Source organism: Pseudonocardia ammonioxydans (genome assembly GCF_900115005.1).
Classification (GTDB): domain Bacteria; phylum Actinomycetota; class Actinomycetes; order Mycobacteriales; family Pseudonocardiaceae; genus Pseudonocardia; species Pseudonocardia ammonioxydans.
In genome coordinates, this window is the sequence record NZ_FOUY01000006.1 from 1 (window position 1) to 57,671 (window position 57,671).

General features: G+C 73.8%; 48 protein-coding genes and 1 rRNA gene (1 of these 49 running past the window's edge). 21 read left to right on the top strand and 28 right to left on the bottom strand.

Annotation, left to right across the window (positions count from 1 at the left end):
• The 11 genes from BM093_RS07780 to argC form a co-directional block, all read right to left on the bottom strand.
• A 16S ribosomal RNA gene (locus BM093_RS07780) occupies positions 1–182 on the bottom strand; the annotation flags it as partial.
• A 529-nt stretch (positions 183–711) separates the two neighbouring features.
• A complete protein-coding gene (gene tyrS / locus BM093_RS07785; protein WP_143105294.1) occupies positions 712–1,992 on the bottom strand; it encodes a tyrosine--tRNA ligase in 1,281 nt (426 codons plus the stop codon).
• 99 nt (positions 1,993–2,091) lie between these two features.
• Positions 2,092–2,709 (bottom strand): DNA-3-methyladenine glycosylase, encoded by a 618-nt coding sequence (locus tag BM093_RS07790; RefSeq protein ID WP_093339472.1) that lies wholly within the window; start codon positions 2,707–2,709, stop codon positions 2,092–2,094.
• Positions 2,710–2,769: 60 nt separating this feature from the next.
• Entirely contained in the window at positions 2,770–3,993 is a 1,224-nt protein-coding gene (locus BM093_RS07795) for an aspartate aminotransferase type Ic (protein WP_093339477.1), read from the bottom strand.
• Positions 3,990–5,405 carry an argininosuccinate lyase gene (argH, locus tag BM093_RS07800; protein ID WP_093339482.1) on the bottom strand — a complete coding sequence of 472 codons (1,416 nt, stop codon included), beginning with the start codon at positions 5,403–5,405 and terminating at the stop codon, positions 3,990–3,992. The genes BM093_RS07795 and argH overlap by 4 nt, the downstream gene beginning before the upstream one ends.
• Positions 5,406–5,459: 54 nt before the next feature.
• A complete protein-coding gene (locus BM093_RS07805) occupies positions 5,460–6,002 on the bottom strand; it encodes an arginine repressor (RefSeq protein ID WP_093339487.1) in 543 nt (180 codons plus the stop codon).
• Entirely contained in the window at positions 5,999–6,919 is a 921-nt protein-coding gene (gene argF / locus BM093_RS07810) for an ornithine carbamoyltransferase (RefSeq protein WP_093339492.1), read from the bottom strand. Before argF ends, BM093_RS07805 begins: the two co-directional genes overlap by 4 nt.
• A complete protein-coding gene (locus BM093_RS07815; RefSeq protein WP_093339495.1) occupies positions 6,919–8,112 on the bottom strand; it encodes an acetylornithine transaminase in 1,194 nt (397 codons plus the stop codon). Before BM093_RS07815 ends, argF begins: the two co-directional genes overlap by 1 nt.
• The gene (gene argB, locus BM093_RS07820) at positions 8,109–8,999 is read right to left on the bottom strand and encodes an acetylglutamate kinase (protein ID WP_093339500.1); all 891 of its coding nucleotides are present in this window, start codon (positions 8,997–8,999) and stop codon (positions 8,109–8,111) included. Before argB ends, BM093_RS07815 begins: the two co-directional genes overlap by 4 nt.
• 61 nt (positions 9,000–9,060) lie before the next feature.
• On the bottom strand, positions 9,061–10,233 hold the full coding sequence (argJ, locus tag BM093_RS07825; protein WP_177238325.1) for a bifunctional glutamate N-acetyltransferase/amino-acid acetyltransferase ArgJ: 1,173 nt from the start codon (positions 10,231–10,233) through the stop codon (positions 9,061–9,063).
• On the bottom strand, positions 10,230–11,264 hold the full coding sequence (gene argC, locus BM093_RS07830) for an N-acetyl-gamma-glutamyl-phosphate reductase (protein WP_093339508.1): 1,035 nt from the start codon (positions 11,262–11,264) through the stop codon (positions 10,230–10,232). Before argC ends, argJ begins: the two co-directional genes overlap by 4 nt.
• A gap of 103 nt (positions 11,265–11,367) precedes the next feature.
• Here argC and BM093_RS07835 point away from each other — a divergent pair, with 103 nt between their 5' ends.
• Positions 11,368–12,282, top strand: a complete 915-nt coding sequence (locus BM093_RS07835; protein WP_093339513.1) for a hypothetical protein — start codon at positions 11,368–11,370, stop codon at positions 12,280–12,282.
• Positions 12,283–12,326: 44 nt separating this feature from the next.
• On the opposite strand, the gene pheT is transcribed toward BM093_RS07835, so the two are convergent.
• The 6 genes from pheT to infC all read right to left on the bottom strand — a co-directional run bounded on the left by pheT (position 12,327) and on the right by infC (position 18,228).
• Positions 12,327–14,849 (bottom strand): phenylalanine--tRNA ligase subunit beta, encoded by a 2,523-nt coding sequence (gene pheT / locus BM093_RS07840; protein ID WP_093339518.1) that lies wholly within the window; start codon positions 14,847–14,849, stop codon positions 12,327–12,329.
• Between the two features lie 38 nt (positions 14,850–14,887).
• Positions 14,888–15,943, bottom strand: coding sequence for a phenylalanine--tRNA ligase subunit alpha (gene pheS, locus BM093_RS07845; protein ID WP_093339523.1), 1,056 nt, complete (start codon positions 15,941–15,943; stop codon positions 14,888–14,890).
• Between the two features lie 47 nt (positions 15,944–15,990).
• A complete protein-coding gene (locus BM093_RS07850; RefSeq protein ID WP_425439120.1) occupies positions 15,991–16,929 on the bottom strand; it encodes a TrmH family RNA methyltransferase in 939 nt (312 codons plus the stop codon).
• Between the two features lies 1 nt (position 16,930).
• Positions 16,931–17,314 (bottom strand): 50S ribosomal protein L20, encoded by a 384-nt coding sequence (gene rplT, locus BM093_RS07855; RefSeq protein WP_093339528.1) that lies wholly within the window; start codon positions 17,312–17,314, stop codon positions 16,931–16,933.
• A 71-nt stretch (positions 17,315–17,385) separates the two neighbouring features.
• Positions 17,386–17,580 carry a 50S ribosomal protein L35 gene (rpmI, locus tag BM093_RS07860; protein ID WP_093339532.1) on the bottom strand — a complete coding sequence of 65 codons (195 nt, stop codon included), beginning with the start codon at positions 17,578–17,580 and terminating at the stop codon, positions 17,386–17,388.
• 114 nt (positions 17,581–17,694) lie between these two features.
• Entirely contained in the window at positions 17,695–18,228 is a 534-nt protein-coding gene (infC, locus tag BM093_RS07865) for a translation initiation factor IF-3 (RefSeq protein WP_425439121.1), read from the bottom strand.
• 407 nt (positions 18,229–18,635) lie between these two features.
• Between infC and BM093_RS07870 the strand changes: the two genes are divergently transcribed.
• Entirely contained in the window at positions 18,636–19,496 is an 861-nt protein-coding gene (locus BM093_RS07870; protein ID WP_177238326.1) for a glycosyltransferase, read from the top strand.
• A gap of 34 nt (positions 19,497–19,530) precedes the next feature.
• Here BM093_RS07870 and uvrA read toward each other — a convergent pair whose 3' ends face one another.
• Positions 19,531–22,518: an excinuclease ABC subunit UvrA gene (uvrA, locus tag BM093_RS07875; protein ID WP_177238344.1), complete on the bottom strand. Its 2,988-nt coding sequence runs from the start codon at positions 22,516–22,518 to the stop codon at positions 19,531–19,533.
• A 653-nt stretch (positions 22,519–23,171) separates the two neighbouring features.
• Between uvrA and BM093_RS07880 the strand changes: the two genes are divergently transcribed.
• Complete coding sequence (locus BM093_RS07880; RefSeq protein WP_093339546.1) at positions 23,172–23,846, top strand: MBL fold metallo-hydrolase; 675 nt, start codon at positions 23,172–23,174, stop codon at positions 23,844–23,846.
• Positions 23,847–24,314: 468 nt separating this feature from the next.
• Here BM093_RS07880 and BM093_RS07885 read toward each other — a convergent pair whose 3' ends face one another.
• Positions 24,315–24,602: a hypothetical protein gene (locus BM093_RS07885; protein WP_093339550.1), complete on the bottom strand. Its 288-nt coding sequence runs from the start codon at positions 24,600–24,602 to the stop codon at positions 24,315–24,317.
• 541 nt (positions 24,603–25,143) lie between these two features.
• On the opposite strand from BM093_RS07885, the gene BM093_RS07890 reads away from it, so the two are divergent.
• From BM093_RS07890 to BM093_RS07905, 4 genes are all read left to right on the top strand, one after another.
• On the top strand, positions 25,144–26,226 hold the full coding sequence (locus tag BM093_RS07890; RefSeq protein WP_143105295.1) for a hypothetical protein: 1,083 nt from the start codon (positions 25,144–25,146) through the stop codon (positions 26,224–26,226).
• Positions 26,227–26,280: 54 nt separating this feature from the next.
• Positions 26,281–26,781 carry a ribonuclease HI gene (gene rnhA, locus BM093_RS07895; protein ID WP_177238327.1) on the top strand — a complete coding sequence of 167 codons (501 nt, stop codon included), beginning with the start codon at positions 26,281–26,283 and terminating at the stop codon, positions 26,779–26,781.
• Between the two features lie 98 nt (positions 26,782–26,879).
• Positions 26,880–28,973 carry a prolyl oligopeptidase family serine peptidase gene (locus tag BM093_RS07900; protein WP_177238328.1) on the top strand — a complete coding sequence of 698 codons (2,094 nt, stop codon included), beginning with the start codon at positions 26,880–26,882 and terminating at the stop codon, positions 28,971–28,973.
• Positions 28,974–29,095: 122 nt separating this feature from the next.
• Positions 29,096–31,036, top strand: coding sequence for a serine/threonine-protein kinase (locus tag BM093_RS07905; protein WP_093339572.1), 1,941 nt, complete (start codon positions 29,096–29,098; stop codon positions 31,034–31,036).
• A 25-nt stretch (positions 31,037–31,061) separates the two neighbouring features.
• On the opposite strand, the gene BM093_RS07910 is transcribed toward BM093_RS07905, so the two are convergent.
• On the bottom strand, positions 31,062–33,095 hold the full coding sequence (locus BM093_RS07910) for a serine/threonine-protein kinase (protein WP_177238329.1): 2,034 nt from the start codon (positions 33,093–33,095) through the stop codon (positions 31,062–31,064).
• A 248-nt stretch (positions 33,096–33,343) separates the two neighbouring features.
• On the opposite strand from BM093_RS07910, the gene BM093_RS07915 reads away from it, so the two are divergent.
• From BM093_RS07915 to pqqE, 9 genes are all read left to right on the top strand, one after another.
• Entirely contained in the window at positions 33,344–33,565 is a 222-nt protein-coding gene (locus BM093_RS07915) for a rubredoxin (protein WP_093339582.1), read from the top strand.
• A 4-nt stretch (positions 33,566–33,569) separates the two neighbouring features.
• Positions 33,570–34,337 carry a ribonucleotide-diphosphate reductase subunit beta gene (locus tag BM093_RS07920; protein WP_093339587.1) on the top strand — a complete coding sequence of 256 codons (768 nt, stop codon included), beginning with the start codon at positions 33,570–33,572 and terminating at the stop codon, positions 34,335–34,337.
• Positions 34,338–35,937: 1,600 nt separating this feature from the next.
• Positions 35,938–36,402, top strand: coding sequence for an MSMEG_3727 family PQQ-associated protein (locus BM093_RS07925; protein WP_093339591.1), 465 nt, complete (start codon positions 35,938–35,940; stop codon positions 36,400–36,402).
• Positions 36,403–36,414: 12 nt separating this feature from the next.
• On the top strand, positions 36,415–38,103 hold the full coding sequence (locus BM093_RS07930; RefSeq protein WP_093339595.1) for a PQQ-dependent dehydrogenase, methanol/ethanol family: 1,689 nt from the start codon (positions 36,415–36,417) through the stop codon (positions 38,101–38,103).
• Positions 38,104–38,194: 91 nt separating this feature from the next.
• Positions 38,195–38,287, top strand: coding sequence for a pyrroloquinoline quinone precursor peptide PqqA (gene pqqA / locus BM093_RS07935; protein WP_093339598.1), 93 nt, complete (start codon positions 38,195–38,197; stop codon positions 38,285–38,287).
• 81 nt (positions 38,288–38,368) lie between these two features.
• Positions 38,369–39,292 carry a pyrroloquinoline quinone biosynthesis protein PqqB gene (gene pqqB, locus BM093_RS07940; RefSeq protein WP_093339603.1) on the top strand — a complete coding sequence of 308 codons (924 nt, stop codon included), beginning with the start codon at positions 38,369–38,371 and terminating at the stop codon, positions 39,290–39,292.
• Between the two features lie 4 nt (positions 39,293–39,296).
• The gene (gene pqqC / locus BM093_RS07945) at positions 39,297–40,013 is read left to right on the top strand and encodes a pyrroloquinoline-quinone synthase PqqC (RefSeq protein WP_177238330.1); all 717 of its coding nucleotides are present in this window, start codon (positions 39,297–39,299) and stop codon (positions 40,011–40,013) included.
• Entirely contained in the window at positions 40,000–40,344 is a 345-nt protein-coding gene (gene pqqD, locus BM093_RS07950) for a pyrroloquinoline quinone biosynthesis peptide chaperone PqqD (RefSeq protein WP_245773365.1), read from the top strand. The genes pqqC and pqqD overlap by 14 nt, the downstream gene beginning before the upstream one ends.
• Entirely contained in the window at positions 40,341–41,456 is a 1,116-nt protein-coding gene (gene pqqE, locus BM093_RS07955) for a pyrroloquinoline quinone biosynthesis protein PqqE (RefSeq protein WP_245773366.1), read from the top strand. The genes pqqD and pqqE overlap by 4 nt, the downstream gene beginning before the upstream one ends.
• Before the next feature lie 38 nt (positions 41,457–41,494).
• Here the strand turns inward: pqqE and BM093_RS07960 are convergent, their stop codons facing one another.
• A complete protein-coding gene (locus BM093_RS07960) occupies positions 41,495–42,526 on the bottom strand; it encodes a sodium:calcium antiporter (RefSeq protein ID WP_093339613.1) in 1,032 nt (343 codons plus the stop codon).
• Between the two features lie 255 nt (positions 42,527–42,781).
• Positions 42,782–43,399: an SMI1/KNR4 family protein gene (locus BM093_RS07965; protein ID WP_177238331.1), complete on the bottom strand. Its 618-nt coding sequence runs from the start codon at positions 43,397–43,399 to the stop codon at positions 42,782–42,784.
• A 200-nt stretch (positions 43,400–43,599) separates the two neighbouring features.
• Between BM093_RS07965 and BM093_RS07970 the strand changes: the two genes are divergently transcribed.
• Complete coding sequence (locus BM093_RS07970; protein ID WP_093339623.1) at positions 43,600–43,977, top strand: FKBP-type peptidyl-prolyl cis-trans isomerase; 378 nt, start codon at positions 43,600–43,602, stop codon at positions 43,975–43,977.
• A gap of 22 nt (positions 43,978–43,999) precedes the next feature.
• Positions 44,000–44,557, top strand: a complete 558-nt coding sequence (locus BM093_RS07975) for a metallophosphoesterase family protein (protein ID WP_093339628.1) — start codon at positions 44,000–44,002, stop codon at positions 44,555–44,557.
• A 16-nt stretch (positions 44,558–44,573) separates the two neighbouring features.
• On the opposite strand, the gene BM093_RS07980 is transcribed toward BM093_RS07975, so the two are convergent.
• Positions 44,574–45,668, bottom strand: coding sequence for a TerC/Alx family metal homeostasis membrane protein (locus BM093_RS07980; RefSeq protein WP_093340086.1), 1,095 nt, complete (start codon positions 45,666–45,668; stop codon positions 44,574–44,576).
• Between the two features lie 345 nt (positions 45,669–46,013).
• On the opposite strand from BM093_RS07980, the gene BM093_RS07990 reads away from it, so the two are divergent.
• Entirely contained in the window at positions 46,014–49,625 is a 3,612-nt protein-coding gene (locus tag BM093_RS07990; protein WP_245773367.1) for an ATP-binding cassette domain-containing protein, read from the top strand.
• Complete coding sequence (locus tag BM093_RS07995; RefSeq protein ID WP_245773368.1) at positions 49,622–50,530, top strand: ABC transporter permease; 909 nt, start codon at positions 49,622–49,624, stop codon at positions 50,528–50,530. Before BM093_RS07990 ends, BM093_RS07995 begins: the two co-directional genes overlap by 4 nt.
• A 36-nt stretch (positions 50,531–50,566) precedes the next feature.
• Here BM093_RS07995 and BM093_RS08000 read toward each other — a convergent pair whose 3' ends face one another.
• From BM093_RS08000 to uvrB, 3 genes are all read right to left on the bottom strand, one after another.
• Entirely contained in the window at positions 50,567–51,766 is a 1,200-nt protein-coding gene (locus BM093_RS08000; protein WP_093340088.1) for a GAF domain-containing protein, read from the bottom strand.
• 229 nt (positions 51,767–51,995) lie between these two features.
• Positions 51,996–53,276: a glycosyltransferase 87 family protein gene (locus BM093_RS08005; protein WP_093339636.1), complete on the bottom strand. Its 1,281-nt coding sequence runs from the start codon at positions 53,274–53,276 to the stop codon at positions 51,996–51,998.
• Between the two features lie 191 nt (positions 53,277–53,467).
• The gene (gene uvrB, locus BM093_RS08010) at positions 53,468–55,723 is read right to left on the bottom strand and encodes an excinuclease ABC subunit UvrB (RefSeq protein ID WP_245773370.1); all 2,256 of its coding nucleotides are present in this window, start codon (positions 55,721–55,723) and stop codon (positions 53,468–53,470) included.
• Between the two features lie 68 nt (positions 55,724–55,791).
• Between uvrB and BM093_RS08015 the strand changes: the two genes are divergently transcribed.
• A complete protein-coding gene (locus BM093_RS08015; protein ID WP_093339639.1) occupies positions 55,792–56,325 on the top strand; it encodes a ribonuclease FAU-1 family protein in 534 nt (177 codons plus the stop codon).
• A 9-nt stretch (positions 56,326–56,334) separates the two neighbouring features.
• Here the strand turns inward: BM093_RS08015 and BM093_RS08020 are convergent, their stop codons facing one another.
• On the bottom strand, positions 56,335–57,240 hold the full coding sequence (locus BM093_RS08020; RefSeq protein ID WP_093339644.1) for a hypothetical protein: 906 nt from the start codon (positions 57,238–57,240) through the stop codon (positions 56,335–56,337).
• Positions 57,237–57,671 carry the 3' portion of an RNA polymerase sigma factor gene (locus BM093_RS08025; protein ID WP_143105296.1) on the bottom strand. The gene runs 351 nt beyond the window's last position, so the window shows 435 of its 786 coding nt (coding positions 352–786); its start codon lies beyond the right edge, outside the window; its stop codon occupies positions 57,237–57,239. Before BM093_RS08025 ends, BM093_RS08020 begins: the two co-directional genes overlap by 4 nt.

The following is a 57,671-nucleotide window of genomic DNA, read 5'->3' on the forward strand; positions in this document are numbered from 1 at the left end:
AGTGGTCCTATCCGGTATTAGACCCAGTTTCCCGGGCTTATCCCAGAGTGGAGGGCAGGTCACCCACGTGTTACTCACCCGTTCGCCGCTCGTGTACCCCCGAAAGGGCCTTACCGCTCGACTTGCATGTGTTAAGCACGCCGCCAGCGTTCGTCCTGAGCCAGGATCAAACTCTCCAACAAAAACCCTGACAAAAAACCAGCCACAACACGACGGGGTCGCATCACAGCCGAACAAACAATCTGGCACAAAAACGCCAAACCAAAAATAGCTCGACACACTGTTGAGTTCTCAAAAGACACCCGCACTCGGGCTCCGGCCTGTCGGCCGTACCCCCGGGGCTCCAGAGTCGCTCCGTTAGGAGGCAACTCTTCTATGCTACTTGTTCCCTCGGCCAGGGTCAACCCTTGCCTCAGGCGGCCTGATTCCCACCGGAGTGGTTATCGGGGGCCGTCACCTCCGGGCCGGTCCTGCGTTCTTGGCCTTCCGGCCTGGCCCGCTCGTCCGTCCCGTCCTGGCGACAGAGAGAAAGTTACAGCACCCGCCGGAGGCGCTCTGCAAGGGGGGTCCGGTTTCGGTGTTGTCGCAGGTCAGCCGTGCTGGGGTGCCGTCCCGGCCCGCCCGTGCCGATGTTCGCTCCGCAGACTCCGCACGGCGTCATGCTCGCTCCGCAAGCTCCGCACGGCATCACGCTCGCTCCGCAAGCTCCGCTCAGGAGACCAGGCGGACCCCGGCCAGATTCCGCTTCCCGCGGCGGATGACGAGCCAGCCACCGGCGAGGGCGTCCCCGGCCCCGGGGCCCCACTCCTCGTCGGTGATCTTGACGTTGTTGACGTACGCCCCGCCCTCCTTCACCGCGCGCCGGGCGGCGCCCTTGCTCTCCGTGAGGCCGGTCGCGACGAGGAGATCGACGATCGTCTCCCCTCCCCCGCTGTCGGCGTTCGGGACCTCGGCCAGCGCGCTGCCCAACGTCCCGGCGTCGAGCTCTGCCAGGTCGGCCCGTCCGAACAGGGCCTGGCTCGCGGTCGTGACCTGCCGGGTCTGCTCGGCACCGTGTACGAGCGTCGTGAGCTCGGCGGCGAGGCGGCGCTGCGCACCACGCAGGTGCGGCTTCTCCTCGAGCTCGGTCGCCAGTGCGTCGATCTCCTCGCGGTCGAGGAAGGTGAGGAGCTTGAGGTAGCCGATGACGTCGGCATCGGCGACGTTCACGAAGTACTGGTACCAGGCGTACGGCGAGGTCCGCTCCGGGTCGAGCCAGATGTTCCCGCCGCCGGTCGACTTGCCGAACTTGCGCCCGTCGGAGTCGGTGACCAGGGGCAGCGTCATCGCGTGCACGTGCGCGCTCTCGATCCGGCGGATCAGCTCGACCCCACCGACGATGTTGCCCCACTGGTCGGATCCGCCGATCTGCAGCCGGCAACCGAGCTCGCGGTACAGGTGCAGGTAGTCCTGGGACTGCAGCAGCAGGTAGCTGAACTCGGTGTAGGACATGCCTTCCCCGGCGAGCCGGCGCTTCACCGTCTCGCGGGCGAGCATGGTGTTGACCGGGAAGTGCTTGCCGAGGTCCCGCAGGAACTCCAGCACCGTCTGACCGCCGGTCCAGTCGAGGTTGTTGACCGCCAGTGCCCCGGTGGGCGAGTCGTCGAACGACACGAAACGCTCGAGCTGACCGCGGATCAGGCCGGTCCACTGCGCGACCGTCGCCTCGTCGTTGAGCGTCCGCTCCCCGATGTCACGCGGGTCACCGATCATCCCGGTCGCCCCGCCGGCCAGGATGACCGGCCGGTGACCGGCTTCCTGGAACCGGCGCAGTGTCAGCATCGGGACGAGGTGCCCGGCGTGCAGGCTGGGGGCGGTCGGGTCGAACCCGGCATAGAGCGTGACCGGCTCGTCGCCGGCGAGCTCCTTCGCCAGGGCGTCACGGTCGGTGGTCTGCGCGATCAGTCCGCGCCACTCCAGCTCGTCCAGGATGTCCGTAGGCACGCGCACCATCTTCGTCCGCCCGCTCGGACGACTGCACGCGGGTGTCCCTCGCCTAGCCGCACGCGGTTGCTCCGCGGGCCGTCACGTCGGGGCCCGGCGACGCACTGGTCAGGTCCGGCGGCGACGGGCCCGCGTCCCGCCGGGGCGGTACACGCTCACCGCCGGTGACCCGTCCACCCAGTAGCGCCACGCCAGCTCCGCGGCGGCGGCCACCCCGACCCGCGGGCCGGTCCGGATCGAGGACGGGGGCAACGGCTCCCCGGCGTGCAACCGGACCCGGGACGCCGGGTCGGTCACGTCGAGTCCGTTGTCCGCACGTCCGAGTCCCAGCAACGAGGCGAGCCGGGCCGGGCCGCGGGCCAGGTCGTCGTCCTTGCGGGCGGTCGGCCGCCGTGCCCGGGCGACGCCCGGGTCGGTCAGCACCTCACCGGCGCGCAGCAGGACCGCTCCCGGCTCGCCGTCCTCCAGGCAGGACACGTTCGCACAGAAGTGCATGCCGTAGACGAAGTAGACGTAGAGGTGCCCGGCGGGGCCGAACATGACCGCGTTGCGTGCGGTGCGCCCGCGGTAGCAGTGCGACGCCGGGTCGTCCCGCCCGCGGTAGGCCTCGACCTCCACCAGGCGTACCGCGACGGTCCCCTCGGGGGTGTCGGCCTCCAGGACACAGCCGAGCAGTCGCGCGGCGGCCGGCAGCACGTCGACGGCGAGCTCGGAGCGGTCGAGCAAAGTGCCGGGACCCGGCCGCTGCGGACGGCCGGGCCCCGGGACGGAGAACTCGCTACCCACTCAGCGGCGGGCCAGGGCGAGCTGGACACAGGTCACGACGCCCGCCATCGCCTTCTCGACCTCGTCCTGCGGCGGCAGGGTCGGGGCGAGCCGGATCGTGGCGTCCTGCGGGTCCTTGCCCCCCGGGTGCGTCGCCCCGGCCGGGGTCAGCACGATGCCGGCCTCCTTGGCGAGCCGGACGACCTCGGACGCGAGCCCGTCCGGCACGGTGAGGCTGACGAAGTAGCCACCCTTCGGCGTCGTCCACGACACGCCCTCGACGTCGGCGAACGCCGTGGTCAGCAGCCGCTCGACCGCCGCGAACTTCGGGGCGATCAGCGCCCGGTGCGCGGCCATGTGGGCGCGCAGGCCGGCGGCGTCCTTCAGGAACCGCGCGTGCCGCAGGTGGTTGACCTTGTCCGGTCCGATCGTCTTCTTCGACGCCAGCTTCAGCCACCACTCGACGTTCGCCGACGAGGCACCGAAGAAGGCCACCCCCGCGCCGGCCAGCGTGATCTTGGAGGTCGAGCCGAAGACTAACGGCCGGTCCGGGTTGCCCGCCTCGGCGGCCAGGGCCAGGACGTCGGCGACCTCGCTCTCCTCCTCGGTCAGGTGGTGCACCGCGTATGCGTTGTCCCACATGATCCGGAAGTCCGGCGCGGCGGTCGGCATCGATGCGAGCCGGCGCACCGTGTCGTCGGAGTAGACGACACCGTCCGGGTTCGAGTACTTCGGCACGCACCAGATGCCCTTGATCGAGGGGTCGTCCGCGACGAGCCGCTCGACCTCGTCCATGTCCGGCCCGTCGGCGGTCATCGGCACGCTGACCAGGTCGATCCCGAGGCGCTCGCACACGCCGTAGTGGCGGTCGTAACCGGGGACCGGGGCGATGAACGCGACCCGGCCCGCGTCGACCCAGCGGCTCGGTGCGCCCGGGAGCGGGGACAGCAGCGCGTGCACGAGCGTGTCGTGCATCAGCTCGAGGCTGGAGTTGTTCGCCGCGATCAGCTGCCCGACCGGCACCTGCAGGAACGGCGCGAAGATCTCCCGGAGCTCGGGCAGGCCCTGGCCGCCCCCGTAGTTGCGGGTGTCGGTGCCGTCCGCGGCGCGGAACTCGCCCGCCCCGGGCAGGCCGAGCAGCGCGTGCGACAGGTCCAGCTGCTCGGACGACGGCTTGCCCCGCGTCAGGTCCAGCTTCAGGCCGGCGGCCTTCAGCTCCTCGTATGCGGCTGCGGGGTCGGTCATGCGGTTCCTCCGGTGAACTCTCTCGCTGCGGCGGCGTCGGTACGCAGGTCGGTGAGCTGCTCGGCGACCCGGTCGCCGGCCGTCCCGCCCCGCGCGTTCCGCGACGCGATGGAGCCTTCCACGCTCAGCACCTCGCGGACACTCGGGTCCAGGGCCGGGTGGACGCCGGCGAGCTCGTCGTCGGTCAGCTCGTCCAGTCCCACACCACGGGCCTCGGCCGCGCGGACGCAACCACCGGCCGCCTCGTGCGCCACCCGGAACGGCACGCCCTGGCGGACCAGCCATTCGGCGACGTCGGTGGCCAGGGTGAACCCGGCCGGTGCCAGCTCGGCCAGCCGGTCGGTGTGGAAGGTGAGGGTCTGCACCATCCCGGCGACCGCGGGGAGCAGGAGCTCGAGCTGTGCGACCGAATCGAACAGCGGCTCCTTGTCCTCCTGCAGGTCCCGGTTGTACGCCAGCGGGAGACCCTTGAGCGTGGTCAGCAGGCCGGTCAGGTTCCCGACCAGGCGCCCGGACTTGCCGCGTGCCAGCTCCGCGACGTCCGGGTTCTTCTTCTGCGGCATGATCGAGCTGCCGGTGGAGTAGGCGTCGTCGAGCGTGACGTAGCCGAACTCCGCGGTCGCCCAGAGGATGACCTCCTCCGACAGCCGGGACAGGTCGACACCGACCATCGCCAGCACGAAGGCGGCCTCGGCCGCGAAGTCCCGCGACGCGGTCCCGTCGATCGAGTTCGCCGACGAGCCCGCGAAGCCCAGCTCGGCCGCCACCGCCTCGGGGTCCAGCCCGAGCGAGGACCCGGCCAGCGCCCCGGAGCCGTAGGGCGAGTACGCCGTACGACGGTCCCAGTCGCGGAGCCGGTCGACGTCACGCAACAGGGAGTGCGCGTGCGCGGCCAGCTGGTGGCCGAGCAGCACCGGCTGAGCGTGCTGCAGGTGCGTACGGCCCGGCATCGCGGCACCGGGGTGGGCCTCGGCCTGCCCGACCAGCGCGTCGACGACGTCGAGCACCCCGGCGCCGATCCGGCGCGTCGCGTCGCGCAGCCACATCCGGAACTGGGTGGCGACCTGGTCGTTGCGGGACCGGCCGGCACGCAGCTTCCCGCCCAGGTCGGGCCCGGCCCGCTCGATCAGGCCGCGTTCGAGTGCGGTGTGCACGTCCTCGTCGCCCGGTTCCGGGCCGAACGCCCCGGATCCGACGTCCGCCGCGAGCTCGTCGAGCGCCTTGTGCATGCCGGACAGCTCCTCGTCCGACAGCAGCCCGGCCCGGTGCAGCACGCGCGCGTGCGCCTTAGAGCCGCGGATGTCGTACGGGGCCAGCGCCCAGTCGAAGTGCGTGGACTTGCTCAGCGCGGCGAGTGCGTCGGCGGGGCCGGACGCGAAGCGCCCGCCCCACAGCGCCGCGTTCCCGCTCACGACGCGGCTCCGGACTGCCCGGCGATGTGGGCCGGTCGGCCCCGATCCGCCATGTCAACTCTCCTTCGTCTCCGCGCCTGCCGGCGCGGCGTTCGGCAGTTCCTGCAGTCGTCGTGCGAGCTCCGCCCCGGAGCAGGGCTCGCGAGCGATCACGATGATCGTGTCGTCACCGGCGATCGTGCCGACGACGTCGTGCAGCGCGGCGCGGTCCAGCGCGCTCGCCAGGTAGTGCGCGGCCCCGGGCGGGGTCCGCAGGACCGCAAGGTTGCCACTCGCGTCCGCGGACACGAGCAGCTCCCCCAGCAACCGGCCCAACCGGGTGGTGCCGCCCTCGACGCCGCGCACCGGGCTCCCGTCCTCGGGGACCCGGTAGACCGGGGCCCCGCCGTCGGGTCCGCGCAGCTTGACCGCCCCGAGCTCGTCGAGGTCGCGGGACAACGTGGCCTGGGTGGTCTCGATGCCGTGCAGCTGGTCCAGCAGGACGAGCAGCTCGGGCTGGCTGCGCACGGGACGGCTCCACAGCACATCCATGATCTTCGCCTGCCGGGTGACCCGGCTGGCGGTGCCCTGCCGCCGCTCGCGCTCGCCGTCGCTCATGCCCGCAGGAGCCAGGTCAGCAGCGCCTTCTGCGCGTGCAACCGGTTCTCCGCCTCGTCCCACACCGCACTGGCCGGTCCGTCGATCACCTCGTCGGTGATCTCCTCGCCGCGGTGCGCCGGCAGGCAGTGCAGCACGATCGCCCCGGGTGCGGCACGGCCGAGCAGCTCCGCGTTCACCTGGTAGGGCCGGAACGGCGCCACCCGGTCGAGCCCGTCGCTCTCCTGGCCCATCGACGTCCAGGTGTCGGTGACGACCACGTCCGCCCCGGTCACCGCGGCGTGCGGATCGGCGATCAGGGTCACCGACCCCCCGGTGCGGTCCGCGCGGGCCTTCGCGTCGCGCACCACGTCGGAGGCCGGGGTGAACCCGGCCGGGGAGGCGATCCGCACGTGCAGGCCGGCGGTGGCGCCACCGAGCAGCAGCGAGTGCGCGATGTTGTTGGCCCCGTCGCCGAGGTAGGTCAGGGTGACCCCAGCGAGCCGGCCCAGGCGCTCCCGGATCGTCTGCAGGTCGGCGAGGATCTGGCACGGGTGGTAGGAGTCGGTCAGCGCGTTGACCACGGGCACCGTCGCGACCGAGGCCATCTCCTCGACCCGCTCCTGCCCCGAGGTGCGCCAGACGATCGCGTCGACGTAGCGCGACAGCACCCGGGACGTGTCGGAGATCGTCTCGCCGCGGCCGAGCTGGCTGGTGCTGCCCTCGAGGATCACCGCCGAGCCGCCGAGCTGGGTGATCCCGGCCTCGAACGAGACCCGGGTGCGGGTGGAGGACTTGTCGAAGACGACGGCGACGGCCTTCGGCCCGGCAAGGGGCTGCTCGGCGAACCGGTCGGCCTTGAGCCGGTCGGCGAGATCGAGGACCTCGGCCTGCTCGGCGGGCGAGAGGTCGTCGTCGCGCAGCAGGTGGCGGACCATCAGCTGCCCTGGCCTTCCCGCTCGGCGGCGGCCGCGTCGAGGATCCCGGACGCGGCGGTGAGGAACTCCTCCGCCTCGTCGTCACCGAGGGTGAGCGCGGGCGCCAGCCGCAGCCGCTCCGGTGTGGCGTTGTTGATCAGGAACCCGGCCTCGCGCGCGGCCGCCGCGGCCTGGGCCGAGACGGGCGAGGTCAGACCGATGCCGATGTGCAGACCGGCACCGGAGACATCGCCGACCAGCGGGTGGCCGAGCCCCTCGAGCCGGCTGCGGATCTCCTTGCCGAGCCGGTCGACGTGCTGCAGCAGCCCCTCGGTGGCGATCGTGTCCAGCACCGCGAGCGCGGCCGAGCACGAGATCGGGTTCCCGCCGAACGTGGTGCCGTGCTGGCCGGGCTCGAGCAGCGCGCCCGCCGCGCCGAACCCGACACAGGCGCCGATCGGCAGACCGCCGCCGAGCCCCTTCGCCAGGGTGACCACGTCCGGGACGATCCCGTGTGCCTGGTGCGCGAACCAGTACCCGGTGCGACCGATCCCGGTCTGGACCTCGTCCAGCACCAGCAGCGCACCGCGCTCGCTGGTGATCCGGCGTGCCTCCGCCAGGTAGTCGTCGGGCGGGACGATGACACCGGCCTCACCCAGGATCGGCTCCAGGAAGACCGCGGCCGTCTGCTCGGTGACGGCGGCGTCGAGTGCCGCGACGTCACCGAACGGGATGTGGGTGACGCCCGGCGGCATCGGTTCGAACGGCGCACGCTTCGCCGGCTGTCCGGTGAGCGCGAGCGCCCCCATCGTGCGGCCGTGGAACGCGGCCTCACAGGCGACGATCTCCGGGCGGCCGGTCCGCCGAGCGATCTTGAACGCGGCCTCGTTGGCCTCGGTGCCCGAGTTGCACAGCAGGGTCCGCGCGTCGTCGCGGCCGAGCAGCCCCTGCAGCCGCTCGGCGAGCTGCAGCGCCGGGTCGGTGATGAAGAAGTTCGACGTGTGGCCGAGGGTGCGGACCTGCTCGGAGACCGCGTCGACCACGGCCGGGTGGGCGTGCCCGAGCGCGTTCACCGCGATGCCCGCGTACAGGTCGAGGTACCGGCGGCCCTCCGCGTCCCACACACGGGCCCCCTCGCCGCGGACCAGCGTCAGCGGCGGGGTGCCGTAGTTGTTCATCAGCGCGGACTGCCAGCGCTGCGCGTGTGTGCTCATTCCCGTGTCACCCCGTCTGCGTCCGGGAGCACCATCGTCCCGACGCCCTCGTGCGTGAAGACCTCGAGCAGCACCGAGTGCGGTACCCGCCCGTCGATCACGTGTGCCTGCCCCACACCCGAGCGCACCGCGCGCAGGCAGGCCTCCATCTTCGGCGCCATCCCGCTCTCCAGGCGGGGCAGCATCGGTTCCAGCTGGTCGGCCGTCAGCGAGGTGATGATCGATTCCGGGTCGGGGTAGTTCGCGTAGAGCCCCTCGACGTCGGTGAGCACCACGAGCTTCGCGGCGTCCAGCGCACCGGCCAGCGCGGCGGCCGCGCTGTCGGCGTTGATGTTGTGGACCTGGCCGTCGGCGTCCGGCGCGATACCGGCGACGACGGGGATCCGGCCCGCCGCGATGATGTCGAGCACCGCATCCGGGTTGACCTCCGTGACGTCACCGACGAGGCCGATGTCGACCGCCTCGCCGCCGACGAGTGCGGTCCGCTTCTCCGCGGTGAACAGGCCCGCGTCCTCCCCGGAGAGTCCGACCGCGAGCGGCCCGTGCTGGTTGATCAGCCCGACGAGCTCCCGGCCGACCTGCCCGAAGAGCACCATCCGGACGATCTCCATCGTCTCGGGGGTGGTGACCCGCAGCCCGCCGCGGAACTCCCCGGACATGCCGAGGCGGGTGAGCATCGCGCTGATCTGCGGGCCGCCGCCGTGCACGACGACCGGGTGGATGCCGGCCAGCCGCAGGAACACCATGTCCCGGGCGAAGGCCTGCTTCAGCTCCTCGTCGATCATCGCGTTGCCGCCGTACTTCACGACGACGATCCGGCCGTGGAAGCGCTGCAGCCAGGGCAGCGCCTCGGCCAGGACCGCGGCCTTCTCCCCCGCCCGCTTCAACCGGGCAGGGGTCTCCGGTGACGACGCGACCTGCGGCTGCGGGGCGTCTTCGGCCGAGCGCTCAGGAGGAGTAGGCACTGTTCTCCTCCACGTACGCGTGCGACAGGTCCGTGGTCCGGATCTCGGCGGTGTGCCCGTCGGCGCCGCCGGAGAGCCCGAGCTCGACCTCGATCAGCACGTCCTTGCCGGACAGGTCGCAGTCGGCGCGGTCCCCGGCGACGACGGCACCCTTGCACAGCAGCACACCGTTGATCGTCACATCGAGCCGCTCCGGATCGACGGCGGCGTCGGCGTAGCCGGCCGCGGCGGCGACCCGCCCCCAGTTCGGGTCGGAACCGAACATCGCCGTCTTGACCAGCGCGTCCCGGGCGATCGTGCGCGCGACGGTGACCGCGTCGTCCTCCGAGGCGGCACCGGCGACCCGGACCGTGATCCGCTTGGTGACCCCTTCGGCGTCGGCCTGCATCTGCTCGGCGAGGTCCCGGCAGACCCGGGTGAGCGCGGCGGTGAACACCGCCGGGTCGGCCGCGACGCCGGACGCCCCGGACGCCAGCACGAGCACCGTGTCGTTGGTGGACATCGACCCGTCGATGTCGAGCCGGTCGAAGCTGTACCGGACCGCCTCACGCAGGGCCGCGTCGAGCACCGCACGGTCCACCACCGCGTCGGTGGTGACCACGGCGAGCATCGTCGCCATCGACGGCGCGATCATGCCGGCGCCCTTGGCGGTGCCCCCCACCGTCCAGCCCGCCGGATCGGTGACCTGCGCCTGCTTCGGCACGGTGTCGGTGGTCATGATCGAGCCCGCCGCGGCGGCCCCCGCCTCGGGTGTGCCGGTCAGCTCCCCGGCCGCCGTGTCGATCCCGGCGAGCACCGTCTCCCGCGGGAGTTGCTCGCCGATCAGACCGGTCGAGCAGACCGCGACCTCGACCGCACCGCAGCCCAGCACCTCGGCGACCTTCTCGGCGGTGGCGTGCGCGGTCTGGAACCCCTGCGGCCCGGTACAGGCGTTCGCGCCACCGGAGTTGAGCACCACGGCGCGCAGCGCGCCCGAGGTGAGCACCTGCTGCGACCACAGCACCGGCGCGGCCTTGACCTTGTTGCGGGTGAACACGCCGGCGGCGTCGGCGCGCGGGCCGTCGTTCACGACCAGCGCCAGGTCCGGCCGGCCCGACTTCTTGATCCCGGCGGCGACCCCGGCGGCCCGGAACCCCCGTGCGGCGGTCACGCTCACGGCGCCACTCCCGTCGTCGGCAGGCCGGTCGTCTCGGGCAGCCCGAGGGCCAGGTTCATGCACTGCACCGCGCCCCCGGCGGTCCCCTTGGTCAGGTTGTCGATCGCGGACACCACGACGAGGCGCTGCGCATCGGTGTCGACCGCGACCTGCAGCGCGACCAGGTTCGATCCCAGGGTCTGCCCGGTCGTGGGCCACTGGCCCTCCGGCAGCAGCCGGACGAAGGGTTCGTCCGCGTAGACCTTCTCGTAGGCCTGCCGGACCGTGGCGGTGTCGGCGGCCGCACCGGTCAGCTTCGCTGAGCAGGACGCGAGGATGCCGCGCGGCAACGGCGCGAGGACGGGCGTGAAGCTGACCGAGACGGGCGAGCCGAGCGCGGCGGTGAGGTTCTGCGTGATCTCCGGTGTGTGCCGGTGCACACCGCCGACCCCGTACGCGGACAGCGACCCCATGACCTCGGCGCCGAGCAGGTGCGGCTTGAGCGAGCGGCCCGCACCCGACGTCCCGGTGACCGCGGTGATCACCACCTCCGGCTCGATCAGCCCCGCGGCCAGGGCCGGGTACAGCGCCAGGCTCGTCCCGGTCGGATAGCACCCGGGTACCGCGACCCGCCTGCTGTCGACGAGCCGCTCCCGGGCACCGGGCAGCTCGGGCAGGCCGTAGGGCCAGTGACCGGCGTACTCGCCGCCGTACCAGCGGTCCCAGGCCGCGGAGTCGGTCAGCCGGTGGTCGGCCCCGCAGTCGATCACCAGGGTGTCGTCGCCGAGCTGGGCGGCCAGCTCGGCGGACTTGCCGTGCGGGAGGGCGAGGAACACCGCGTCGTGCCCGGCGAGGTTCTCTGCGGTGCTCTCCCCCAGCACGCGGTCCGCGATCGGCGCGAGGTGCGGTTGATGCTCACCCAGGCGCGTCCCGGCGTTACCCCCGGCCGTCAGCGCGCCGATCTCCACGTCCGGATGCGCGAGGAGCAGCCGGAGCAGCTCTCCCCCGGCGTACCCGCTGGCTCCCGCCACTGCGATGCGTACCACGTGCATGATTATGCACGACGGCGGAAAGTCATGCAATCGGGATTCGCGATCGCCACCGGATGCCGGCACACACCCGGGGACGACGGCTCCGAACCCTAGCCTCCCGCGGATGCGGACCGAGCGGACGACCGGTACCCGGCCCGGCCGGGTCGTCAGGACGGGGCGCGCGGTACCGGCGGTACTGGTCGTGCTGCTGGTGCTGGCGGTGCCGGCCCTCACCGGTTGTGCGGCGACGGTGACGGGCACACCGTGGCCCGCCGGTCACGGGCCCGCCCTGCCGGCGGACGCGACCGGCGCCCTGCCACAGGCGGCCGATCCCCCGGCCGGGCCGGTCACCCGCACGCCGCAACCGACCGCCCCCGCGTGGCAGCAGGCCGCCCCGGTGGCGGACCCGACGACGCCCCCGGCCCGCCCCGACACACCGCCGCCATCCGCCGGACACGCCCCGCCGCGTCCCGGCGCGGACGGCCCGCCGGGCGACGCGATCCCCACCCCGGCCCCGGCCGGCGCGGACGGCCCGACGAGGCGGACCGGCCCGCCCACCCCGGTGGAGGCGCCGGGCCCGGAGCGCGCCGGGCCGGCACCCGCTCCGACGCGCGCGCCGGCAGCCCTGACCGCCGACGTCGTCGCCGACGAGTGCCTGCTCGACGCCGGTGTGCTGACCGGCTTGCTCGGCGCCGAGCCGGCCGTGCCGGCGACGAACGCCGCGACCGAGCGGGCGGACGGCTCGCGGAGCCGGTCCTGCTTCGCGGTCGGCGGGTCGTCGACGGTGTCGGTGAACGTCTACCGCACGCAGCGGGTCAGCCCGGCCCGCTACGTGCACGACGCCGCGGGCGCCAGGCCACTCGGCGGCACCGGGGCGGGGACGGCGGCCGCGCTGCTGGACACCGTGGCCGGGCCGACGCTGCAGCTCGGCACGGCGCGTCACCTGGTCACGATCGCCGTAGCGGGACGCAGCCCGACCGACGGGCAGTGGCGGGCCGCCGCCCTGGCCGCGGCCGCCGCCCTGGCCCGCGATCGGTGACCGGCGGCGCAGCACCTCCGGGAAGCACCTCCCGGGAGCGCTCGTCAGCGCAGGGCGGCCCCGTGTCGGGCGGTCGCCTCGGCGACGGCGGCGTCCCGGGCGGTGTTCGCGTCCTCACTGGTGAGCGTCCGGTCCGCGGCGCGCAGTCGTAGCGAGAACGCCAGCGACCGCTTGCCCTCCCCGACCTGGTCGCCGGTGTAGACGTCGAACAGCCGGACCGACTCGAGCAGCTCGCCGGCGCCGTCGGTCAGGGCCTCGGCCAGATCCGCCGCGGGGACCGACTCGTCGGCGACCAGGGCGACGTCCACCGCCACCGGCGGGAAGCCCGACACCCGCGGGACCGGCAGGTTCTCCCGCAGCGGGATCGCATCGAGGTCGAGCTCGGCGGCCGCGGTGCGGGCCGGGAGCCCGAGCGTCTCGACGACCTTGGGGTGCAGCTCGCCGGCGTGGCCGACGACGGTGTCGGTCCCGGCGAGCACGAGCTCCGCGCAGCGGCCCGGGTGCCACGGCGCCCGCTCGGCGCGGCGCGGGCGCAGCTCCACACCGGCGGCCGCACCGGTCAGCCGGGCCGCCTCGACCGCGTCCTGCCAGCCGGCCGGGCGTCCCGCACCCCACCAGCCGCGCGGCTCACGCTTCCCCGCCAGTACGACGCCGACGTGCACCGGCTGGTCGGGCAGCGCCGCCCGGATCGCCGCGTACTCCTGCTCGCTCGGCCGCGCGGTGACCGCCGGGTCCGGCATCGCGGACGGCTGCGCGTCCGGCTGGACGACCTGGGCGATCGTGTACAGCGCGAGATCCTCGGTGCCGCGGGAGCGGTTGCGCACCAGCATGTCGAGCAGTCCGGGCAACAGCGTCGTGGACAGCCGGGCACGCTCGGCGTCCAGCGGGTTGCTGACCGCGACGGTACGGCGGCGCGGGTCGTCGACGGCCAGCCCGAGGTCGTCCCAGACCGCGTCGGAGACGAACGGGAACGGCAGCACCTCCACGTGCCCCGCCTCGGCCAGCGCGCGCGAGACCGCGCGCCGCCGCAGCTGGGCCGGGGCGAGCCCGCGCCCGGGCGGGGCGGCGGGCAGCTCGGAGGGGATCGTGTCGTAGCCCTCCAGCCGCAGCACCTCCTCGACCAGGTCGGCGGCCTGCCGCAGGTCCGGCCGCCAGGTCGGCGGGGTCGCGATCACCACTCCGTGACCGTCGGTGCCGGTGTCCAGGTCGACGGCACAGCCGACCTGGGTCAGCCGCCGCACCGTCGCGCCGCGCGAATAGGCGACCCCGGCGACCTTGTCGGGCAACGACAGCGACATCCGCACCGGCGGCACCGCGGGGACACCGCCCTCGTCGGTGCGACCGTCGGCGAGGGTGCCGCCGCCCAGCTCGACGAGCAGCTGCGCGGCGCGCTCGGCGGCGACGGCGGACAGCGCCGGGTCGACGACCCGCTCGAACCGGCGGGACGCCTCGCTGGGCAGCTTGTGCCGCCGGGCGGCCCGGGCGATCACTGCGGGGGCGAAGTGTGCGGCCTCGAGCAGCACGTCGACCCGTGCGCCGGCCGCGAGCGTCGCGAGCTCGGGGATCTCGGTCGACGCCCCGCCCATGACGCCGGCCAGGCCGATCGGCCCGGACTCGTCGGTGATCAGCAGGTCGTCCGGGTCGAGGGCCCGGGTCTGGCCGTCGAGGGTCTCCAGCTTCTCCCCGGCCGCCGCCCGGCGGATCTCGATCGTGCCGGTCACCCGGGACGCGTCGTAGGCGTGCAACGGCTGGCCGAGGTCGAGCATCACGTAGTTGGTGACGTCGACGATCAGCGAGATCGGCCGCATCCCGGCCGAGAGCAGCGCGCGCTGCATCCACCAGGGGCTCGGCGCGGCCGGGTCCACGCCGTCCACCCGGCGCACGACGAACCGGGCGCACCCGTCGGTGTCGGTGATCCGGACCGGCCACGCGTCGGCGGCGGTCTCCGGCACCGTGACCCGCCCCGCCGGGTCGGTGTAGTCGGCGTCCAGCGCGGTGGCGAGCTCGCGGGCCAGACCGCGGACGGCGAAGCAGTAGCCCCGGTCCGGGGTGACGGCCAGCTCGATGACCGGTTCGGCGAGGCCGAGGACCTCGAGCGCGTCGTCGCCGGGGCCTGCCGTTCCGGGCGGCAGCACGAGGATGCCCGAGTGGTCGGCGCCGAGGCCGAGCTCCTTCGCCGAGGCGATCATGCCGTCGGAGACGCGGCCGTAGGTCGTGCGCTGGGCGATCGCGAAACCACCCGGCAGCACGGCGCCCGGCTCGGTGACGACCACGAGGTCACCCACCGCGAAGTTGCTCGCCCCGCAGACGACGTGACGGGACCGGACCGTCCCGTCCTCCCGGGCCTCGAAGTCGACGCGGCAGTAGCGGATCGGCTTCTTGAACTCGGTGAGCTCCTCGATCTCCGCCACCCGCGCGACGGTCACCGGTCCGGTGATCTCGGGGGCCGGATGGATCTCCTCGACCTCCAGCCCGACCCGGACGAACGCCTCGCCGATGTCCTCGGGACGTGCCGGCAGGGCCGCCGGGTCGATGTGCCGGGCGAGCCAGGAGGCGGACACGCGCACTGCTCGGTACTCCTCGGGTTGATAGCGGTGGTGGCGGCTCAGACGCCGAACGCGGTGGAGAAACGGATGTCGCCCTCGACCATGTCGCGCATGTCGGGGATGCCGTTGCGGAACATCAGCGTGCGCTCGATACCCATGCCGAACGCGAAACCGGAGTAGTCCTCGGGGTCGACGCCGGCCGCGCGCAGGACGTTGGGGTTGACCATGCCGCAGCCGCCCCACTCGACCCAGCCTGCGCCGCCCTTCTTCTGCGGGAACCACAGGTCCACCTCGGCGGACGGTTCGGTGAACGGGAAGTAGGACGGCCGCATGCGGGTGCCGGCCTCCGGGCCGAACATGGCCCGGGCGAACGCGTCCAGCGTGCCCTTGAGGTGCGCCATGGTGAGCCCGCGGTCGACGGCGAGGCCCTCGACCTGGTGGAACACCGGCGTGTGCGTGGCGTCGAGCTCGTCGGTGCGGAAGGTGCGGCCCGGGCAGGCCACGTAGACCGGGAGCTCCCGCTCGAGCAACGAGCGGACCTGCACCGGCGAGGTGTGCGTGCGCAGCACCGTCCCGGAGTCCTGTCCCTGTGCCGCATCACCCAGGTAGAACGTGTCCTGCATGGTGCGGGCCGGGTGGTCCTTGCCGAAGTTGAGTGCGTCGAAGTTCAGCCAGGACGCCTCGACCTCGGGTCCCTCGGCGATCTCCCAGCCCATCGCGACGAAGATGTCGGCGATCCGCTCGGAGAGCTGCGTGATCGGGTGCCGGGCCCCGCGCGGGCGCCGGTCCCAGGGCAGCGTGACGTCGACGGTCTCCTCGCGCAGGACCCGGTCGTCGCGCTCGGAGACCAGGACGGCGCGGCGCTCGTCGAACGCCGTCTGCACCTCCTGGCGGGCCGCGTTGACCCGCTTGCCGGCGTCCGCGCGCTCCGGCCCGGGCAGCTGCCCGAGCGAGCGCCTCGCCATCGGGATGGGGGCCTTGTCGCCGAGGTGCGCCGGCTTGACCGCGGCCAGCGCATCGAGGTCGGCTGCGGCGTCGAACGCCGAGCGCGCGGCCTCCACCGCGGCCTTCAGCGCGTCCGGGTCCAGCGGGCTGCCCGCGTCGTTCTCACTCATGGTGCCCCCGATCGTAGAGGGACGCCCCGAACGGATTCCCGAGCAGGTCAGTCCCGGCGGGCCGGTGGCCGCCCGGGAACGCCCGCCCGGGCGCCGACGGTCGCGTACAGGCAGATGGCGGCCGCGGTGGCGAGGTTCAGCGACTCGGCACGGCCGTGGATCGGGACGCGGACCCGGTGGTCGGCGGCGGCGAACACCTCGGGCCCCGGACCGTGCGCCTCGCTGCCGAGGATCCAGGCGACCGGTCCGGCCAGGATCGGGGCCGTCCCCGGATCGTGCAGGTCCAGCTCGCCGCGGCCGTCGGCGACGAGGGTGGTCAGCCCCGCGGCCCGGCAGGCGTCGAGCACGACGGAGGTGTCCCGGTCGCGGGCCAGCGGGAGGTGGAAGACGCTGCCGGTCGACGCGCGCACGGCCTTGCCGTTGTGCGGGTCGACCGTGTCCCCGGCGAGCAGGACCGCGTCGCAGCCCGCGGCGTCGGCGACCCGGACGACGGTGCCGACGTTGCCGGGGTCGGAGATGCCGGCGCAGACGGTCACGAAACCGGCCGGACCGCCCAGTGCCGTCGCGAGCGGCACGTCGAGGAGGTCGCAGACCGCGACCAGGCCCTGCGGGGTGACCGTCTCGGACAGCCCGGCCGCCGCCTTCTCGGTGACGGGAAGCACGTGCGCGCCGCGGTCACGGGCGGCCTCGACCAGCTCGGGATGCCGGTCCGCCGCGGACCCGGTCACGAACAGCTCGTGCACCCGGCCGTGGGCGAGCGCCTCGCGCACCGCCTGGGCACCCTCGACGAGGAAACGCCCGGCCCGATCGCGCCCCGCACGGCGCAGCAGCTTGCGGGCCGCTGCGACGCGCGGAGTGCGTTCGGTGCCGGGCGTGGAGCCTGCGAAACGCCCCTCGGCGCCAGGTGTGGAGCCTGCGGAACGCCCATCTGCGCTGCGCGTGGAGCCTGCGGAACGCCGGGCGTCGCGCGACTCGCTGCGGGTCACCTCAGGCCGCGGAGCCCTGCTCGGAACCCGACGGCAGGTTCTCCTTCGCCACCGTGACCAGCGCGGTGAACGCGGCCGGGTCGCTGACCGCGATCTCGGCGAGGTTCTTGCGGTCGACCTCCACACCGGCGGCCTTGAGGCCCTGGATGAACCGGTTGTAGGTCATGTCGTTGGCGCGGGCCGCGGCGTTGATCCGGGTGATCCACAGCTGCCGGAAGTCGCCCTTGCGCTGGCGACGGTCCCGGTAGGCGTAGTTCATCGAGTGGAGCATCTGCTCCTTGGCCTTGCGGTACAGCCGGGAACGCTGCCCGCGGTAGCCGGCGGCCGACTCCAGCGTGGTGCGGCGCTTCTTCTGGGCGTTCACCGCGCGCTTCACGCGTGCCATGGTTCGTCTCCTGAGGTGGTTCGACGCCCGACGGGGGCTCGGGGCGCCGGAAGTTCGTTAGGGGCGGAAAGTCAGCGACCGAGCAGCTTCTTGACGCGCTTGACGTCCGGCTTGGCCACGTCGACCACGCCCGACAGGTCACGCTTCTCCTTGCGGGACTTGACCTCCAGCCGGTGGCGCAGCCCGGCCTGCTGGCGCATCAGCTTGCCGCTACCGGTGGTGCGGACCCGCTTCGCGGTCCCCTTGTGCGTCTTGTTCTTGGGCATGACGTATCCGTTCGGTGTCGGCCCCCGGCGGGCCGGGGGTCGTTTTCGGGTACTGCGGTGTTCTCCACCCACGTTCTCCACCCACCGGGAACCCCGGCGGGTGGAGCACGGGCGTCACGCCTCGGCGTCGGCCGGGGCGTCGGAGCTGGCGGCGGTCGCAGGCTTGCGGGCCGGCTTCTTCGTCGGCGCCAGGACCATCGTCATGTTGCGACCGTCCTGCTTGGGAGCGGCCTCCACGACGGCGATGTCCCCGATGTCCTCGGCCAGGCGCTGGAGCAGCCGGTACCCCAGCTCGGGCCGGGACTGCTCACGGCCACGGAACATGATCGTGACCTTGACCTTGTTGCCGCCCTCGAGGAAGCGACGGACGTGGCCGCGCTTCGTCTCGTAGTCGTGCTTGTCGATCTTCGGCCGGAGCTTCTGCTCCTTGATCACCGTGAGCTGCTGGTTACGCCGGGACTCCCGGGCCTTCTGCGCGCTCTCGTACTTGAACTTGCCGTAGTCCATGAGCTTGCAGACCGGCGGGCGGGCCTGGGCGGCGACCTCGACCAGGTCGAGGTCGGCGTCCTGGGCCAGCCGGAGGGCGTCCTCGATGCGCACGATCCCGACCTGCTCCCCGTTCGGGCCGACGAGGCGGACCTCGGGCACGCGGATGCGGTCGTTGATGCGGGGCTCTGTGCTGATGGGGTCTCCTGAGTGACTCGCTGTGTCGCTACTACCTGCTACCGGCGACGACAAGCGAAGACCCGTTGATCGGCCCGTGGCACGAACGCCGCCAGGCCGGACCATGAACCCGGACCGCTACGAGCACGGTGCGGGTGGGAGCGGGGCTCCACTTGACGCCCGGAACACACGTGTCAACGCGTTCCCGGGTGGTCGCATTCCCGACAATAGCAGCCCGCTCCGGGGACGGCCCGGCGGGCCCGGGTGCGCGACCGGCCGCACCACGCCTACCGCTGACCGTTGCGGCGGGCTATTGCACAGTGTCACGGTTCCGCGCGCAGCGCGGAACCGTGACCATACCGGCCGACGAACCGACCCGAGGAGAACCCGCGGTGCCGACCGACCCCAGCAGTCCCGCCGTCTCGGTGTGCATCCCCGTCCACCAGGGCGCGGCACACCTGGAACGGGCGCTGCGCAGCGTGCTGGACCAGGACGTCGACCTCGAGGTCGTGGTCCGGGACAACGGCAGCACCGACGGATCCTCGGACGTCGTCCGTGCGGTCGGGGACCCCCGCGTCCGGCTGGTCCGGGTCGAGGAGACCGTGCCGATGGCCGAGAACTGGGCCCGCACCGTGGACCTCGCCCGGGCGGACCTGGTGAAGATCGTGTGTGCGGACGACGCCGTCGCGCCGGGTGCGCTCGCCCGGCAGGTCGCGACCCTCACCGCCGACCCGTCCCTGGCGCTCGCCGTCGGCCGCACCGACATGATCGACGGGGGCGGCCGGGTCCTGTTCGCGAACCGGCACCTGCCCCGCACCCTGCTCGGGGCGCACCCGGCGGCCGAGGTGCTGCGGGCCGTCGTCCGGCACGGCGGCAACCCGATCGGGCCGCCCGCCGCGGTGACCTTCCGGCGCGAGCACTACGAGGCGGTCGGCGGTGTGGACGGAGCCCTGCTGTTCACGATGGACCTCGACCTGTGGGTCCGGTTGCTGCGCCACGGTGGCCTGCACGGCGGTTCCGCCACCGCCGCGTCGTTCCGGATCCACACCGGGTCGGCGTCGGCGGCGGCGACCCGCGCGGAGTTCGCCGTGCAGCGGGAGTTCACCCGCCGACTCATCCGGGACGCCGAACCGCTGATCCGGCGCCGGGACCGCGCGATAGGCGTGGTGGGCAGCTACACCGCGCTCGCCCGGCGCTACGGACTGTTCGTGCTCGGCGGCCTCCGCCGCCCGGATCCGGCCGAGCCCCGCTGACCGGTCCCCCGGCATCGAGCGGTGCCGGGTCCGCTCAGCCCTTGGTCGCCGCCTTCGCCCGGCGCCGGGTCGTCCCCTTCGCGGAACCGTTCGTCGCCGGCGTGGTGCTCGCCGCGGACCCCGACCGCCGGCGCCACGCCGGTGGGGTCGCGTCCGGGGTCACGAGATCCCGCAGGAACCGGCCGGTGTGGCTGTCGGGGTTCGCCGCGACCTGTTCCGGGGTGCCCTCGGCGACGACCGTGCCGCCGCCGGAGCCACCCTCCGGGCCCATGTCGATGATCCAGTCCGAGGTCTTGATGACGTCGAGGTTGTGCTCGATGACGATCACCGTGTTGCCCTTGTCCGCCAGCCCCTGGATCACCGCGAGCAGCTTGCGGATGTCCTCGAAGTGCAGTCCGGTCGTGGGCTCGTCGAGGATGTAGACGGTGCGGCCGTTGCTGCGCTTCTGCAGCTCGGACGCCAGCTTCACGCGCTGTGCCTCGCCGCCGGACAACGTCGGCGCGGGCTGCCCGAGCCGGACGTAACCGAGACCGACGTCGACCAGTGTCCGCAGGTAGCGGCTGATCGAGGTGATCGGGTCGAAGAACTCCGCGGCCTCCTCGATCGGCATGTCGAGGACGTCGGCGACCGTCTTGCCCTTGTAGTGCACCTCGAGCGTCTCGCGGTTGTACCGGGCGCCCTTGCAGACCTCGCACGGGACGTAGACGTCCGGCAGGAAGTTCATCTCGATCTTGATGGTGCCGTCGCCGGTGCAGGCCTCGCAGCGACCGCCCTTGACGTTGAACGAGAACCGGCCCTCGGCGTACCCGCGGACCTTCGCCTCGGTCGTCGCCGCGAACAGCTTCCGGATCTTGTCCCACACGCCGGTGTAGGTGGCCGGGTTGGAGCGCGGGGTACGCCCGATCGGCGACTGGTCGACCCGGACCAGCTTGTCGACCTGGTCCACCCCGGTGATCCGGGTGTGCCGGCCCGGGACCTGGCGCGCGCCGTTCACCCGGTTCGCCAGCACGGTCGCCAGGATGTCGTTGATCAGCGTGGACTTACCGGACCCGGACACTCCGGTGACCGAGACCAGCCCGCCCAGCGGGACGTCCACATCGATGCCGCGCAGGTTGTGCTCCCGCGCTCCGACGACGGTGAGCATGCGGTCGAGGTCGAGCTCGCGGCGCTCCGGCAGCGGGATCGACCGGCGCCCGGACAGGTAGGCCCCGGTCAGCGACGTGTCGTGCGACTCGAGGTCGGCGACCGGGCCGGAGTGGACGATGTGCCCGCCGTGCTCGCCGGCACCGGGCCCGATGTCGACCGCCCAGTCCGAGGAGCGGATCGTGTCCTCGTCGTGCTCGACGACGATCAACGTGTTCCCGAGTTCCTTGAGCCGGGTCAGCGTGTCGATGAGCCGGCGGTTGTCCCGCTGGTGCAGCCCGATCGAGGGCTCGTCGAGCACGTACAGCACGCCGACCAGGCCGGACCCGATCTGGGTGGCGAGCCGGATCCGCTGCGCCTCACCACCGGAGAGCGTTCCCGCGGCCCGGTCCAGGGAGAGGTAGTCCAGTCCGACGTCGAGCAGGAAGCCGAGCCGCGCCTGGATCTCCTTGAGCACCGCACCGGCGATCATGGCCTGACGGTCGTCGAGCACCATGCCGTTCAGGAAGCCCGAGCACTCCGCGACCGACATCGCCGAGACCTCGGCGATCGACCGCTCCCCCAGTGTCTCGTGCGGCAGGGTCACCGACAGCACCTCGGGCCGCAGCCGCGCCCCGCCGCACGCCGGGCACGGGATGTCGCGCATGTAGCCCTCGTAGCGCTCGCGCTGCGACTCGGACTCGGTCTGCTCGAGACGCCGCTCCAGGAACGGCATCACGCCCTCGAAGTTGGCGTAGTACGAGCGCTCCCGCCCGTACCGGTTGCGGTACCGGACGTGCACCTGGTCGTCGCTGCCGTTCAGCACCGCCTTCTGGGCGGCCGCGGGCAGCTTGCGCCACGGGGTGTCCATCCGGAAGCCGATCGCCTGCGACAGCCCGGTCAGCAGCCGCCCGAAGTACTCCGCGTTGTGCCCGGCCGACCAGGGGGCGATCGCACCGTCGGCCAGGGACTGGTCCGGGTCGGGGACGACGAGCTCGGGGTCGACCTCCTTCTTGATCCCGATGCCGGTGCAGGCCGGGCAGGCCCCGTAGGGCGAGTTGAAGGAGAACGTGCGCGGCTCGAGGTCGTCGACGGCCAGGGTGTGCCCGTTCGGGCAGGCCATCTTCTCGGAGAAGCGCCGCTCGCGACCCGGGTCGCCCTCCGGCAGGTCGACGAAGTCGAGCACGACGAGACCGTCGGCCAGCCGCAGCGCCGTCTCCACCGAGTCGGTGAGCCGCTGCTTGGCCGTCGCCTTGACCGCGAGCCGGTCCACGACCACCGAGATGTCGTGCTTCTCCTGCTTCTTCAGCTTCGGCGGATCGCTCAGCTGGTGCACCGTGCCGTCGACCAGGACACGGGAGTAGCCCTGGGACTGCAGCGTCGAGAACAGGTCGACGAACTCGCCCTTGCGGGTGCGGACGACCGGCGCGAGGACCTGGAACCGGCTGCCCTGCTCCATCTCCAGGACCTGGTCGACGACCTGCTGCGGGGTCTGCTTCTCGATCCGGAGCCCGCACTGCGGGCAGTGCGGGACGCCGGCCCGGGCGTAGAGCAGCCGCAGGTAGTCGTGGATCTCGGTGATCGTGCCGACGGTCGAGCGCGGGTTGCGGTTGGTCGACTTCTGGTCGATCGAGACGGCCGGGGACAGGCCCTCGATGAAGTCGACGTCGGGCTTGTCCATCTGGCCGAGGAACTGCCGCGCGTACGCCGAGAGCGACTCGACGTAGCGCCGCTGGCCCTCGGCGAAGATCGTGTCGAACGCCAGGCTCGACTTACCGGAGCCGGACAGCCCGGTGAATACGATCATGCTGTCGCGGGGCAGGTCGATGTCGACGCCCTGCAGGTTGTGCTCGCGCGCGCCGCGCACGACCAGCTTCGGACCACTCGGCACGGGCGCCACCCCCGGTGACGGCGGAGTGCCGGCGTCACGTCGGTCGGTGCTCTGGTCGCTCACGATGCGCGCCTCCTGGGACAGCGGGTCGTCGGGACGGGGTCCCCGTTCCGACGCCCTCGACGGTCGCGACATTCCGCGACCGGGCCGTGTCTTCTCGGTGCCTACTCAGTGTCTCGGTCTTGCACTCGGTGTCGTGTCCGTGTTGCCTGCGCCGTTGCCGGGTTGCCTGCGCCGGTGCCGTGCCGGTACTGCTCGACGGACGGCCGGCGACGGACACCTCCACGCCCGGTACCGATGCTAGGTCGACCCACCGACAGGAACTCGCGGAGCGGGTGTCTGCCCAGGTCTTCCTCGGTGGGCGCACCTCGGTGCGCGCCGGTCGGTCCCGTCGCCATGATACTCGTACGCATGTTCGAGCCGTGAGCGGGCCCGCCCGTGCGGGCGACGGCTCCCGCGCGGTGGGCCGTGCCCGGGAACGGCGTCCAGGCGTTCCCGGCTCCCCGGCCGCAGTGCCCCTCGGCCTCCCGGGCCGTGATCGCGCTCCCCGGCCGTCACCGGTGTCACCGGCCGCCCACCGGTCTCCGCGGCCGCCCATCGGTCTTGGCGGCCGCCCATCGGTCTTCACGGACACTGTCGGCCCCGGCCGCTACCCTCGCGCCGTGGACGTCCTGGAGAACTACACCGGTCACACCGACCCGGGCGGCGCGGCCATCCGCCGCGACCTCGAGAAGCTGAGCATCAGCAAGGTCTCGGTCGGCGAGATGGACAACAACGCCTACCTGCTCGTGTGCAAGGAGAGCAACGAGGCGCTGCTCGTCGACGCGGCGGCCGAGCCGACGCGGATCGCCGACCTCGTCGGCGCCACCAACGAGCGCCCGGACCTCCGGCACCTGGTCACGACCCACCGGCACCCCGACCACTGGCAGGCGCTCGGCGCGATCGCCGGCATGTTCGAGCCGCGACTGATCGCGCACCCGGAGGACGCGCCGGAGCTCCCCGCGCCGATGGACGAGCTCGTCGGCGGCGGCGACACGATCCGCTTCGGCGCCATCGAGCTCGAGGTGATCCACCTGCGCGGGCACACGCCCGGCTCCATCGCCCTGCTCTACCGGGGCGAGGACCGGCCGCACCTGTTCACCGGCGACAGCCTGTTCCCGGGCGGTCCGGGCAAGACCTGGTCGGCGGAGGACAACGCGCAGCTGATCACCGACCTCGAGGAGCGAGTCTTCGGCACGCTCCCCGACGACACCTGGTTCTACCCGGGCCACGGCGACGACTCGACGCTCGGGAACGAGCGGCCGAGCGTGCCGGAGTGGCGCTCGCGCGGCTGGTGAGCCCGGGCCCTCGGCCGGGCCGACCCCGGTCCGGCCGAGGCTCCCGGCGCCGATGTGTCCGGCACCGAGCGAGGTTCCGGGCCTGAGATCGCGCCACCGCGTTTCCGGCACCAGGTCTCCGATACCGGAGTTCCCGGCACCGGAGGTCCCGGCATCACGCGGTGGCAGTACGCCGGGCCGCGCACCCGGGGATCGAGCCTCCGCCCGCCCCGCGGCCACGTCGTCGGCGACCTCCTCGGTGCCGGCCGGATCGCCCGGCAGCTCCGCCGTCCGGGCCCGCTCGATGCCGCCCTCGATGGTCGAGCGGCAGCTCGGCCGGCCGGCGGACGACCGGCGTGCCGCCTGGTCGGTGAGCCCGAGCGCAGCGAGCGCCCCGGCGTGTAGCGGGGTGTGCAGCGGGGCGCCGGCCCCGGGCCGGTGTCGCAGCCCGAACGACCTGCACGCCGACCCGCCTCCGACCGATGCTGCTCAGCCCGACAGCTCCGGGCGCGCCTCGACACCCGCATCGGTGAAGAGCTCCCGCCAGCGATCGGTGGGCAACCGGGCCAGCGGCCGGTCCGCGAGTTCCCAGGCCGCCGGGACGACCGAGGCCAGCAGCTCCGGCTCGATCAGCCCGGCGTCGTCGAGCTCGGCGAGCAGCTGGGGTGCCCGGTGGCCGCCGACCCGGGCGACGGCGGCGTCCCACTCGGCCGGGGTCAGCGCACGATCCCGGTCGAGCAGCGCGTTCACCGTGATCTCGTAGAGGGCCTGGCTCATCCGGTCCAGGCTGCCACCCGGGTCCCGCCATTCGGCGACAGGCGGCCCGGCCGCGACGTGCGGACCCCACCGGCGGACTCCGTCGGGGCACGGGCCGCCGTTCGCCGTCGGACACGGACGGTCACCGTTGCAGGGTGACCGGCCGTCGCCACTACGCCGAACGGGCGCTGTGTGGACGAGGACTCCGACCTAGCGTGCCGGACCGATGAGCGCTCCCCACGCCGACGATGCTGACCACACCCGTCCCGGAGGCCGCCGCAACGGCCATCCCTCGGCGGGCATCCTGGACGGGCCGGTCGTCCCGTCGCCCCGGACGAGGCCGGGTCCGGCCACCGGGCCCGCACCCGGCGCCGAGGCGCCGGCGGACGGCACACCCCCGGCCTCGGACGGCACACCCGGAACCGCCGGCACCGGGGTGGACCGCACCGGGCCGGCCGGAGCCGGCGGGGCAAGCACGGCCGGGGCAAGCACGGACGGCGTGAGCACAGACGGCGTGAGTACAGACGGCGTGAGTACAGACGGCGTGAGTACAGACGGCGGCGTGAGCACGAGCGGCGGGAACGCCGCCGGCGCCGGGACTGCCGCCACCCCGGGCGTCGCCGGAGCGGGCGTCGCCGGAGCGGGCGTCGCCGGAGCGGGCGTCGCCGGAGCGGAGGCGGCACCCAGCGCCGCGGATCGTCGTCCGGACGCCCTGGCGACCGGCGTGACCGACCCGGGAACACCACGTCCAGGCACGCCCGTGATCCCCGGCCCCCGTCCGGCCACCACACCGGCCGGCTCGGCCACGGTCGCCGCGCCGGTGCCCCCAGGTGGCGGCATCGTCGCTCCGGCCGCGGGCGGCGGCGTCCACCCCGGAAACCCCGGCGCCCCCGGCAGCGCTACCCCCGTCGCTGCCGGACCGCCCGCGGCGACCGGGACCGGCGCAGCCATCGGCGCCGCCGGACCGCCCACCCCTCCGCTGCCGTGGCCCGCGATCACCGCGACCACCGGCACCCCCGTCCCCGCGGTGTACCCGCAGGAGCAGCCGGCCCCGCCGGTGTGGCGCAAGGCGCTCGACCTCGTCGATCCGGGCCGCGTCGCCGGCCTGTCCACCGCCGTACGCGGCACCGTCGGGCACCGGACGGCGGCGATCACCGTGGGCGCGACGCTCGCGCTCGCCGTCGGCGTGCTCGTCGCCGCCTACACCGGCACCGGCCAGGACCAGGACGCCCCGGAGTCCGCCGCGGCTCCGGCCCCGGCCGCGGTGCCCCCGGACCTGATCTCCGGTACGACCGCGGCGGACCCGGCCGCGTTCGGCGCCACGCCGTCGTTCACCTCGCCGTCCGGGAACATCGCCTGCCGGATCGACGGTGCCGCGGCCCGCTGCGACGTGGAGAACAAGCGCTGGGCCCCGACCGGCGCCGACGACTGCACCGACGCCGGGCTCGTGGTCGGTGGCACCGCCGGGTCCCGGGCGAGCTGCGCGGGCACCCCGGTACCCGACGACGGGGAGGAGCTCGGCTACGGCACGCACCTGACCCACGGGGACCTCACCTGTGTCAGCCGTCGTTCCGGTGTCGAGTGCCGGGACGGGCGGACCGGGCACGGATTCACGGCTGCGCGCGCCTCGTACCGGCTCTACTGAGTACCGCTCTCCTGCGTACCGGCTCTGCTGGCACCTCGGTTAGCGTCACCACCCGTGACGACGGTCGTGGAGATCTTCACCGACGGTGCGTGCGTACCGAACCCGGGCCCGGGTGGCTGGGGAGCGGTACTGCGGTACGGCGCACACGAGCGTGAGCTCTGCGGCGGCGAGCCGGGGACGACCACGAACAACCGCATGGAGCTGACGGCCCCGATCCGCGCGCTGGAGGCGTTGACCCGGCCCAGCGTCGTCCACCTGCACACCGACAGCACCTACGTCCGGAACGGGATCACCCGCTGGCTGCCGCGCTGGGAGCAGCGCGGCTGGCGGACCGCGGCCGGCGAACCGGTGAAGAACGACGACCTCTGGCGCGAGCTGGCCGAGGCCGTCCGGCGGCACGACGTCGAGTGGTTCTGGGTCCGGGGGCACGCCGGGCACCCGGAGAACGAGCGGGCCGACCGGCTCGCGGCGGCGGCGTGCGCCGAGGCCGGTGGTGCCGCAGCCGGATCGTCGCGTCCATGCTCCGGGCGCAGGAGGTCACGCTCCTCGGCCTGACGGGAGTCGGCGGTGGCCGGTCGCCGGTGGAGCCCGGTCGTCGTCGGGGTGGTCGGATAGCGTCCGGCACGACCCCGACCCCCCGGAGAGAACCCGCCGTGACCGACTCGTTCCCCCGCCTGCACGCCCGCACCCGCCGGTTCACCCTCGGCGTCCCGCGCGGTTTCACCGTCGCCCCGGACGGTTCCCGGGCGGTCTTCCTCCGCAGCCGTTCCGGGACGGACCCGGTGACCTGCCTGTGGTCGATCGACGCGGTGACCGGCGAGGAGCGCCTGCTGGTGGACCCGGCCGCCGTTCCGGGCCTGCCCGGCGAGGAGGACCTGCCGGCCGCGGAGCGCGCCCGTCGCGAGCGGGTACGGGAGCAGGCGGGCGGCGTCGTCGGGTACACGGTGGACGCCGCCGTGCAGCGGGCGGTGTTCGCCTTGTCCGGGCGGCCGTTCACCGCGGCGCTGGTCGGCGAACCGGACGTGCGACCGCTCGACGTCGGCGGGATCGAGGCCGTCGTCGACCCGCGGGTCGATCCCTCGGGCGCCCGGGTCGCGTTCGTCGCGGACCGCGCGCTGCACCTGCACGACCTGCGGACGGGCGCGACCACCCGGCTCGTGGGCGACACCGACGAGGACGTCTCCTACGGCCTGCCCGACTTCGCGGCGGCCGAGGAGATGGGCCGGACCCGCGGGTTCTGGTGGTCCCCCGACGGCGACGCGCTGCTCGTCGCCCGGGTGGACGAGTCCCCGGTCGAGCGCTGGCACATCGCCGACCCGGCGCATCCGGACCGGGTCCCCACCGCGGTGCGCTACCCGGCCGCGGGCACCGCCAACGCCGTCGTCGGGCTGGAGATCGTCACCGTCGACGGTGACCGCACCCCGGTGAGCTGGGACGGCACGACCTACGAGTACCTGGCCACCGCCGGGTGGGACGCACACGGACCGTTGATCTCGGTGCAGCCGCGCGACCAGCGCGAGGTGCGCACGCTCGCCGTCGACCCGGCGACCGGGGCGACGCGCACCCTGCACTCGCAGACCGACCCGGTGTGGGTCGAGAACGTGCCCGGCGTCCCGGCCCGGACGGCGGCGGGCGTGCTCGTGCGCGTGGCGGACTCCGGCGGGGCCCGCCGGCTCCTCGCCGGGGACACCGTGCTGACCGGTCCGGACCTGCAGGTGCGGGAGGTCCTCGGGATCGACGGCGAGACGGTCCTGTTCCGGGCCTCGGCGGAGCCGACCTCGGTCGCGCTGTACACGGTCGAGCCCGGTGCGGAGCCCGTACGGCTGTCCGCGGCGGAGGGTCTGCACTCCGGCGTCGCGGCGGGCGGCACGCTGGTCCGGGTCTCGCAGGATCTCGACACCGCGCCGCACGCCGTGCTCACCACCGCCGACACCCGGTACCCGGTCGCCGGGCACGCCGTCGAACCCGGCTTCTCCCCCGCCGTCACGCTGCACACGTTCGGCGAGCGGCAGCTGCGGACGGCGGTGTTCCTGCCGACCGGGCACGTGCCCGGGACGACGCTCCCGGTGGTGCTCGACCCGTACGGCGGCCCGCACTCGCAGCGCGTCGTGCAGTCGCACAACGCGCATCTGACCAGCCGATGGTTCGCCGACCAGGGGTTCGCGGTGCTGGTGACCGACGGCCGGGGGTCCCCCGGGCGCGGGCCGGAGTTCGAACGGGCGATCCACGGTGATCTCGCCGGGCCGGTGCTGGAGGATCAGATCGCGGCGCTGCACGCAGCGGCCGAGGAGTACCCGGACCTGGACCTGTCCCGGGTCGGGATCCGGGGCTGGTCGTTCGGCGGCTACCTGGCCGCGCTCGCGGTGCTGCGCCGGCCGGACGTCTTCCACGCCGCCGTCGCGGGTGCCCCCGTCACCGACTGGGCGCTCTACGACACCCACTACACCGAGCGCTACCTGGGCCTGCCCGGCGGCACCCCGTACACCCGCTCGTCCATCGTGGAGGATGCGGCGGTCCCGCCGACCGCGGACGCACCACACCGGCCGCTGATGATCGTGCACGGCCTGGCCGACGACAACGTCGTCGCCGCGCACACGTTGCGGTTGTCCTCGGCGTTGCTCGCCGCGGGCCGCCCGCACCGGGTGCTGCCGCTGTCCGGGGTCACGCACATGACGCCGCAGGAGGTCGTCGCGGAGAACCTGCTGCTGCTCCAGGTCGGGTTCCTGCACGAGGCCCTCGGCACCTGACACCCGAGCCGCCCGGGCTCGTGCCCCTGCATCGTGGAGCCCGGCGCGCGCGATCCGGCGGCGCCGCGGGGCCGACGAATTCTGTACCGAATGTCCCGGGATGGGGCACTAAGCTCCGGATCGTGGCGCAGCCTCCGGAGTCGCAGGATCCCCACACCGTCGGCCGGTACCGGATCATCGGAGTGCTCGGTGCCGGCGGGATGGGGCGGGTCCTGCTGGGCGAGGCGCCGGACGGGCGCCGCGCCGCGATCAAGCTGGTGCATCCCGAACTCGCCGGGACGGACGGGTTCCGGGCCCGGTTCCGGCGGGAGGTCGCGCTGGCCGCGCAGGCTCCCCCGGGATGGACGGCGGCGTTCCTCGACGCCGACCCGGACGCCGAGCAGCCCTGGCTGGCGACCACCTACCTGGACGCGCCGACCCTGCACGAGGAGATCGCGCGGGCCGGAACGCTGTCCCCGGACCGGGCGACGGACCTCGGCGTCGGGCTCGCGTCGGCGCTGGCCGCACTGCACGCGCGCGGGCTCGTCCACCGTGACCTCAAACCGTCGAACGTGCTGCTCACCGGCGGCGGGCCACGGCTGATCGACTTCGGGATCTCACGGGCCGTCGACGGGACCGCGCTCACCGCGACCGGGCAGGTGATCGGCACGCCGGAGTACCTGTCGCCCGAGCAGATCACCGGCACCCCGCCGACCGGGACGGCAGCGGACCTGTTCGCGCTGGGGTCGCTGCTGACGTTCGTCGTGACCGCGCGGACCCCGTTCGCGGGTGGGGCCGCGGCCGACGTCCTGTCCCGGGTGGTGCACGGCGAACCCGACCTCGGCCCGGAACTGGGGCGGCTGGGGCCGGTGGTGCGGGCGTTGCTGGCCAAGGACCCGGCCCGGCGCCCGGACGCCGAGCGGACCGCGGAACTCCTCGCGGGCGGGCCGGACGCGGGCGCCCACGGCAGCCGCCCGGGCGATCACGCCGGGCCGGGTTCGGGCAACCGCAGGGACGACGCGGCCGGAGCCGCCGGCGCGGTACACCCGAACGGCCCGGCACCACGGGAAGGCCACCCGGCGGGCCCGGAGCCGGTGACCCACCCCGCCGGCCCCGCAGTGCCGACCGGCCGCAGGGGCGACCCCGGCGCCGCGGCGGACCCGGGTGTCCCGGCCGGGCCGCATCCCGCAACGCGCGAGCACGGCCCGACCGAGTGGGACCCGGGGGCACCAGACGGACCGGACGGTCCCGGCAGCACCCGGCAGGAGACGCGGCCCTGGTGGACCGACAGCGGCGCGGGCGCCGGCCCCCGGGCGGGCGCGAATGCGGGCGGTCCCGGCACCGCCGGACACGAACCGGCCGCACCCACCGCAGCGCCGCGTGGCGCCAGCCCGGGCGGGTCGCCCCGCCCGGACGGCGACGGGACGCTCCCACCGCCGACCCTGCTCGGGGCGCCTCCCGGGACGGGCGAGCCGTGGCGGCGGCGCCGGTGGCCCCTGGTCGCCGGCGGTGTGGCGGTCGCGCTGGTCGTCGCACTCGTCGCCGGCCTGCTGCTGTCCGGTGGCGGGGAGCCCGACGGCGCCGTCGCCGGCCCGCCGGAGACCACGACCGCCGCGCCGCCCCCGACGACCACGGAGGCGGGACCCACCCCGACACCGACTGCGACGCCCGCCGCGACCGACCTGCTCGCGGGTGCCACGGAGGTGAACACCTCCGAGGACGTCCGTTACGTCGGTACCGACGGTGCGCTGCGGTTCCGCTCCCCCAGCGGCAACATCGCCTGCGTGCTGGAGGAGTTCGCGGCGCGCTGCGACGTGCTCGAACGGTCCTGGGAGGTTCCGCCGGTACCCGCGTCGTGCCGGCTCGCCTACGGCAGCGGTGCCGAACTGGCCGGCGCCGCGCCGGGGGCGCTGACCTGCGTCGGGGACACCGTCGCCGACCCGTCGCTGCCGGTGCTGGAGTTCGACCGGGCGTTGCGCAGCCGGGAGGTGACCTGCGTCAGCCGCCGCACCGGGGTGGAGTGCCGCAACACCACGACCGGGCACGGCATCGCGGTGGCGCGGGCGTCCTACCGCGTCTACTGACCGTGCGGGTGGACCTCGCCGCCGGTCACCGCACGATCCGCAGCGACCGGTCGGCGGCGATGTAGAGGGCACGGCCGTCGGGGGCGACGGCCACGTCGGCTGCGGCGCCTCCCACACCGGGGTCGATCCGGGCGACCGTGGCGAGGGTGGCGGCGTCGACGACGGTCACCGTGCCCGTGGTCGCGTCCAGCGCATAGACCGGGCCGCCGGCCGCCGGTCCCGCGCCCAGGCGGGCCACCTCCAGGTCGGGGCGCTCGGCGCGGACCGTGCCGTCCGGGCCGATCAGCCGGAGGCCGCCGACACCGTCGACGTTCCCGGCCCGGGCCACCAGCGCCGCCCCGTCCGGCCCGGCCAGGAGATCGACGACGTCCTCGGGGGCGGCCACACCGACCGTGGTCGCCGTCCAGGGCGGGCCCAGGGTCTCGATCCGGCCGCCGCCCGGGGCCGAGCCCGCGACGAGCACACCGTCGTCGGACGCCGCGACCGCCAGCGGACGCCCGGCCGGATCGGCGGTCCCGAGCGGCTGCAGGGTCGCCACGTCCAGCGCGACCACCCGGGAGGTGCGGGGATCGCTGACGACCACTGTGTCCTGCACGGCGGCGGGGTCCTGCACGGCGGCGGGGTCCTGCACGGCGGCGGGGTCCTGCACGGCGGCGGGGTCCCGGACGACCGCCACGTCCGGCGGGCGCACGATGTCGGCGCCCGCATCCCCCGCGCCGACGTCGGCGGTGCCAGCCACCGTCAGGGTCCGGGTGTCGACCGCGACGACCCGGACCGGGGTGGTGCCGAGCGCGGCGACGAGCCGGGACCCGTCCGCGGACAGGGCGAGCGCGGCCGGGAACCGGCCCACCTCGACACGGCCCACCGTCCGTCCGTCGGTGTCGAGCACGGTCACCGCGCCGCCCTCCGGATCGGCGACGTAGATCCGTCCGACCCCGGCGACGACCCGGCCGGCGGTGTGCGGCAACGCCACGACCGGACCGGTCCCCGACGGCGGCCCGACCGGCGTGGTCGCCGCCGGCCCGTTGCCGGGCGCCGTCGGATCGAGCCCCGGATCGAGGCCCGGTCCGGGCCCGGCGTCCGGACCCGGATCGGTACCACCGGCCGGCTGCCCGGAACCGGCCGCCACCCCCGTCCCCGGGCCCGGCGCGAGCCGTTCGACCAGCCAGGGGCCGAGCAGGACCGCGGCCGTGCCGAGCACCAGCGCGGCCAGGACCCCGACCGGCACCGCCCGTCGGCGGCCGCTGCGACGGACCCGGCCGGAGAGGGCCGCGGCGCTCGGACGGCGCCCGGGGTCGCGGCGCAGGCAGTCCGCCACGATCCCGCGCCACGGTTGCGGGGTCGCCCCCAGCTCCGGCTCGTCGTGCAGCAGCCGGTACAGCACCGCGGGCACGGAGTCCCCGGGGTAGGGCGGTGCACCGGTCGCGGCGAAGACGAGCACCGCACCGAACGCGTGGACGTCGGCGGCCGGGCCGGGCTCCGCGCTGCCCTCGGCCTGCTCCGGCGCCATGTAGGCGGGGGTGCCGAGGGTCGCCCCGGTCCGGGTCATCCGGGTGTCGCCGGAGGCGTGCGCGATCCCGAAGTCGACGACCATCGGCCCGCGCGGGGTGAGGACGACGTTGGCCGGTTTGAGGTCCCGGTGCGCCAGACCGGCCGCGTGCATCGCCGTCAGGGCACGCAGCAGGCCCGTCGCCAGCCGGGTGAGCTCCCGCCCGCGCAGCGGGCCGCCGTCGCGGACCCGTCGTTCCAGGGTGGGCCCGCTGAGCAGCGCGGTCGCGACCCACGGCGGATCGGCGTCCGGGTCGGCGTCGACGACCTGGGCGGTGAAGCGCGCCGGCATCCGCCGGGCCGTGTCCACCTCCCGCCGGAACCGTGTCCGGAAACCCGGATCGGCGGCCCGCTCGGCGCGGATCAGCTTCAGCGCGACCCGGCGGCCGCCGGCGTCGACGGCCTCGTACACCCGGCCGCTCGCGCCCGAGCCCAGCAACCGGCCGAGCCGGTACCCCCCGACGGTCGCCGGCGTCGGCACCCCCACCCCCGGGGGCACGGCGTCACTCATGGGGCGAGCCTGGCACGGGCCGTGCGCAGCGCGGATGCGTACCTCCACCGAACCGGTGCGACGGCAACCGGGCACGGCACGGTCTTGCGGCCCGGCCGCTGGTGTGGCTCCCTGGACAGGGGACGACCTTCCTACCCGTCCCCCGGTGACACCGGTGGTGTGCGGCAAGGGCGCCGCGGGAGGCACATGAGCAAGCTCGAGACCGCCACGGCGCTGCATGGGCGCAGCCGGACCGAGGCGGGTGCGGAATGAGTGTGGGCAGCGCGGCTCCGACCGTGCCGCAGGCACGGAGATGGTTCTGCGAGCCCTGCGGGTTCGTCTACGACCCCGCCGAGGGCGACCCGGACAGCGGCATCGAACCGGGAACCCCGTTCGAGGAGATTCCCGACGACTGGATGTGTCCCATCTGCGGCGCCACCAAGGCGGACTTCCGCGAGCTGGGGCCGGACGAGACCTTCCCGGGGATGTGACGCCATGACCATGATCGCCGGTTACGACCACTTCGTGCAGCTCGCCGAGACGCTGCAGTGGGACGAGACGGACATCGACTACACCGCCGACCGGGCAGCGTGGCCACGGCTGAGTGCCACCGAGCAGGCCACGGTCCGAGGACTGATCGCCGGCTTCTGCATCGCCGAGACCTCGGTGGCCGGCCAGCTCGGCTCCTACCAGGCCGCCGCGCGCGACGAGTCGATGGAGGCCACGTTCCGGGCCCAGGCCCGCGACGAGGCACGGCACGCCCGCTTCTTCGACCTCGTCGCCGCCGAGGTCCTCGGTGTGCCGGGGCCGAACCCCGCACAACGGCAGGACGTCCTGCGGGGCTCGGTGAGCACGGAGCTCGTCGACCTGTTCGAGCACCGGCTCCCGGCGACGGCCCGCCGGCTCGCCGACGACCACGCCGCCCTGACCGGGGCGGTCGGGCTCTACCACATGGTGATCGAGGGCGTGGTCCTCCTCGCCGGGCAGCAGGCCATGCTGGACACCCTCGACGGCCTGTCCGCCGATCTGCCCGGGCTGCGCAAGGGCATGGAGCTGGTCCTGCGCGACGAGCGCTGGCACATCGGGTTCGGGTCGCGGGTGGTCCAGAGTGCCGCGGTCGACAGGGAGGAGGCCGACGCCCTGCTGGAGCAGGGCGAGACCGCGGCCAAGGTGTGGGGGGACCTGATCTCCGCGGACGCGATCGAGACCGCGGTGCGGCAGCACCGGCGCCGGTTGAAGGCCGCGGGCATCAAGTTCTGGTGACACCACGAGATCGTCCGATCTGACGGCTCCCGGCGACCTGCGGCACCGGCGACCGGGGGCCGCCTGCCGGCCGTGATGCCGAGGCAGCGGCCTCGAGCCGGTGACGCGGTCGGCCGCGCCCCCCGGGACCCGGCGCGAGCCGGCCGGCGCGTGCGGGTCGTGATGTCGGGCCGCCGCCGGGTACGCGCGGCGTACCGCACCGGCTGCCCGGCGACCGACCGACCGTGGCGCGCGGATCAGCGTGGCCGTGACTGCTGGAGGCCACCGGACCGGCACACCACTCCGCACCGGGCGCCCGACCCTCGTCCGGCCGTGACGTGCGGGTCACCGTGGCCGTAACCGCCCGACCCCACTGGACCGGCACACCACTCCACACCGGCCGTCCGAGCCTCGACCGGCCGTGGTGCGCGGCTCACCGTGCCCCTGACCGCCCGACGGCCCCGGCCCCGGCCCCGGCACACCATCCCGCGCCGGCCGCCTGCCCCTCGACCGGCCGTGGTGCGCGGCTCACCGTGGCCGTGACCGCCTGACGTCCGTGGGCCGGCCACCGCTCTGCACCGGCGACCCGAGGCCCGACCGGCCGCGGCCGGGGCACGGCGGCCGGGGCCGGCCGTCGCACGCCGGGCCGGACGAGCCGCCTCGGTGATGACCGGCCGGCCCGGACACCGCCCCGGACCGCGGGACGCGCCGGACCGGGCGGTTCGCTCGAGCGCGCGCGTGGTGAACCTGCCGACGGTCCCGCAACGGGATCTGCGACCGTGTCCCGCTCGCGACGAAACACATGTTTCCCGGGTGGGTCTCGGAAACAGGTGTTTCATTCCGGCTCGCCGGGCATGCGGCACCCACCCGGAATGTGCACATGGCCCCCGCAGACGGCGCCGCAACGCACGACCCGCGACACCACCGGCTCCCCGGAACGATCACCGCGACCGGGAGTACCGCACGTCACAGCGTCGGACCGCTGCGTGACCACGCGGTCACCCGTTGCACGACCACCCCCCGGGAAATGACCCTCGGAGCATTCGCCGACGACGTCGACAAACTGCCCGTAATCGCGTCGCAAGAATTGACGGGCCCCCGTTGTCGTCGTGCCCGAGAAATTGCAGAGAAGTTCTGAGAACCGTTGTGGAGCTCCGTCCGGAACGGAATTCATCGGACATCCCGCCCGGTCACGACGTTCCGGACGAAGCGCCGCGCCACGGACCCGCGACGCCGGTCACGCACGCGCGCGGAGCCACTCGCCCTCGCGCCCGTCCCGGAGGACTCCCCCGCGGGTCGGACCACACAGACACCGCTGACCAGCAAGATCATGCTCCTCCTACCGGAAAGGCGAGGTACCCCGGCAGGCGGACCCTCGGCGTACCGACCCTCGGACGACCCGGCCGGACCGGCACGGCGACACCCGGTCCCCGTGCGGCGCACGAGGACCGGGACCCCGCAGGGGCGCCCGCCCGGCGCGCCCCGGATCGGGGGCCCGCACATCACAACCCGATCAGTGATCCTTCTCGGAAATTGCTCCGTTGCCGGACTTGACGTCCCATGAACACGATGTGAAAGTGATCACCAACCGCCGACGAATTGTGCTCGGGAGGATGTGTCAATGACGACCGCAGAAAGTGATCGAGCGGCGGAGTACGCCGCGGCAGGCCTGGACGGCCAGAACCGGACAGCACTCGGCCGGTTACTCGGGACCGGCCGCATCGGCTACGTCGAGGAGGACGCCGACGGCACGATGCGCGCCGAGATCCGGATCCCGGAGGACGAGCTGCGCTACGACCCCGCGATCCTGATCCTTCCGCACGGCGGCGACCTCGTGCTCACGCTCTACAACGACGACAAGAACACCCACTGCGCGGTGCTGCCCAGCAACGGAGACCCGAAGTTCATCTGGCTGGTCAACCACGCCAAGGGCACGGCGTCGATCAGCCTCGACGGCCCCGGCACCTACTGGTACGGCTCCACCAGCGGTAACGACGAGGGCCGTGGCCTGGTCGGAGCGATCGTCATCGGCGGAGAAGTCCCCGACCACGCCAAGCTCGACCGTCCCCCGCAGCCGCGTCCGTAGGAAGGAGCAGAGATGACCGACTACGTCGACGCCGGCGAGGCCATCCCGTTCGCACAGCTCAGCAACGTCAAGGGCAGCGCCCCGGCCACGACCAACGTGGACTACGAGCGCATCAAGGCCGCCGCCTCGGAGCCCGAGAACTGGCTCACCTACTACGGCACCTACGACGGCCAGCGGTACAGCACGCTCGACCAGATCAACAAGGACAACGTCCGGCGGCTGAGCCCGGCGTGGGTGTTCCAGGCCGGCGCGGTCGGCATGCAGTCCGGCGCGTCGACCTACTCGTTCGAGGCGTCACCGATCGTCGTCGAGGGCGTCATGTACGTCTCCGGCCCGGACGGCCGGGTCTGGGCCATCGACGCGAAGACCGGCGAGGAGCTCTGGCGCTACAAGCACGCCTCCCCGTACGACGTCTCGCTGTGCTGCGGGAACGTGAACCGGGGCGTGGCCGTGGGCCACGGCAAGGTCTACATGTACACGCTCAACGCGCACCTGATCGCGCTCGACGCGACGACCGGGCAGGTCGTGTGGGACACCGTCAACGGTGACGTCCGGGCCGGCGAGAGCGGGTCGGTCGCACCGCTGATCGTCAAGGACATGGTGATCTGCGGCAGCGCGGGCGGGGAGTTCGGCGTCCGCGGGCACCTCGACGCCTTCGACGCCCACACCGGCGAGCGCCGCTGGCGCTGCTACACGGTGCCGAAGCCCGGTGAGCCCGGCTCGGAGACCTGGCCGGACGACGGCGAGGCGTGGCAGCGCGGCGGGGCGAACTGCTGGGTGACCCCGACGTACGACCCGGAGCTGGAGCTGCTCTACCAGGGCACCGGCAACCCGGCACCGGACTTCGACGGCGCCGTACGCCCCGGCGACAACCTCTACACCGACTGCACCATCGCGGTGGACGTGAACACCGGGGAGATCCGCTGGCACTACCAGTTCACCCCGCACGACCTGTGGGACTACGACTCCACGATGGAGAACCTGCTGTTCGACGCACCGGACGGGCGCAAGCTGCTCGCCCACGCGGACAAGAACGGCTACTTCTTCGTCCTGGACCGCACCAACGGTGAGCTCGTCCGGGTCTTCCCCTTCGTCGACCGGATCACCTGGGGTGAGATCACCCCGGACGGCAAGGTCACGCCGAAGATCTATCCGGACGAGGAGGGCGTCCCGGTGCACTTCTGGCCGGGGCCGGCCGGGGGCAAGGAATGGACACACATGTCCTACAACCCCCAGACCGGACTGATCTACATCCCGGTGCAGGAGGTCGGGGCGACGGCGACCCGCCGGCGTCGCGAGTTCAAGGAGTCGATCCCGTACTGGGGCGCGGGCGTCGCCGTGGACATCGAGGACTACTACGGCTTCGTGAGCGCCGTCGACCCGCTGACCGGCGAGGAGAAGTGGCGCTGGCGCAACGAGTACCCGATGTGCGCCTCGACGCTCACCACGGCGGGCGGGCTCGTGTTCCAGGGCACGCCGACCGGCGAGTTCGTGGCCCTGGACGCCCAGACCGGCGAGAAGCTGTGGTCGTTCCAGTGCGGCAGCGGGCACCACTCCAGCCCCACGCCGTTCAGCGTCGACGGCCGCCAGTACATCGCCGTGCCGACCGGCTGGGGCGGCTGGATCGAGGGGTTCCTGCCCGGCCTGCTCGGGGCCGCCGCGGGCGACGCGCTGTTCTGCTTCGCGCTCCCGGAGGACTGAGCCCGCCGCATGGCGGCACGCCGCCCGACCAGCAGCTGACGCCGGGACGGCACCGGATCGGCGGACCACCACAGAAGGGAGGTGAACGCCCGTGGAGTCGACCACCACGTGGGAGGCGCCCGAGTTCGAGGAGATCGGTTGCGCGCCCGAGGTGACGATGTACATCGCCCGCACCGAGGCGTGACGAGGTGAGCTGCAGGGGCGCCGGACGACCCGTCCGGCGCCCCTGCGCCGTCCGGTGACGGAGCGGCGACGGAGGAGGAGCATGAGGCTGCAGGTACTCGGGTCGGCGGCCGGTGGCGGCTTCCCGCAGTGGAACTGCGGATGTCCGGGCTGCCGGGCGGTGCGGGACGGCACCCGTCCCGCGACACCCCGCACCCAGTCGTCGATCGCGATCACCGCGGGCGACGGGTGGTGGCTGGTCAACGCCTCCCCGGACGTCCGCACCCAGCTCGCCGCGACCCCCGCGCTGCACCCGACCGGGGACCGCACCACCCCGCTGCGCGGCGTCCTGCTCACCGACGCCGAGATCGACCATTCACTGGGCCTGGTGCTGCTGCGCGAGGGCGGCGGGGTGCACCTGCACGCCACCGCCGCGACCGAGCGCACGCTGCGGGACGGCACCGGGCTGTTGCCGACCCTGGAGCGGTTCTGCCCGGTGACCTGGACCCCGGTCGAGCCTGGGGTGGAGACCGCGCTGGGCGCGGGGCTGACCTACCGGGCCTTCGACGTCCCGACGGGCAAGCACGACCGGTTCGGCGCCCAGAGGAGCGCGGGCGGAACGAGCATCAGCCCCGCCGGGGGCTCGGGCCGGGTCGTCGGCTACCGGTTCACCGACACCACCACCGGCCGCGTCGCCGTCTACCTGCCCGGCGTGCAGCAGCTGACCCCCGCCGTGCTCGACGAGATCCGCGGCGCGGACCTGCTCCTGGTCGACGGCACCACCTGGTACGACGACGAGCTGGTGCGGCTCGGGCTCGCGGCGAAGACCGCGCACGAGATGGGACACCTGCACGTCGGCGGTCCCGGTGGCAGTCTGGAGGTGCTGGGCCGGCTGGGCCTGCCCCGCATCGTCTACGTCCACATCAACAACACCAACCCGATCCTGCTGGACGACTCCGACGAGCGCGCCGAGGTCGAGAAGGCCGGCTTCGAGGTGGCCGCCGACGGACTGGAGCTGGAGGTCTGACGTCGTGACCGCACTCACCGATCGAGCCGGTGCCCCGGCGGGCGAGCTGGTGGACCGCCTGCGCGCCCACGCCCGCGACTACCACAGCGCACACCCGTTCCACCTGCGGATGAACGCCGGCACGCTGACCCCGGACCAGATCCGCGGCTGGGTCGCCAACCGGTTCGCCTACCAGGAGGCGATCCCGGTCAAGGACGCCGCCATCCTGTCGAACTGCCCCGACGTGACCGTCCGCCGCCGGTGGATCCGGCGGATCACCGATCACGACGGAGCCCCCGACGACACCGGCCCCGAGCAGAGCGGGGGCATCGAGGCGTGGCTGCGGCTCGGCGAGGCGTGCGGGCTGACCCGCGCGGAGATCCTCGACCACCGGCACCTGCAGCCGGGCGTCCGGTTCGCCGTCGACGCCTACGTCACCTTCGCCCGCACGAAGCCGTGGGTGGAGGCGGTGGCGTCCTCGCTCACCGAGCTGTTCGCCCCCGACCTGATGGCGGAGCGGCTCGCCGCGTTCGAGAAGTACTACACCTGGATCGAGCCCGACGGGCTGCAGTACTTCCGCAACCGGCTGTTCCAGGCGCCGCGGGACTCCGAGCACGCGCTCGAGGTCGTCGTCGAGCACTGCCGGACCGCCGAGCAGCAGGACGCGGCCGTGGCCGCGTTGTCCTTCAAGTGCGACGTCCTGTGGGCCATCATGGATGCGATCGACCATGCCTACACGTGAGGCCACCGGCGCGGCGGTTCCCGCGCCGCGCGGCGTGCCGGGGGGCGCGATGCGCGAGATCCACGGAGACACCCGGCCCCGGCTGGGGCAGTACGTCCGGATGCGGCCGGACCGGGCGACCGGCGGCTACGTCCTGCTCGGACCGGAGACGGTCGTCGTGCTCAACCAGACCGGGCACGCGGTGCTGCGGCTGTGCGACGGCGAACGGACCGTCGACGAGATCGTGGCCTCGCTCGTCGCCGGGTTCGAGGACGCCGACGAGCCGACCGTCCGCGGTCAGGTGCACGACTACCTGACCCGGCTGGCGGACCGGAACCTGGTGGCGCTGTGACCGACACCGTGACCGGTACCCCGCAGCCGGCCGCGCCCCGCCCGTTCGGGCTGCTCGCCGAGCTCACCTACCGATGCCCGCTGGCGTGCGCTTACTGCTCCAACCCGATCGAGCTGGCCCGTTACGACGACGAGCTCGACACCGCCGAGTGGCAGCGGGTGTTCACCGAGGCCGCCGATCTCGGTGTGCTGCAGTGCCACCTCTCCGGTGGCGAACCGCTGCTGCGCCGGGACCTGCCCGAGCTGGTGCGCACGGCGAACGAGCTGGGCATGTACACGAACCTGGTCACCAGTGCGATCGGGTTGTCCCGGTCGCGGGCCGCGGGTCTGCGCGATGCCGGGCTGGACCACGTGCAGGTCAGCGTGCAGGCCGACGAGCCGGCCACGTCGGACCGGATCGCCGGGATCCGCTCGTTCGAGCGCAAGGTCGCGGCCTGCCGGCTGGTCCGCGAGCTGGGCTGGCCGTTGACCGTCAACGTGGTGCTGCACCGGCAGAACATCGACCGGGTGGCCGCGATCCTGGACCTGGTCGAGGAGCTGCAGGCCGACCGGGTGGAGCTGGCGAACACCCAGTACTACGGCTGGGCCTGGAAGAACCGCACGGCCCTGCTGCCGTCCCGGGAGCAGCTCGACCGCGCCGAGGAGGTCGTCACCGCCGCCCGGGAGCGGCTGCGCGGCCGGATGGAGGTCGTGCACGTCCTGCCGGACTACTACAGCCGGTACCCCAAGCCGTGCATGGGCGGCTGGGCGGAGCGGCAGCTGACCGTCGCACCGGACGGGGACGCGCTCCCCTGCCCCGCCGCGCAGACGCTGCCGCTGCCCCGGGCCTCGGTCCGGGAGGCCTCGCTGGCCGCGATCTGGACCGAGCACCCGCTGTTCACCGCGTACCGCGGCGACAGCTGGATGCAGGACCCGTGCCGCACCTGCGACCGCAAGGACCTCGACCTGGGAGGCTGCCGCTGCCAGGCATTCCAGCTGACCGGCGACGCCGCGGCCACCGACCCGGTCTGCCACCTCTCCCCCGCCCACGACCTCGTCGAGGCGGCCGTCGAGACGGCGAACCGGCCGGGCCCGGTGGACGTGGAACTGGTGCCGCGGCTCCGCCACCTGTGAGTGGATTTCACGGTCAGGACCGTGAAATCCACTCACGGTCAATCGTCATCGGCGGGCACCACACCGAAGACCACGAAGCTGACGACCCAGTACAGGATGTAGGCGACCAGCAGCACGACGCCGTGCCAGCGGCGCAGGCGTCCGGTCCACAGTGCGTAGGTCGAGAATCCGATCAGCAGCACGAGCGCGGGCAGGTGCCAGACGAAGACGTCCTCGGTCACCTCGATCTCGCCACCGGCCAGCACGATGATCCCGAGCTTGGCCGTCACCGAGAACACGACCGAGCCGATCACGTTGCCGATACCGATCAGCGGCGCACCGCGGCGGGCCGGTTCGACGGTGAGGAAGATGTCCTCCAGCGTCAGCACCAGGGTCGCGATGGTCGCACCGAACACCGTGCCGGCGATCCCGAAGTCCTCGAGGATCCCCTCGGTCCCCTCGGTCATCACCCAGGCACCGATGATCAGACCGATCAGCGACAGGATCGCGAGCCCCATCAGCGCCCAGCCGGGCAGGTGCCGCTTGGACGTGATCGGGATGTCGCCGGTGCGGGAGAGGTCGTCGGACTGGGTCCCGCCCCCGCCGCCGGTGCCGGCGTGCTCCATCACCTCGGTGTCGCGGAACACCGCGACGGCGCGGCTGCGCTCGCGCACGGCCACATAGGCGACGAACGCGACGAACAGAGCGATCAGCAGGATCGCGAGGCCGACACCGACCTCACCGGCGAACGCCAGTCCCACCAGGACCAGCGGGGAGATCGCGAACAGCACCAGGTAGTCGCGGGGTACGTCCACCCGGCACGGCACGATCAATGCGGCCAGCGCGAGCACCACGCCGACCATCGAGATGACGGTGCCGAAGACGACGCCGAGCGCGACCTCCTCCATGCCCTCCAGGTTCAGTGCCACGCCGAAGACGAGGTCGTCGAACTCGATCCCGGTGAAGATCACTGCGAGCAGGAACACCGATATCGCGAGGCCACGCGCGGCACCGACCAGATACGTGATCAGCTTCTCGGCGCAGTAGATCAGCAGCGCGGCGCCGGCGGCGAATATGAGGATCGACATCATCGTCGGTCGCGACCTCCTCGTCGCCGCACCGCCCGGACCAGCTCGAACGCGCTCGGCGAACTCGTGGCGTACAGGATGGTGGCACCACGAATCCGGAGTCGCCCGGCCGGGAATCGTGGCGGAACCATATGCTCCCAAACATGTGTTACGGATGACAGAGTTGATTTCCGGTGCACTTCGGAGCACGATGTCGGGTTCGCCGTGATACGCACCACACAGTCGTCTGTGGACGTCCGATCCGGACACCGGACCGGGTCAACGCAGCTGCGGCAGGTCCCAGAACACGTACGCGGATCCGCCGGCGTCCGCGGGCACCGGTAGTGCGGACCCCGCCAATCGGTGCAGGTAGTCGGTGACCCCGCGTCCGACGCGGCGGCGCTCGTCCTCGTCCGGCCCGGCGACGACGATCTGCCCGGCGTCCCCGCCGGGCTCCGGCACGGTGTCGACCGCCAGGGCGTTCCCCCCACCGTCGACGGCCAGCGGCCACCAGCCCGGGTCCCAGTACCGGGCGCGCATCGGGTCGCCGTCGCGGACCGTGACGTCGTCGTGCCCGACGGCGTCGATGACGTCCAGCCAGCCGCGGTACTGCACGGCCGCCTCGGGCACCGGCAACATCCGGTAGGTCGCCGGGAACAGGCTGGTCACCCGTTCCGGTACGCGGCCGGGTGCCGAGCGGTGGTCGTCCCACTGGCCGTCGCAGACCAGGTAGAGCGCGCGCAGCTCGGGCGGGAACGGACGGCCGAACGTCGACTCGGCGGTGGCGACGACACCGTGATCGGCCGGCGGTCGCGCGTTCGCCGATGCGGGGAACCCGGCGGCATCGAGAGCGGCAAGCCAGGCGGCCCAGGCGGCGGGAACGGCGGATGCGGTCACGCCACGCAGCCTGGCACGAACCGGGGGGTGAACCGGCCGGATCGGGGACGACCGGCCCGGCCCGCGAGCGGCGCGGTCCGCGAGCAGCCCAGCCTGCGCGCCGGGGTCAGGGTCCGGCGCGTCCCCGCCGGACGGCTCTGGCAGGGTCGCACGGGACAGCCGACCGAGGGTCGGGCATCCCCTCCACTGGGAGCACCATCGTGACCGCACCGCAGAAGCCCGCCGTCGAGGTCGTCGACGGCCCGCTGCCCACCGACCTCGTGACCGAGGACCTCTCCGTCGGCGACGGCCAGGAGGCCAAGCCCGGCGACAACGTCGCCGTGCACTACGTGGGTGTCTCCCAGTCCACCGGCCGGGAGTTCGACAACTCCTACGACCGCGGTCAGCCGCTGCGCTTCGGCCTGGGCGCCGGCCAGGTCATCTCCGGCTGGGACACCGGGGTCACCGGCATGAAGGTCGGCGGCCGACGCCGGCTCGTCATCCCGCCGCACCTGGGCTACGGCGCCCGCGGCGCCGGTGGCGTCATCGCGCCGAACGAGACGCTGATCTTCGTCGTCGACCTGGTCGGCGTGGCCTGAGGGAGCCACGGGCGGGACCTCCATGCCGAGCTCGCTCCTGCTGATCTCCGACACCCACCACCCGGCCCGGGGCGGCGCCCACGAGGGCGGCCTTCCCGCGTCGGTGTGGGACGCGGTGGACGACGCCGACGTCGTCGTGCACGCCGGGGACTGGTGCACCACCGACCTCCTCGACCGGGTCGAGGCGCGCGCGGCGCGGCTGGTCGGCTGCTGGGGCAACAACGACGGCGCCGACCTGCGCGCCCGGCTGCCCGGTACGGCCCGGGTGGTGATCGACGGCGTCCGGCTCGCGGTGACCCACGAGACCGGCCCCACGCGCGGCCGGGAGGGGCGGGCCCGGCGCGCGCACCCGGACACCGACCTGCTGGTCTTCGGGCACTCGCACATCCCGTGGGACTCCGCGGTGGACGGGCTGCGCCTGCTCAACCCCGGTTCGCCGACCGACCGGCGCCGGATGCCCACCCACACCTGGATGACCCTCACCCTCGACGACGGCCGGATCGACGACGTCGTCCTGCACCATCTCGAGCCCCAGCTCGATACCCACCACCTCGGGGCCGGCCCTCCCCGGCACGACTGACCGGGCGGGCGCCGGGCTACTCCTTCGGCGGAGCGGGCGCGTGGTGGTCGGCCTGCTCGTCCTCGGCCGCGAGCCGCGCGGCCTCGTCCTTGGACCGGGCCAGCGGCGGCGCGGTGATCGCGCTGCTCTGCTCGGCCAGCTCCGGTTTGATCCGCACCGCGACCAGGCTCGCGATCGTGGTGACCGCGAGGACACCGATGATGACGCTCAGCGAGATGCCGATCCCGATGTCCGGCACGGGCAGCGGTTCGCCACCGTTGAGGAACGGCAGGTCGTTCTCGTGCAGCGCGTGCAGCGCGAGCTTGACGCCGATGAAGGCGAGCAGCACCGCCAGGCCGTAGGACAGGAACACCAGCTTGTTGAGCAGGCCGCCGAGCAGGAAGTAGAGCTGGCGCAGGCCCATCAGCGCGAACGCGTTCGCGGTGAAGACCAGGTAGGCCTCCTGGGTGAGGCCGAAGATCGCCGGGATCGAGTCGAGGGCGAACATGATGTCGGTGACGCCGATCGCGATCATCACGATCAGCATCGGGGTCACCCAGCGCTTCCCGTCGATCTTCACGATGGTCTTGGCGCCCTGGTAGTCGTCGGTGACCGGGAGGACCCGGCGGACGAGCCGGAGCACCCGGCCCTCCTCCCATTCCTCCTCCTCGCCACCGGCGGCCTGCTTGACCAGCGAGATCGCGGTGTAGACCAGGAAGGCCGCGAACAGGTAGAAGACCCAGCTGAAGCGGTCGATCACCGCGGCCCCGGCCGCGATGAAGATGCTGCGCATGAGCAGGGCGATCACGATGCCGACCAGCAGCACACGGTGCTGGTGGATCACCGGCACCTTGAAGGCCGACATGATGATCAGGAAGACGAACAGGTTGTCGACCGAGAGCGAGTACTCGGTGAGGTACCCGGCGAAGAACTCGCCGGCGTAGGTCCCGCCGGCGACGAACCACAGACCCACCCCGAACGCGACGGCCAGCGCCACGTAGAACGCGACCCACCGGGTCACCTCGCCCAGGGTCACGGCGTGCGGCTTGTGGTCGTTGAGCCACAGATCGGCACCGATGACGAGGACGAATCCGGCGATCGTCACGAGCCAGACCCACAGGGGCACGTTCACGTAGTTCCTCCAGACCAGGGACAGCATCCGTTGGCCCGAGGTCTCTCCCGCCACGGCGCCCTGGTCTCCGGGCGCCCGGCGTGGCCGGTGGTGCCGGGCCCGGCCGGGAACCACGCTCCCGCCGGAATCCGTGCTGACGACACCACCGCGGTCGGGATACTCCCCTGCGGTGCGTCTGAAGTGTCCACCCCCGGGCGTTGTGTGGCGAGACAGGGGTGACCGACGGCACCGGGGAACGACCCGAACGGTGGTGTCGTCCGCCCGATTTGCCCGTTGTGGACGGTCGGGGCCACGCGGACCGGGGCGCGGCGGCACGGCTGCGGCGATCTGCGTAGTTTCGACGGGGTGCACGTTCCTTCCCGGGTCCGCCGGTCCCCCGGCCCGCTGGTCGCGCTGCTCCTCGCCGGGCTGCTGGTCCCCGGGCTGCTCGTCGGATCGGCGCCTGCCGCGTTCGCGGCCGCCGACGACGGGTCCGTGGCCGTCACCGACGAGCGGGTCGCGGTGCCGGCCGGCCCGGGTGAGCCGGGGACGGTGGAGCTCGACACGGCGCTGTACGTCCCGGCGTCGGCGACCGACCGGACCCCGGCACCCGCGGTGCTGGTGGCGCACGGGTTCGGTGGGGACAGGCAGTCCGTGGACCGGGACGCCCGCGAGCTCGCCGACCGGGGCTACGTCGTGCAGACCTGGACGGCCCGGGGGTTCGGTACCTCCGGCGGGACGATCGGGCTGAACGACCCTGACCGGGAGGTCGCCGACGCGTCCCGGTTGCTCGACCGGCTCGCCCAGCGACCCGAGGTGCAGCGCGACGGCGAGGGCGACCCACGGGCGGGCGTGACCGGCGGGTCCTACGGCGGCGGGCTCGCCCTGCTGCTCGCCGGCCACGACGACCGGGTCGACGCGATCGCGCCGTTGATCACCTGGAACGACCTGGGTCAGGCGCTGTTCCCGAACAACGCGGTCCCCGCCGGGACCCCGCTGCCCGCCACCCCGGCCGTCGGCGCGGACGCACCGGACGGGGTGTTCAAGAGCGGCTGGGCCGGGGTGTTCTTCGGCTCCGGCGGCCGGGTCGCCGGAGGCGGGGCGGGCTCCGGGGGTTCCGGCTCGGCGGAGTCCGGGGCGGACGAGTCCGGTGGCGGCTCGGGCGGCGGGCTCGGTGGTGGGGCCGGAAGCGACGAGGCCGGTGCGGGCGGCGCTCCCGGCGGGGCCGGGGCCGCCGAGCCGGGTGCCGCCGACGACCCCGGTGCCACCGACGGTGCTGGCGTCACCGACGCCGGTCCGGCGGGCGGCGGTCAGGCGGGCGGCGGTGCCGCAGGCGCGGACCCGGCGGACGGCGGCGTGCCCGCGGTCGCGGCCGGGCCGGACGGACCCGGGCCGGCGACACCCGGTCCCGATGCCTCGGCGACACCGACCGGCGCTGCAGGGTCCAGCGCGGCGAGGCCCGACGCAGCAGGGTCCGACGCAACCGGGTCCGGCGCAGCAGCGTCCGATGCGGCCGGGTCCGGCGCAGCAGCGTCCGATGCGGCCGGGGCCGGCGCGGCAGTGGCCGGCGGGGCCGTGGCCGGCGCGGCAGCACCCGGCGGGGCCGGGGCCGGCGCAGCAGGGCCCCGCGCGGCAGGGTCCGACGCCGCAGGCGCAACCGGGACCGGAGCTCCCGGGACCGCGGCTCCCGCCGCCCCGGCCGCACCCGTACCAGGGCGGCCGCTGACCTGTGGACGGTTCGCTCCCGACGTCTGCGCCGCCTACACCGAGGCGGCCCGCAGCGGCCGGGTCTCCCCCGAGCTGGCCGACCTGCTGCGCCGCTCCTCCCCCGCGACGGTCACCGACCGGATCACCGCGCCGACGCTGCTCGTCCAGGGCGAGCAGGACACCCTGTTCGGGCTCGACCAGGCCGACGCCAACGCCCGCCAGATCGCCGCGGACGGCACCCCCGTCTCGGTGCTGTGGTTCGCCGGCGGGCACGACGGCGGGGCGGCCGGCACCGACGTGCGGGCCCAGATCGGTGACTGGTTCGACCAGCACCTGCGCGGGCTGCCGGCCACCGGCGACGAGGCCGGTCCGGCGGCCGCCACCCCGTTCGCCTACCAGGTGCGCAGCACCGTCCGCACCCGCGGCGACACCCCGACCGGACGCACCGTCCTCGCCGACGGCTATCCCGGGCTCACCGCCCCGCCGGTCGCCCCCACGCCGGTCCCGGTGGCGGGCGGGGAGCAGACGGTCGTGCACCCGGCGGGCGGCAACCCGGCGGCGATCACCTCGCTGCCCGGCCTCGGCTCGGCCCTCGGATCGCTGGGCTCGCTCGGTGCGGTGTCCGGTCTCGCCGCACCCGGGCAGTCCGCGCGGTTCGTGTCCGAGCCGCTGGCCGAGGCGATGCAGCCCTCCGGCGCTCCCCGGGTCACCGCGCGGATCGCCCGGGTCCCGGGCCAGCCCGCTCCCGAGACGGCGGTGCTGTTCGCCTCGGTCACCGCGCTGTCCCCGGACGGGCGCAGCACGCTGCTCGGGAACGCGGTCGCCCCGCTGCGGGTGGCCGTTCCCGCCGACGGGAGCCCGGCCGAGGTGACGGTGACGCTGCCGGGCGTCGTCGCACCAGTCACCGCGGGCAGCCGGCTGCTCGTCCAGCTCGCCACGACCGACCAGGCCTACGACTCCGGCGCCGCGCCTGCCGTGTGGCGGGTCGGTCTCACCGAGCCGACGCTGTCGGTCCCGCAGGTCCCCGGTCGTACGGAGTCGGCCTCCACCGTGCCGCTGTGGCCGGTGGTCGGCATCGCCGGCGTGCTCGCCGCGGCGCTGCTGCTGTGGCTGGTGACCCGGCTCCGGGCCCGGCGCGCCGGCCCGGGAGACACCGGGCCCGGCTCCGACCCCGGGGTGCCGCTGGAGGTCCGTGCGCTCGCCAAGACCTACCGCAACGGGTTCCGCGCCGTCTCCGAGGTCTCGTTCACCGTCCCCCGCGGTGCGGTACTGGGCCTGCTCGGTCCGAACGGTGCCGGGAAGACCACGGTCCTGCGCATGTTGATGGGCCTGATCTCGCCGACGTCCGGCGAGATGCGGGCGTTCGGCAGCCCGATCCGGCCGGGTGCGGCGGTGCTGTCCCGGATCGGCGCGTTCGTGGAGGGCCCCGGGTTCCTGCCGCACCTGTCCGGTGCGGAGAACCTGCGGCTGTACTGGCAGGCCACCGGACGGCCGCCCGGCCAGGCGCGGATGGCCGAGACCCTGGAGATCGCCGGTCTCGGGGACTCGGTGCACCGCAAGGTCGGTACGTACTCCCAGGGCATGCGTCAGCGGCTCGCTATCGCGCAGGCGATGCTGGGGCTGCCCGAGCTGCTGATCCTCGACGAGCCCACCAACGGCCTGGACCCGCCCCAGATCCACGCGATGCGGGAGCTGCTGCGCCGCTACGCCTCCGCCGGGCGGACCGTGCTGGTCTCGAGCCATCTGCTGTCCGAGGTGGAGCAGACCTGCACCGACGTCGTCGTCATGCACCGGGGCACGGTCGTCGCGGACGGGACGGTCGCGGAGCTCACCGCGTCCGGCGGCGGCTCGTCGTTCACCGTCGACGCGATCGACCGGGCCGCCGAGGTGCTGGCCGGGCTGGACGGCGTCACCGACGTGGTGACCGAGCGGAGCGCAGGCGGAGCGAGCATCGACACCGAGCGGAGCGCAGGCGGAGCGAACATCGACACCGAGCGGAGCGCAGGCGGAGCGAACATCAGCACCGAGCGGAGCGCAGGCGGAGCGAGCATCAGCACCGAGCGGAGCGCAGGCGCAGCGAGCGCGGGCCCCGCTGACGGGCCGGGTGTGGTGCACGCCCATCTCGACGGCACCGGCCGGGCCGAGGCCGTCGCCGCCCTGGTCGGCGCGGGTGTCGCGGTCAGCGCCGCGGGCCCGCGCGGCCGTCTCGAGGACGCGTTCCTGGAACTGGTCGGCCCGGAGGGGCGCGACGTGAGTGGGAGTGGATCGTGAGTACCGACGACGACCGCCAGCTGTCCACCCGGCGCGGACACGTCGGTGACCTCGTCACCGGGGAGGCGGCGCCCCCGGCCCGGCCGGAGCGGACGCTGCCGTTACGGACCGAGCTGGTCCGCCAGCTCGAGCGGCGGCGCACGCAGGTGGCGTTCGCGCTCGTCGTGGCGATGCCGATCATCCTGTGGGCGGCGTTCTCCCTTGGCGGCGACGACGACGGCGGCCGCGCGAGCGGGCCCAGCCTCGTCGACCTGGCCTCGGGCAGCGCCACCAACTTCGCGGTGTTCACCCTGTTCGCCTCGGCGAGCTTCCTGCTCGTGGTGCTGGTGGCGCTGTTCTTCGGGGACACGGTGGCGTCCGAGGCGTCCTGGTCGTCGTTGCGCTACCTGCTCGCGATCCCGGTGCCCCGGGCCCGGCTGGTCCGGCAGAAGGCCGTCATCGCCGGGCTGCTGTCGGTCGCGGCGTTGCTGCTGCTCCCGGTCGCCTCGCTGGTGGTCGGGACGATCGCCTACGGCACCGGGGACCTGGTGTCGCCGATCGGTGAGTCGCTGCCGTTCTGGACGGCGGTGGGCCGGGTGATGCTCGGTGCGCTCTACGTGATCGTCCAGCTGAGCTGGGTCGCCGGGCTGGCGCTGCTGCTCTCGGTGAGCACCGACGCCCCGCTGGGGGCGGTCGGCGGGGCGGTGATGGCGTCGATCGTCTCGCAGATCATCGACCAGATCGACGATCTCGGCGTGGTCCGGAACTTCCTGCCCACCCACTACGCCGATGCCTGGTCGGCGCTGCTGGCCCGCGACGTCGACTGGGCGGAGATGACCTACGGGGCGTTCTCGGCGGTCTGCTACGCGACAGCGTTCCTGGCCGCGGCCGCGTGGCGGTTCACCCGCAAGGACATCACCAGCTGACGCCGGCGGCGCCGCCCGGGCCGGACGCGCAGCCGGTCAGCCCCGGCGGACGGCGGCGAGCCCCGGCGCGGTGGACTCGCGGACGATCCGGCTCTCCCGGACCCCGCTCAGGTCCACCTCGACCTCCGGGGCGATCCGGTACGGCCGGGCCAGCAGGATCCCGCCGAGGTGGCGGCGCAGCCGGGACATCTCCGCGCGGACGGTGACCAGGTGCGCCCGGTCGCCGTAGAGCCCGTCGGACAGTGCGGCGGCGTCGAGCCCGGACGCACCTGCCCGGGCCAGCAGCACCAGGATCTCCGCGTGCCGCGTCGACAGCGGGTGCACCCAGCGCGAGGAGCCCTCGACGACGGCGTTCGGCGGTCGCCCGCCCAGATCCAGGTGCAGCCGCATCCGTGGGGAGCCCCCGGCCTGTGCGGGGCGCAGCAACCAGCCACCCGGAACCGGCTCCGGGAGACACGTCCCGAGGCCGTGGACCGCGAGGAGCCGGTCGGCCGCCGGGGCGGCGACCCGCTCGATGCCGGGGAGTCCGGCGGCGGCCGCGACCCAGCCGTGGTCGTCGACGACCAGCCCGGGGCCGGAGGTCCGCGCCAGCATCGGGGACCCGATCGTGCGCAGCATGTCGAGCCGCGCCTCGTGGCGCCGCCACAGGCCGGCCTCGGCGAGCCGGACCGCGGTGCTGACCAGCGCCACCGTCGTCGGGTGGACCGTCTCGGCGGGCCCGGAGAGGTCGACGACGCCGAGCAGCTCACCGCTGCGCGGGTCGTGCACCGGCGCCGCCGAGCACGTCCAGCCGTGGTGGCTGCGGACGAAGTGCTCGGCGGAGAAGATCTGGACCGGGCCGCCCTCGGCGAGCGCGGTGCCGATCGCGTTGGTACCGACCGAGCACTCCGACCAGTCCGCTCCCTCGGTGAACCCGAGGGCGTCGGCGCGCCGCCGGACCGCCGTCGAGCCCTCCCGCCACAGCAGCACGCCGTCGGCATCGGTCACGACCATGACGTGCCGGGCGTCCTCGGCGACCGAGGTCAGCGCCGTGCGCAGCTCGGGCAGGACGCCGACGAGCGGCGAGCCGGCCCGCCGCTGCTCGACGGCACCGGCGTCGAGCGGGCCGGGCGGATCCCCGGCGTCGGGATCGACCCCCTGGGCCCGCACCCGGTCCCAGGACCGCGCCACGAGTCCGCGCGCCCGGTCGGGGGCCGCGTCGCCGGAGAGCACCGCCTCGTGCAGCCGGGAGAGCATGCGGGCGTGCCGACCGAGGTCGGTGCCCGGACGCACCGCGCAGATGCTCGCCCGGTCCCGGGCTTCGCTGTTCCGGACATCGCCGTTCCGGATATCGCCGTCCCGGATATCGCTGCCGCGGACACCGCTGTCGGCCACAGGCACCTCCTGCTCCCGAGGGTAGACGGTACGCAGGTCCGGGCCGGTGGCTCGGCGCTCCGGGGACGGAGCCCGACCGAAGGTCAGGCCGTCAGATCGGGCCGCGCAGCAGCTCCGGCTCGGGCGCACGCGGCCCGCCCGGACGGCCCGGGCCGCGTGTCACGTACCAGCAGCCCAGCCCGAGCGCGATCGTGGCCGGGATGACGTAGCTCGCCCCGAGGACCTGCTCGGCCAGGTTCCACTTCATCTCGACGCCCCACACGTTGGGCATCCACCGGAACGGCGCCAGGTAGAAGATCGTCGCGATCACCGCTCCGATCACCGCCCAGGTGGCCGAGCGGAACCGCAGCGCGTGCGCGCCGATCCCGACCAGGGCCGGCACGACCCAGACCCAGTGGTGCGACCAGGCGGTCGGGGTCGCCATGAGCACGACGGCGGCGGTCGCCGACAGCGCCAGGACCGGCTCGCTGCGCCGGATCACCGGCAGCGCCAGCGCGAGCAGCGCGGCGACGACGAGCAGCCAGAGCACGGTGAACCAGGGCTCCGGGACCTCCTGGCGCGCCAGCACCGCCTGCACGGTCTCGTTGGAGAAGAACGTCGAGCCGCTCACCCCGGCCGCCGGGCCGCTCACGAAGAAGTACCGCAGCGACGAGTCCGCATCGACGAGGAACCCGATCCCGGTGGCGACGATCCCGGTGACCACGGCGACCCCGGCCGCCTTCCAGTCCCGGCGCACCAGGAAGAACAGCACCATGCCGCCCGGGGTCAGCTTGAGCGCGGCGGCCAGCCCGAGCAGCATGCCGCGCGGCCACCAGGTGCGGGGCAGGAGGAAGTCGGCCAGCACCAGCGCCATCAGCAGCAGGTTGATCTGCCCGAAGGCGAAGGTCTGGGCCACCGGCTCGATCAGCAGCGTCGCCGCCAGCGCGGGGACGCCGAGCACGACCGCGGCCCGCCACCCGCCGGCCCGCCAGGCCACCCGGATCGCCAGCACGATGCACAGCGCCAGCGACAGCACCGAGACGACGAACTGCGTGGTGAACGCGACCGCGTAGGGCACGACGGCCAGCGGCACCATCATGATCGCCGCGAACGGCGGGTAGATGAACGGGAGCACCGGACCGTTCATCGGCGGCGGGAGCTCGCCGTACATGTCCCCGCCGGCCATCCACACCTGCACGCCGATCCGGTAGATGTCCAGATCGAGCGCGTAATTACCGAGCCGGATCCAGGACCAGTACAGCGCGACGGCGAGCAACGGCACCGTCAGCCAGAGCGTCGCCCACGCCAGGCTCGCCGACCGCAGCCTGGGGATGACCCCGGCCGCGGGGGTGCCGGGCACGTCCGGGTCGGGCGTGATGTGGGTGACGGTCACGCGGGCTCCTCCGCTGCGCGCCGGGGCCGGGCGGGCTGGGTTCGGGCCGCGCGACCTCTCAACGGGTCGGGACGGCCGGGACGGGTGGGAACGGAGGAACACGGTATCGGGAGGCCCGGGCGGGCCCCCGCGCGGACCCGCCCGGCCCGCTCGACCGGGCCGGACCCGTGTTCCCGCGCCCGGTCGCGGGTCTACTTCACCCCGGCCGCGTCCATCCCCCGCAGCTCCTTCTTCAGGTCGGAGATCTCGTCGCGCAGCCGGGCCGCCAGCTCGAACTGCAGGTCCCGGGCGGCGGTGAGCATCTGGTCGTTCATCTGCTGGATCAGGTCGGCCAGCTCGGCCCGCGGCATCCCGGCCGTGTCCCGCGCCGTCGCGACCCCCGAGCTGCCGGTGGCCGGTGCCCTGCCCGGCTCCCCCGCGGCCCGCTTGCCGCGCGAGGCGTTGCGGCCGGAGCCGCCGACCGGCACGGCCTCGGTGTCCTCGGCCTCCCGGTAGACCTGGTCGAGGATGTCGGCGATCCGCTTGCGCAGCGGCTGCGGGTCGATCCCGTGCTCGGTGTTGTAGGCGATCTGCTTGGCCCGGCGGCGGTCGGTCTCGTCGATCGCGTAGCGCATCGAGTCGGTGATCGTGTCGGCGTACATGTGCACCTGCCCGGACACGTTCCGGGCCGCGCGGCCGATCGTCTGGATCAGCGAGGTCCCCGACCGCAGGAAGCCCTCCTTGTCCGCGTCGAGGATCGCGACCAGCGACACCTCGGGCAGGTCGAGGCCCTCGCGGAGCAGGTTGATGCCGACCAGCACGTCGTACTCGCCCGACCGCAGCTGGCGCAGCAGCTCCACCCGGCGCAGCGTGTCCACCTCGGAGTGCAGGTAGCGGACCTTGATCCCGAGCTCGAGCAGGTAGTCGGTGAGGTCCTCGGCCATCTTCTTGGTCAGGGTGGTCACCAGCACGCGCTCGTCGCGCTCGGTGCGGTCGCGGATCTCGGCGACCAGGTCGTCGATCTGGCCCTTGGTCGGCTTCACGACGACCTCCGGGTCGACCAGCCCGGTCGGGCGGATGACCTGCTCGACGAATTCCCCGCCGGTGCGGTTGAGCTCGTAGGGCCCGGGGGTCGCGGACAGGTACACCGTCTGCCCGATCCGGTCGGCGAACTCCTCCCAGGTCAGCGGCCGGTTGTCGACCGCGGACGGGAGCCGGAAGCCGTACTCGACGAGGTTGCGCTTGCGGGACATGTCGCCCTCGTACATGCCGCCGATCTGCGGCACGGTCACGTGCGACTCGTCGACGACCAGGAGGAAGTCCTCCGGGAAGTAGTCGATCAGGGTGGCCGGGGCGGTGCCGGCGTCGCGGCCGTCGATGTGCCGCGAGTAGTTCTCGATGCCCGAGCAGAACCCGACCTGCCGGATCATCTCGATGTCGTACTGCGTACGCATCCGCAGCCGCTGCGCCTCCAGCAGCTTGCCCTGGTTCTCCAGCTGCTCGAGCCGCTGCTCCAGCTCGGACTCGATGTCGCGCACCGCCCGCTCCATGCGGTCCGGGCCGGCCACGTAGTGGGTGGCCGGGAAGATCCGGATCTCGTCGACCTGCTCGACCGTGTCCCCGGTGAGCGGGTTCAGGTGGTAGAGCGCCTCGATCTCGTCCCCGAAGAACTCGATCCGCAGGGCGAGCTCCTGGTAGGCGGGGATGATCTCCACGGTGTCCCCGCGGACCCGGAACGTGCCGCGGGTGAACGACAGGTCGTTGCGCGTGTACTGGACGTCGACCAGCAGGCGCAGCAGCCGGTCGCGCTCGACCTCGTCCCCGACCTGCAGCGGCACCGACCGGTCGAGGTAGGACTGCGGCGTACCGAGGCCGTAGATGCACGACACCGACGCGACCACCACGACGTCGCGCCGCGAGAGCAGGTTCATCGTCGCCGAGTGGCGCAGCCGCTCGACGTCGTCGTTGATCGAGCTGTCCTTCTCGATGTAGGTGTCGGTCTGCGCGATGTACGCCTCGGGCTGGTAGTAGTCGTAGTACGAGACGAAGTACTCGACGGCGTTGTGCGGCAGCATCTCCCGCAGCTCGTTCGCCAGCTGCGCGGCGAGGGTCTTGTTCGGCGCCATCACCAGCGTCGGCCGCTGCTGCTGCTCGATCAGCCACGCCGTGGTCGCCGACTTACCGGTACCGGTGGCGCCCATCAGCACGATGTCCTGCTCGCCGCCGCGCAGCCTGCTGTCGAGCTCCGCGATCGCGGTCGGCTGGTCACCGGCCGGCTTGTGCTCGCTGACGACCCGGAACCGGCCGTCGCGGCGCTCGATCTCGCCGACCGGGCGGTGCTCGGAGTGCGCGAGCGGGGTGCCGGAGGGGGTGGTCCCGGCGTCCGGGTGCGCCTCGGGCTGGACGCGGATCTCCGCGTTGCCACGCACGTCGGCGGCGCTGCCCGGGACCTCGGTCGCGAATGCCATGACACCAGGGTACGAGCGAGCACCGACACTTTCGCGTCGCACGGCGCCCGGCAGGGCACCATGCACCCGTGCACCCGCCCAAGACGCAGCTCTTCGACCTCGACGACCACGCCCAGTTCGACACCAAGGGCACCCGCCGCGCGATCGAGACGCTCCGCGAGGAGGACTGGGGCTTCTACCTGTCCCGCCCGGTCGTGGCCCGGCCGAACGCCTGGTGGATCGAGTCCTGGGTCCTCCCGGAGCTCGGGATCTGCCTGTCGGACTGGCGGTGGCGCCCGGGCCACGAGCGCGACCAGGACGTCTACATCGACATCGCGTCGTTCACCCGCGACGGGCCCCGGGTCGCGATGACCGACCTGTACCTGGACCTGGTGGTGCGCCGGGGCCGGGAGACCGAGGTCGTCGACCTCGACGAGTACGTCGCGGCCGTCGCCCAGGGCCTGCTCACGCCCGCGGTCGCCGAGTACGCACTCGAACGCTCGCACACCGTGCTGGACGGGCTGGCCCGGCACGGGCACGACCACGACGCCTGGCTGGGGTCGCTCGGCATCGACCTGGGCCCGCGCGCCGACCCCGCGCCGCCGGCCGGGCAGGCCGGCTGACGGTCCGGGTCAGACCACCGGCCGGGCGGCGGGCCCGAGCCCGACCGCGCTGGTCGACGAGCCGCCCGTGGCGGTGCTGCTCCCGCCGCTGCTGCTGGTGGGTCCGGCACCCCCGGACGTCGAGGTCGGCGCGGCCGACGACGTCGTGGTGGGCGCGGAGCTGCTCGTGGGCGGCGGCTCCGGGGAGCCCTCCCCGTTCGACGACGACGGCGGCGAGGTGGTCGTCGGCGGCGTCGTCGGGTCCGGCGTCTCCGATGGAGTCGTCGTCGGATCCGGCGGCGTCGTCGGGTCCGGGGGCGGCGTCGTGGGATCCGGCGACCCCTCGTCATCGCCCGGATCACCATCGCCCGGACCGCCCCCGCCCGGGCCACCGTCGCCGGGACCGTCCTCACCCGGGCCACCGCCACCGGGCGGCGGACCGTCGTCGGACGGCGGTGGCGGGTCCACCGGCGCGGGCGGCGGGGGCACGGGCGCGCCACCACCAGGCGGCGGCGCCGGCAGGACCGGGGCCACGCCGGCCGGCGTGTCCGGGCCCGGGGACGCGGCCCCGCCCGGCGCCCCGGCCTGTCCCGCGGCGGTGCTCGGGTCGAAGGCGGGCGGCAGGTCCCGGCCGGTGGCCGGCGCGCTGCCCGGCTCCCCCGTCGCGATCCGCTCCGGGGTCGGCGCGGTGGTGTCCGGCGAGGCGATCGCGAACGGCGGCCCGACGAACGAGCCCCCGGGCGCGGCCGCGGTCGCCACCGCGGTGATCCCGCCGAGCGAACCCACCGTGAGCACCGCGGCCGCGGCGGCCGACGTGGCGCGCCGGGCACCCGCGGCGCGGGCGATGACCTCGTCGACGGCCGGCAGCGGGACCGCCGCCGCCAGCACGTCGTCCAACCGCTGGAACTCGCGGTCGATGTCGCCGTACCCGTTCATGCCCGTCCCCCCTCGACGGCGCGGGTGAACCCGCCGTCCTGTGGCGCACCGGGCGCCCCGACGATCTCCTCGAGCACCTCGGCCATGCCCTCGGTGACGATCTCGCGCCCCCGCGCGAGCCGCCGCCGGACCTCCTGCTCGGTGACCTCTTCCAGCTCCGCCACCGCAGCCGTCGGCAGGCCCGCCATGTGGTGCAGCACCACCGCACGCCGGTCCGCGGGAGCGAGCCGGCCCAGCGCCTCGAGCAGCGCGCCGGTCCGCGGGTCGGTCTCCTCCGGCGAGGGACGGCGGCGGCGCCCGAACCGCAGGAACCGGCCGCGCATCGAGGTGCGGATGGCGACCCGGCGGACCCACCCCACCGCGGCGTCCTCGTGCCCGGACCGGCCCGGCCCGGCGTCCCCCGGCCCGGAGCCGCGCAGCACACGCCAGCG

What these genes read in the sequence shown, in the direction of transcription:
- tyrS (WP_143105294.1), bottom strand. Translation starts at nt 1,992, where the DNA reads ATGGTGCGCGTGCCTACGGACATCCTGGACGAGCTGGAGTGGCGCGGA.
- BM093_RS07795 (WP_093339477.1), bottom strand. Translation starts at nt 3,993, where the DNA reads ATGACCGACCCCGCAGCCGCATACGAGGAGCTGAAGGCCGCCGGCCTG.
- BM093_RS07805 (WP_093339487.1), bottom strand. Translation starts at nt 6,002, where the DNA reads ATGAGCGACGGCGAGCGCGAGCGGCGGCAGGGCACCGCCAGCCGGGTC.
- argF (WP_093339492.1), bottom strand. Translation starts at nt 6,919, where the DNA reads ATGGTCCGCCACCTGCTGCGCGACGACGACCTCTCGCCCGCCGAGCAG.
- BM093_RS07815 (WP_093339495.1), bottom strand. Translation starts at nt 8,112, where the DNA reads ATGAGCACACACGCGCAGCGCTGGCAGTCCGCGCTGATGAACAACTAC.
- argC (WP_093339508.1), bottom strand. Translation starts at nt 11,264, where the DNA reads ATGCACGTGGTACGCATCGCAGTGGCGGGAGCCAGCGGGTACGCCGGG.
- BM093_RS07835 (WP_093339513.1), top strand. Translation starts at nt 11,368, where the DNA reads ATGCGGACCGAGCGGACGACCGGTACCCGGCCCGGCCGGGTCGTCAGG.
- pheS (WP_093339523.1), bottom strand. Translation starts at nt 15,943, where the DNA reads ATGAGTGAGAACGACGCGGGCAGCCCGCTGGACCCGGACGCGCTGAAG.
- rplT (WP_093339528.1), bottom strand. Translation starts at nt 17,314, where the DNA reads ATGGCACGCGTGAAGCGCGCGGTGAACGCCCAGAAGAAGCGCCGCACC.
- rpmI (WP_093339532.1), bottom strand. Translation starts at nt 17,580, where the DNA reads ATGCCCAAGAACAAGACGCACAAGGGGACCGCGAAGCGGGTCCGCACC.
- BM093_RS07885 (WP_093339550.1), bottom strand. Translation starts at nt 24,602, where the DNA reads ATGAGCCAGGCCCTCTACGAGATCACGGTGAACGCGCTGCTCGACCGG.
- BM093_RS07910 (WP_177238329.1), bottom strand. Translation starts at nt 33,095, where the DNA reads ATGAGTGACGCCGTGCCCCCGGGGGTGGGGGTGCCGACGCCGGCGACC.
- BM093_RS07915 (WP_093339582.1), top strand. Translation starts at nt 33,344, where the DNA reads ATGAGTGTGGGCAGCGCGGCTCCGACCGTGCCGCAGGCACGGAGATGG.
- BM093_RS07920 (WP_093339587.1), top strand. Translation starts at nt 33,570, where the DNA reads ATGACCATGATCGCCGGTTACGACCACTTCGTGCAGCTCGCCGAGACG.
- BM093_RS07925 (WP_093339591.1), top strand. Translation starts at nt 35,938, where the DNA reads ATGACGACCGCAGAAAGTGATCGAGCGGCGGAGTACGCCGCGGCAGGC.
- BM093_RS07930 (WP_093339595.1), top strand. Translation starts at nt 36,415, where the DNA reads ATGACCGACTACGTCGACGCCGGCGAGGCCATCCCGTTCGCACAGCTC.
- pqqB (WP_093339603.1), top strand. Translation starts at nt 38,369, where the DNA reads ATGAGGCTGCAGGTACTCGGGTCGGCGGCCGGTGGCGGCTTCCCGCAG.
- pqqD (WP_245773365.1), top strand. Translation starts at nt 40,000, where the DNA reads ATGCCTACACGTGAGGCCACCGGCGCGGCGGTTCCCGCGCCGCGCGGC.
- BM093_RS07960 (WP_093339613.1), bottom strand. Translation starts at nt 42,526, where the DNA reads ATGATGTCGATCCTCATATTCGCCGCCGGCGCCGCGCTGCTGATCTAC.
- BM093_RS07975 (WP_093339628.1), top strand. Translation starts at nt 44,000, where the DNA reads ATGCCGAGCTCGCTCCTGCTGATCTCCGACACCCACCACCCGGCCCGG.
- BM093_RS08000 (WP_093340088.1), bottom strand. Translation starts at nt 51,766, where the DNA reads ATGCTCTCCCGGCTGCACGAGGCGGTGCTCTCCGGCGACGCGGCCCCC.
- uvrB (WP_245773370.1), bottom strand. Translation starts at nt 55,723, where the DNA reads ATGGCATTCGCGACCGAGGTCCCGGGCAGCGCCGCCGACGTGCGTGGC.
- BM093_RS08020 (WP_093339644.1), bottom strand. Translation starts at nt 57,240, where the DNA reads ATGAACGGGTACGGCGACATCGACCGCGAGTTCCAGCGGTTGGACGAC.